Origin of the sequence: Alcanivorax jadensis T9, assembly GCF_000756655.1 — a bacterium.
Classification (GTDB): domain Bacteria; phylum Pseudomonadota; class Gammaproteobacteria; order Pseudomonadales; family Alcanivoracaceae; genus Alcanivorax; species Alcanivorax jadensis.
In genome coordinates, this window is the sequence record NZ_ARXU01000006.1 from 115,343 (window position 1) to 173,013 (window position 57,671).

General features: G+C 58.6%; 47 protein-coding genes (2 of these 47 running past the window's edge). 19 read left to right on the forward strand and 28 right to left on the reverse strand.

The window, feature by feature from the left end; genetic code table 11:
- On the reverse strand, nt 1-4,270 hold the 5' portion of the coding sequence (locus tag T9A_RS09745; RefSeq protein ID WP_035247954.1) for an alpha-2-macroglobulin family protein. Its footprint begins 1,322 nt before the window's first position; only the first 4,270 of its 5,592 coding nucleotides appear in the window; it begins with the start codon at nt 4,268-4,270; its stop codon lies beyond the left edge, outside the window.
- Nucleotides 4,271-4,401: 131 nt separating this feature from the next.
- On the opposite strand from T9A_RS09745, the gene T9A_RS09750 reads away from it, so the two are divergent.
- Nucleotides 4,402-5,439 (forward strand): DUF3080 family protein, encoded by a 1,038-nt coding sequence (locus T9A_RS09750; RefSeq protein ID WP_232222074.1) that lies wholly within the window; start codon nt 4,402-4,404, stop codon nt 5,437-5,439.
- Nucleotides 5,440-5,928: 489 nt separating this feature from the next.
- Here T9A_RS09750 and pelG read toward each other — a convergent pair whose 3' ends face one another.
- The 10 genes from pelG to T9A_RS09800 all read right to left on the reverse strand — a co-directional run bounded on the left by pelG (nt 5,929) and on the right by T9A_RS09800 (nt 19,677).
- Nucleotides 5,929-7,299, reverse strand: coding sequence for an exopolysaccharide Pel transporter PelG (pelG, locus tag T9A_RS09755; protein WP_035247715.1), 1,371 nt, complete (start codon nt 7,297-7,299; stop codon nt 5,929-5,931).
- A complete protein-coding gene (gene pelF, locus T9A_RS09760) occupies nt 7,299-8,819 on the reverse strand; it encodes a GT4 family glycosyltransferase PelF (RefSeq protein ID WP_035247717.1) in 1,521 nt (506 codons plus the stop codon). The genes pelG and pelF overlap by 1 nt, the downstream gene beginning before the upstream one ends.
- Nucleotides 8,797-9,807, reverse strand: coding sequence for a hypothetical protein (locus T9A_RS09765; RefSeq protein WP_035247720.1), 1,011 nt, complete (start codon nt 9,805-9,807; stop codon nt 8,797-8,799). Before T9A_RS09765 ends, pelF begins: the two co-directional genes overlap by 23 nt.
- Nucleotides 9,800-11,134, reverse strand: a complete 1,335-nt coding sequence (locus tag T9A_RS09770; RefSeq protein WP_035247723.1) for a PelD GGDEF domain-containing protein — start codon at nt 11,132-11,134, stop codon at nt 9,800-9,802. Before T9A_RS09770 ends, T9A_RS09765 begins: the two co-directional genes overlap by 8 nt.
- The gene (locus tag T9A_RS09775) at nt 11,134-11,646 is read right to left on the reverse strand and encodes a hypothetical protein (RefSeq protein WP_035247726.1); all 513 of its coding nucleotides are present in this window, start codon (nt 11,644-11,646) and stop codon (nt 11,134-11,136) included. Before T9A_RS09775 ends, T9A_RS09770 begins: the two co-directional genes overlap by 1 nt.
- 9 nt (nt 11,647-11,655) lie before the next feature.
- Entirely contained in the window at nt 11,656-14,424 is a 2,769-nt protein-coding gene (locus tag T9A_RS09780; RefSeq protein ID WP_035247735.1) for a tetratricopeptide repeat protein, read from the reverse strand.
- Nucleotides 14,421-15,296 carry a tetratricopeptide repeat protein gene (locus tag T9A_RS09785; RefSeq protein ID WP_035247737.1) on the reverse strand — a complete coding sequence of 292 codons (876 nt, stop codon included), beginning with the start codon at nt 15,294-15,296 and terminating at the stop codon, nt 14,421-14,423. The genes T9A_RS09780 and T9A_RS09785 overlap by 4 nt, the downstream gene beginning before the upstream one ends.
- Nucleotides 15,259-17,865 carry a bifunctional glycoside hydrolase/polysaccharide deacetylase family protein gene (locus T9A_RS09790; RefSeq protein WP_232222066.1) on the reverse strand — a complete coding sequence of 869 codons (2,607 nt, stop codon included), beginning with the start codon at nt 17,863-17,865 and terminating at the stop codon, nt 15,259-15,261. Before T9A_RS09790 ends, T9A_RS09785 begins: the two co-directional genes overlap by 38 nt.
- A gap of 287 nt (nt 17,866-18,152) precedes the next feature.
- Entirely contained in the window at nt 18,153-18,713 is a 561-nt protein-coding gene (locus T9A_RS09795; RefSeq protein WP_035247739.1) for an HNH endonuclease, read from the reverse strand.
- A 304-nt stretch (nt 18,714-19,017) separates the two neighbouring features.
- Nucleotides 19,018-19,677 (reverse strand): DUF3047 domain-containing protein, encoded by a 660-nt coding sequence (locus tag T9A_RS09800; protein ID WP_332248865.1) that lies wholly within the window; start codon nt 19,675-19,677, stop codon nt 19,018-19,020.
- 82 nt (nt 19,678-19,759) lie between these two features.
- Between T9A_RS09800 and T9A_RS09805 the strand changes: the two genes are divergently transcribed.
- The 3 genes from T9A_RS09805 to T9A_RS09815 all read left to right on the forward strand — a co-directional run bounded on the left by T9A_RS09805 (nt 19,760) and on the right by T9A_RS09815 (nt 25,363).
- Nucleotides 19,760-21,355: a GMC family oxidoreductase gene (locus T9A_RS09805; protein ID WP_035247744.1), complete on the forward strand. Its 1,596-nt coding sequence runs from the start codon at nt 19,760-19,762 to the stop codon at nt 21,353-21,355.
- 471 nt (nt 21,356-21,826) lie between these two features.
- Nucleotides 21,827-23,485 (forward strand): beta-helix domain-containing protein, encoded by a 1,659-nt coding sequence (locus tag T9A_RS09810; protein ID WP_035247746.1) that lies wholly within the window; start codon nt 21,827-21,829, stop codon nt 23,483-23,485.
- 219 nt (nt 23,486-23,704) lie between these two features.
- Complete coding sequence (locus T9A_RS09815) at nt 23,705-25,363, forward strand: DEAD/DEAH box helicase (RefSeq protein WP_035247748.1); 1,659 nt, start codon at nt 23,705-23,707, stop codon at nt 25,361-25,363.
- A 108-nt stretch (nt 25,364-25,471) separates the two neighbouring features.
- Here T9A_RS09815 and T9A_RS09820 read toward each other — a convergent pair whose 3' ends face one another.
- The gene (locus T9A_RS09820; protein ID WP_035247750.1) at nt 25,472-25,687 is read right to left on the reverse strand and encodes a dodecin; all 216 of its coding nucleotides are present in this window, start codon (nt 25,685-25,687) and stop codon (nt 25,472-25,474) included.
- A gap of 174 nt (nt 25,688-25,861) precedes the next feature.
- Between T9A_RS09820 and T9A_RS09825 the strand changes: the two genes are divergently transcribed.
- The 3 genes from T9A_RS09825 (at nt 25,862) to T9A_RS09835 (ending at nt 27,720) form a co-directional block, all read left to right on the forward strand.
- A complete protein-coding gene (locus tag T9A_RS09825; RefSeq protein ID WP_035247751.1) occupies nt 25,862-26,377 on the forward strand; it encodes an Hsp20/alpha crystallin family protein in 516 nt (171 codons plus the stop codon).
- Between the two features lie 190 nt (nt 26,378-26,567).
- Complete coding sequence (gene bla / locus T9A_RS09830) at nt 26,568-27,323, forward strand: subclass B1 metallo-beta-lactamase (protein ID WP_198030657.1); 756 nt, start codon at nt 26,568-26,570, stop codon at nt 27,321-27,323.
- Nucleotides 27,307-27,720, forward strand: a complete 414-nt coding sequence (locus T9A_RS09835; RefSeq protein ID WP_156964882.1) for a hypothetical protein — start codon at nt 27,307-27,309, stop codon at nt 27,718-27,720. Before bla ends, T9A_RS09835 begins: the two co-directional genes overlap by 17 nt.
- A gap of 3 nt (nt 27,721-27,723) precedes the next feature.
- Here the strand turns inward: T9A_RS09835 and T9A_RS09840 are convergent, their stop codons facing one another.
- A complete protein-coding gene (locus tag T9A_RS09840) occupies nt 27,724-28,440 on the reverse strand; it encodes a nitroreductase (RefSeq protein ID WP_035247755.1) in 717 nt (238 codons plus the stop codon).
- Nucleotides 28,441-28,496: 56 nt separating this feature from the next.
- Between T9A_RS09840 and T9A_RS09845 the strand changes: the two genes are divergently transcribed.
- The 6 genes from T9A_RS09845 (at nt 28,497) to T9A_RS09870 (ending at nt 35,680) form a co-directional block, all read left to right on the forward strand.
- Nucleotides 28,497-28,997 carry a DUF1643 domain-containing protein gene (locus tag T9A_RS09845; RefSeq protein WP_035247758.1) on the forward strand — a complete coding sequence of 167 codons (501 nt, stop codon included), beginning with the start codon at nt 28,497-28,499 and terminating at the stop codon, nt 28,995-28,997.
- Nucleotides 28,998-29,046: 49 nt separating this feature from the next.
- Entirely contained in the window at nt 29,047-29,517 is a 471-nt protein-coding gene (locus T9A_RS09850; protein ID WP_232222067.1) for a DUF3429 domain-containing protein, read from the forward strand.
- 111 nt (nt 29,518-29,628) lie between these two features.
- The gene (locus tag T9A_RS09855; RefSeq protein ID WP_084573466.1) at nt 29,629-31,959 is read left to right on the forward strand and encodes a fatty acid cis/trans isomerase; all 2,331 of its coding nucleotides are present in this window, start codon (nt 29,629-29,631) and stop codon (nt 31,957-31,959) included.
- Nucleotides 31,960-32,502: 543 nt separating this feature from the next.
- Complete coding sequence (locus T9A_RS09860) at nt 32,503-33,810, forward strand: acyl-CoA dehydrogenase family protein (protein ID WP_035247760.1); 1,308 nt, start codon at nt 32,503-32,505, stop codon at nt 33,808-33,810.
- A 14-nt stretch (nt 33,811-33,824) separates the two neighbouring features.
- Nucleotides 33,825-35,030 (forward strand): acyl-CoA dehydrogenase family protein, encoded by a 1,206-nt coding sequence (locus T9A_RS09865; RefSeq protein ID WP_035247762.1) that lies wholly within the window; start codon nt 33,825-33,827, stop codon nt 35,028-35,030.
- A gap of 317 nt (nt 35,031-35,347) precedes the next feature.
- Entirely contained in the window at nt 35,348-35,680 is a 333-nt protein-coding gene (locus T9A_RS09870) for a hypothetical protein (protein ID WP_035247774.1), read from the forward strand.
- Nucleotides 35,681-35,766: 86 nt separating this feature from the next.
- Here the strand turns inward: T9A_RS09870 and T9A_RS09875 are convergent, their stop codons facing one another.
- Nucleotides 35,767-36,189 carry a DoxX family protein gene (locus tag T9A_RS09875; RefSeq protein WP_232222069.1) on the reverse strand — a complete coding sequence of 141 codons (423 nt, stop codon included), beginning with the start codon at nt 36,187-36,189 and terminating at the stop codon, nt 35,767-35,769.
- Nucleotides 36,190-36,347: 158 nt separating this feature from the next.
- Between T9A_RS09875 and T9A_RS09880 the strand changes: the two genes are divergently transcribed.
- Nucleotides 36,348-36,791 carry a DoxX family protein gene (locus tag T9A_RS09880; protein WP_035247776.1) on the forward strand — a complete coding sequence of 148 codons (444 nt, stop codon included), beginning with the start codon at nt 36,348-36,350 and terminating at the stop codon, nt 36,789-36,791.
- 223 nt (nt 36,792-37,014) lie between these two features.
- Entirely contained in the window at nt 37,015-38,043 is a 1,029-nt protein-coding gene (locus T9A_RS09885) for a zinc-binding dehydrogenase (RefSeq protein ID WP_035247778.1), read from the forward strand.
- A 225-nt stretch (nt 38,044-38,268) separates the two neighbouring features.
- Here the strand turns inward: T9A_RS09885 and T9A_RS09890 are convergent, their stop codons facing one another.
- Nucleotides 38,269-38,583, reverse strand: coding sequence for a thioredoxin family protein (locus T9A_RS09890; protein WP_035247780.1), 315 nt, complete (start codon nt 38,581-38,583; stop codon nt 38,269-38,271).
- 474 nt (nt 38,584-39,057) lie between these two features.
- Between T9A_RS09890 and T9A_RS09895 the strand changes: the two genes are divergently transcribed.
- The gene (locus tag T9A_RS09895; RefSeq protein WP_035247783.1) at nt 39,058-39,840 is read left to right on the forward strand and encodes a crotonase/enoyl-CoA hydratase family protein; all 783 of its coding nucleotides are present in this window, start codon (nt 39,058-39,060) and stop codon (nt 39,838-39,840) included.
- Between the two features lie 200 nt (nt 39,841-40,040).
- Here T9A_RS09895 and T9A_RS09900 read toward each other — a convergent pair whose 3' ends face one another.
- A complete protein-coding gene (locus T9A_RS09900; RefSeq protein ID WP_035247970.1) occupies nt 40,041-41,423 on the reverse strand; it encodes a DegQ family serine endoprotease in 1,383 nt (460 codons plus the stop codon).
- Nucleotides 41,424-41,556: 133 nt separating this feature from the next.
- On the reverse strand, nt 41,557-42,234 hold the full coding sequence (locus T9A_RS09905) for a 50S ribosomal protein L11 methyltransferase (protein ID WP_035247786.1): 678 nt from the start codon (nt 42,232-42,234) through the stop codon (nt 41,557-41,559).
- A 50-nt stretch (nt 42,235-42,284) separates the two neighbouring features.
- On the opposite strand from T9A_RS09905, the gene T9A_RS09910 reads away from it, so the two are divergent.
- On the forward strand, nt 42,285-44,174 hold the full coding sequence (locus tag T9A_RS09910; RefSeq protein ID WP_035247789.1) for a hypothetical protein: 1,890 nt from the start codon (nt 42,285-42,287) through the stop codon (nt 44,172-44,174).
- Here the strand turns inward: T9A_RS09910 and trmH are convergent.
- The gene (trmH, locus tag T9A_RS09915; RefSeq protein WP_035247792.1) at nt 44,128-44,829 is read right to left on the reverse strand and encodes a tRNA (guanosine(18)-2'-O)-methyltransferase TrmH; all 702 of its coding nucleotides are present in this window, start codon (nt 44,827-44,829) and stop codon (nt 44,128-44,130) included. The two genes, T9A_RS09910 and trmH, sit on opposite strands and share 47 nt — an antisense overlap.
- Nucleotides 44,830-44,985: 156 nt before the next feature.
- Here trmH and T9A_RS09920 point away from each other — a divergent pair, with 156 nt between their 5' ends.
- The gene (locus tag T9A_RS09920) at nt 44,986-46,194 is read left to right on the forward strand and encodes a CaiB/BaiF CoA transferase family protein (RefSeq protein WP_035247795.1); all 1,209 of its coding nucleotides are present in this window, start codon (nt 44,986-44,988) and stop codon (nt 46,192-46,194) included.
- A gap of 242 nt (nt 46,195-46,436) precedes the next feature.
- Here the strand turns inward: T9A_RS09920 and T9A_RS09925 are convergent, their stop codons facing one another.
- Together T9A_RS09925 and T9A_RS09930 are read right to left on the reverse strand one after the other, a co-directional pair.
- Nucleotides 46,437-46,877 (reverse strand): group III truncated hemoglobin, encoded by a 441-nt coding sequence (locus T9A_RS09925; protein WP_052042783.1) that lies wholly within the window; start codon nt 46,875-46,877, stop codon nt 46,437-46,439.
- Nucleotides 46,878-46,952: 75 nt separating this feature from the next.
- A complete protein-coding gene (locus tag T9A_RS09930; protein ID WP_035247803.1) occupies nt 46,953-47,273 on the reverse strand; it encodes an Mpo1-like protein in 321 nt (106 codons plus the stop codon).
- A gap of 294 nt (nt 47,274-47,567) precedes the next feature.
- On the opposite strand from T9A_RS09930, the gene T9A_RS09935 reads away from it, so the two are divergent.
- Nucleotides 47,568-48,818: an EstA family serine hydrolase gene (locus T9A_RS09935; protein ID WP_035247805.1), complete on the forward strand. Its 1,251-nt coding sequence runs from the start codon at nt 47,568-47,570 to the stop codon at nt 48,816-48,818.
- On the opposite strand, the gene T9A_RS09940 is transcribed toward T9A_RS09935, so the two are convergent.
- From T9A_RS09940 to xerD, 8 genes are all read right to left on the reverse strand, one after another.
- Nucleotides 48,801-49,058, reverse strand: coding sequence for a DUF3565 domain-containing protein (locus T9A_RS09940; protein WP_332248866.1), 258 nt, complete (start codon nt 49,056-49,058; stop codon nt 48,801-48,803). The two genes, T9A_RS09935 and T9A_RS09940, sit on opposite strands and share 18 nt — an antisense overlap.
- A gap of 23 nt (nt 49,059-49,081) precedes the next feature.
- On the reverse strand, nt 49,082-50,656 hold the full coding sequence (locus T9A_RS09945; RefSeq protein ID WP_035247806.1) for a BCCT family transporter: 1,575 nt from the start codon (nt 50,654-50,656) through the stop codon (nt 49,082-49,084).
- 165 nt (nt 50,657-50,821) lie between these two features.
- Entirely contained in the window at nt 50,822-51,958 is a 1,137-nt protein-coding gene (locus tag T9A_RS09950) for a hypothetical protein (protein ID WP_035247808.1), read from the reverse strand.
- A 464-nt stretch (nt 51,959-52,422) separates the two neighbouring features.
- Nucleotides 52,423-53,505 (reverse strand): threonine synthase, encoded by a 1,083-nt coding sequence (gene thrC / locus T9A_RS09955; protein WP_035247810.1) that lies wholly within the window; start codon nt 53,503-53,505, stop codon nt 52,423-52,425.
- Nucleotides 53,506-53,641: 136 nt separating this feature from the next.
- On the reverse strand, nt 53,642-54,943 hold the full coding sequence (locus T9A_RS09960) for a homoserine dehydrogenase (RefSeq protein WP_035247812.1): 1,302 nt from the start codon (nt 54,941-54,943) through the stop codon (nt 53,642-53,644).
- An 88-nt stretch (nt 54,944-55,031) separates the two neighbouring features.
- Nucleotides 55,032-56,222 (reverse strand): alanine transaminase, encoded by a 1,191-nt coding sequence (gene alaC, locus T9A_RS09965; RefSeq protein WP_035247814.1) that lies wholly within the window; start codon nt 56,220-56,222, stop codon nt 55,032-55,034.
- A gap of 121 nt (nt 56,223-56,343) precedes the next feature.
- Nucleotides 56,344-57,090 (reverse strand): DsbC family protein, encoded by a 747-nt coding sequence (locus T9A_RS09970; RefSeq protein WP_035247816.1) that lies wholly within the window; start codon nt 57,088-57,090, stop codon nt 56,344-56,346.
- 46 nt (nt 57,091-57,136) lie between these two features.
- Nucleotides 57,137-57,671: the 3' portion of a site-specific tyrosine recombinase XerD gene (gene xerD, locus T9A_RS09975; protein WP_035247818.1), read on the reverse strand. 374 nt of this gene lie beyond the right edge of the window; the window shows 535 of its 909 coding nt (coding positions 375-909); its start codon lies beyond the right edge, outside the window; the stop codon is at nt 57,137-57,139.

A 57,671-nucleotide genomic window follows, 5' to 3' on the forward strand; every position in this document is an offset into this window, starting at 1 on the left:
CCAGCTGTTTCAGGTACAACTGCGGCAGCACCGACGAGGTGGTTTGCTCGACGCAACCATGGGGATAGCGCAGCAGGTAATTCAGGCGTCGCTCCAGGCCCATGGCCGGCAGGGCACTGACTGTCAGGGTAGCACTGTTGGTACCGGTCATACCGTGGTGCTGGTAATCCAGCGCCCAGCTTTCCCCTTTCTCCAGCATCTTGAAGGTATCGCGGGTAGTAGGCGGGTTGGCCGCCCGTACCGGCAGGTGCACGGTTTCGCTGGCGCGATGCTTGCCGCCCGTGGCCGTCACCGTGACAGAGCCGGTACCCACCCGGTCGTTGGCGCGCAGACGCAGCATGGCGATCTGGTCCGACGGCCCGGTAAAGGTCATTTCCGCCTCGCCGGTTTCCACACTGAACAGGTCATCATCCGCCTGCACGGACAGCTTGACCTGTTTCACCGCGTCGTCGGTCACGAACACCGTCACCGGCAGGTCCACGGTTTCGCCGGGGCCCATCACCCGTGGCAGGGTACTCAGCACGGCCAGCGGCTGGGTGACGGTGATGTCCTGATCGGCCTTGCCATAAGCACCGTTGTCACCGGCCACCACCATGGCCCTGACCTGCCCCATGTAGGACGGCAGGGTGATCTCGTGACTGGCGCTGTCGCCCGCGTCCAGGGTGAAGGGACCGAGGAATTTCACCACCGGCGGGAAACGGCGGCGCTGTTTCTCGCGGCCGTCATCGGCACCATCGGAGCCGCCCAGGGCCAGCAACCGGTCCAGCTCGGCCCCGTAGGCGCCGACCACCATATCGAACAGGTCCCAGGTCAGTACACCCAGGGCCTCACGACGGTAGAAGGCGCCATGGGGATCCGGGGTGCGGTAGTTAGTCAGGCCCAGTAGGCCCTCGTCCACCAGCGCCAGGGTATAGGTCATGGCCTTGCCCTGCTTTTCGCTGACTTTCACGATGAAGCTTTCTTCCGGCTTCACTTTTTTCGGAGCCTTGATCTGCGGCTGCAGACGGGTGGCCGGGTCTTCCACCAGCAACGGCACGATGCCGTACAAGCGGATGGGACGATCGTTGTCCCGCTGGTGTGGCTGCAACAGGGCCACATGCACATACACGTTGGGCGCCATCTCGGCAGTGACCGGGATATCCAGCGTCTGGGCCTGGCCACTGGCCGGTAGCCAGTAGTGATCCAGCACCCGGGAGCCGTTCTCCAGACTTACCAGCAGGCGGCCTTCGCTGACGGCGGGCAGTTCCACCCGGGCGGTGTCTCCCACCTGGTAACTTTCTTTATCTGCGGACAGGGACAAGCGGGTGGCGGCATCCTGGCTGCCACTGGCCTGGTCGCTGCTCCAGCCCAGATACACCGTCTGCGAGGTGCAGTGATCACTTTGTCGATCACAGACGCGGATCAGGTGGCGGCCCCAGTCATAGGCGGCGCCGTCCAGCGTCCACTGGCCGCGCCCCTCTGCATCGGTGGTGATCTGGGCCTGGGTGACAGATCGGGTGTTGGGGTCGCTGATAAAGTTGCTCAGGTCCTCGCCGGAACGGTCCCACCACCAGCGCCAGTCAATTTCATAAACAGTAATATCCAGGGGCCGACCGGATACGGCCTTGCCCTCACTGCTGACGCTGATCAGGTCGATGGCGTGCTTGCCCTCGCGGGACAACGCACCGCCCCAACCACTTCCCTGCGGCACCTGCATGCCTACCCAATGTTTGAAGGGATAGACCGGCACACTGCGGATCTGGGTGCTGTAGTCACCGCTGTTCTCAAACACCCGGGTTGTCAGGGTGGCACGCAGCAGGCCAGGGGTCTGCTCCACCGGGATGGTGAGCGGAAAGCTGGCCTTGCCCTGCCCGTCCACATGGGCCTCGAAGGCAGTAAAGGGCTCGCTACTGAGCGCGCGGGTGCTGTCATCGAAATGATAGGCATTGAGGCCATCGAAGCGGGTGGTGGTCGCCGCCACTCGTACTTTTACATCCGCTTTCAGGTTGGCGGCGGTAGCGCCGTTGAGCCATTGAGTAAACAGGCCCACCTGCGCCGCCTCGTTGGCGGGCAGTTGCTCGGGCAATTCCAGGTCGATCTTCAGGCGGTTGGGCTTGATCGCTTCCACCCGCACCGGGGTATCGAAGTAGCGCTGGCCCAGCCGGGCTACAGCACGCCAGTTGCCAGTGGGCGCGTCTTCACTGGTGCTCAGGGTGAAGGCATAGAAGTCCCCCACCGGCTGATCCAGGGTGTAGCTTTTCACCTTGTTTCCACGGGGGTCGAACCAGTCCAGAGTCAGCGGGTGATCGTCGGGCAGCACAGCGTTCTTGTCTTCGAGAATAAAGGTCAGGTGGATGTCATCGCCCGGGCGCCACACATCACGCTCTCCGTAGAAGAACCCTTTCAGGCCGTCTCGCACGGTCTGGCCGCTGGTGTTGAACTGGTTGGTGGGCAGCGCCCGGTTGCGGGCCACTTTCAGGAAACCGGTGTCGCGGTCTTTCACCGCCTGCAGATAAAAAGGTGTGCCATCCAGCTGGATGCTGGCCATCCCCTCTTTATCGGTAAGACCCATGCCCACCTGTTGCTGCTGGTAGTTGTAGGCCTTCACCACCACCTCGGCGGCGGGCTGGTTAGTGTCCAGGGTGGTAGCTACCACGTGCAGGGTATCGTCCTGACCGCGCTTGGCGATCAGCCCCAGGTTGGAGGCCAGGAAAGCGCGAGTGCTGCTGGCCAGGTCGTTATAGCGGTAGTAACTGTCGGAGCAGGGGTTGTCCTGTTCATACCAGCTCAGGTAGCCGGCATCGCGGTAATAGTCGGCCAGCCGGTCCGGCTGCTGCTGTTCCTGGCCCGGGCCCTCGTAGTTGTCCGGCAGGGTTGTGTTGCGGGTCAGGGAGGCATCCGGGCAGGTGTAGGTAATGTCATCGCCATCAATGGTCAAGGTGAGATGCACCAGACCATTGGGGTGTTTGGCCATCAGCTCGGTCAGGTCCAGATGATAGCGCTGCCAGCCGTCGCCGTTGGCGGGCAACTCAAGGGTTTTCTGCCACAGGTAGCGACCGGTGCGGGTGTCCATGTCCCCTTCATCCAGCTCACTACCCTGCAGATAATTGCCAATATTGTCGTCAAACACCCGGAAGGCCTGCACCTTCACCGAGCGGATCCCCACCGCTTCAAAGGGCACGCTGAGTTGCTTGCCATCCGGCAGGATGGTGCCCTTGCCGGCAAAGCGCACGCCGGGCTTGCTCATCATCAGGGTGACGGTTTTTTCCAGTTTTTCCGCCAGCCGGCCATGGCGGGCGGAGCGCAGGCCGGCATCGATCACCAGCGCCACATTTTCTTCCTTGTCGTCCTGCGGATAGACCCGCAGGCGGCTGCCGTCCACTTCCAGGCGTGGCGCCTTGCCGTTCAGGGTGACCAGGCCGTTGAGGTTCTGGGAGCCTTGCAACGCCTCGGAAAAATTCACTTCCACATGAGGTTTGGGGTAGTTCACTGCCCGCACATTGGTGACTTCGAAGACCGCCACCGCCGGGACGTTGTAATGGCGTTCACCCTGGTTCTCTACACCCAGGGGGGAGCCATCCCAGCTCAAGGTCACCTGGCTGGCCTGGTCACCCCGGCGGATGCCGGCAACGGTAAATCCATGGCGGAAACCGGCCTTGTCGTGTTCCCAGCGTACCGGTAGCGTCTGATTGTCCTGGCTGGCACGCAGGCTTTTCTCCACCGCTTCGGCCTCGGCCAGATCCCGGGTTTCCAGGCTACCGGTGAGCACCATTTGTTCGCCGGCCTCGGCCGGCAACAGGGACTGCACCGTCAGGCTCAGTTGCTGACGCATCACCTGCAGGGGGAATTCTGCCGGAGGCAGCGTTTCATCCACACCGTCCAGGCCCTGGGCATAGAGCATCAGAGTCAGCGTCTCACCGGCGGCCAGCGGTTCCGAGGGGCGGATTTCCAGTCTGTCTTCGGCGGTGAAGCGTATTTCTGCCGGCATGTCCGGCACCAGACGGGCAACGCCGGAGACCGGTTGATCAAGCTTTTCTGCAGACGCTACCGGATGATTAAAGCGCACCACCAGCGGCGCCCGGGAACTGATGATCGAAGGGGGAGATGCCGCCAGGTGAGCCTGCCAGCGCTGATCCAGCTGTGTCGGCGCAGGCTGCGCGATTTGCCTGTCGGCTTTATCCTGTTTAGGAGGAGAGTCACTGTCCCCCTTCTCTCCGGTATCACAGGCGCCCAGTGACAATGCCAGGCACAGCATCAGTAACCGAAAAAACGGCAATCCCCTCGTTGACATAATACGCTTCCAATGCAAATTGATGATCAGGCCAAACATAGCACAACCGTTCTGCAATGCGTGGGCAGATCCACCGCAGTGTCAACGGTTTGGCAAAAGAGAAACAGCGGATTGAGCGGGGTCCTGTCGTGATGCAGAAAAAAACCGGCTGGGGGCTGGCAGCCCTGGCCATGGCGTCGCTACTGACCACCTGGTGGCTGACCCCGGGCGATCCCGATGAGGCGCTCTGGGAGGACTACCTGAGCCGGATTGCCCGGCTGACTCGACAGGATATTCCCGCGCGAGACCCGCTTCCCGTACTGGCCTATCCCGGTGCCCGAGAACTACGGCTGCCGCTGCCGGAACACCGGGTGGATATGCTCGACTATCTGGAACTACGACACTGCGGCCTGATGGAACTGATCAGCCAGCGCAACAGCTCGCTGGGTAAGCTGCAGGCGGATTCCTTACGGCTCAGTCATGAACTGGCGTTTATTCACCAGGCGCGCACCTGCCTGGAGGAACAAACCCTGGATGACCCGGAGCTGGTCAACGTCATGTCGCAGGTGGTGGCCGAAAAGGAAGCCGCGCTGCCGGCCCTGTACTGGAATGTACTTACCGCCAGCGAGGAAATACGGCGCTTTTTCAGCCAGTCCCCTTCCGCCAGTGTCGGCGACACCAGTGCTGCCTTGCAGAGCCTGCAACAGCTGAGTCACACCCTGATCGCCCACAAACAAAGTGGCGCCGTGACACCACTGAATCTGGAACCCTTGCTGGAAACCCTGGCCCGTAACCAGGCCGGCGGTCATCTACTGCGGCGCATGGCGCTTTCACTGCGGGAACTGGAGCGGGGCAACCAGCTGCTCGAAGGCATTGATCCGCAGCGCCTCTGCCCCCGCAATCAGGCCAGCACCCGGGCCCGGCGGTTGCGCAATGTGCTGGACAATGTCTGGGGCCCCAGTGTGCAAAAATCGCTGGCGGAAAGTCGCCGCCAGCGCCAAACACTGGCTGACAGCCTGGAACAGATGAACGGTCTGCTGGATTCACCCCCTGCCCCTTTCACCCGCTGGCGGCACCATTACTTCGGCCCGAACGGGGTGGAAAGCCGCATGGAGCGTGCGCTGGAGCGCCATGTGACCCTGTGGCAGGAACACCTGGGCGCCTGCGGACTGATGCCGGGGAAACCCTGACTCGGAGCTTATATGCACTTTCGTGCAAAAATTGACCTGGCGGGCTAAACAGAAAGTCTACAAAGCGAATGTTTCGGCGAACAACTGTCCACATAATGCCAGGCGTCGATGAGGTCCCATCCATCGACTCCGGAGTTTTACTCCGTGATAGCTCTCCCGAGCCAAACTATTCACGGCGCCTTTTGGCGCCGTTTTTTTTGGGGGGGATGTACCGGGTAGCTACGAAGCCGCTGTAGGAGCGCCGCTTGAGGCGCGAACCGAGCGCGAGCGAGGGGACACGACAGAGGTATAGAGCTGTCGGTCATTCTTTCTGAAACCTGTCGAGCCTTGATATTCCTGATTGCCCTGCGGGCAATGTCCTCGCTGAGGCTCGGTTCGCGCCTCAAGCGGCGTTATTCGCACGCTCACACTTCGGGCCGCACGGAACTGCGTGCGTTACTCCGCTACGCTCCGTTCCTACAGCGGTTATCAGAAAGGTTGCCTCGTAGCTCAATTCAACATAAACGTCGAATACTCCAGTTCTCCCATCTTCCGATTCACCAGCCACAACCCCAGCATCACACACACAGCCAACGACAGCAGGAAACCGAAGCCGAAGAATTGCGGACCCAGGTACAAGCTTATGCCGGTAAAGATCACGTTCAACACGAAGAACAGGCCGGTGAGCAGTACCAGCATGCGGCGCTGGTCCAGGTAGCAGAACACGTTGATGATGGCCAGGAACACCACCTGTAACGCCGTGGCCACCAGCTGGACTTTGAGCAACGGCAGGTACAAGTCGGTAATCCCCAGGGCCGCGAAAATCTGGGCGCCAGCCACCATGATCACCAGGGCCGAGATGGCCTGGATCTTGAGGATCTGGAAGATGCCCTGACGAATCACGAACACCATCTGGTTGCGCATCTCCTCGATATAGGACAACGACCCCCCTTCACGCACCGCATCGTAGAAATTGCTGTAGTACTCCACAAAGTCGGTTTCCATGCGCACCAGAAACACGGCCATGCCGGGAATCAGCGACAGGTAGGACAGGAACACCGGAATATCATAGATCAGCGAGGCGTGCAGCGGACCAATCACCTCGCTCCCGGTGCCGCTGTAAAACCAGAACATGGCCTTGTCGGCCCATACCCCGGCGTTGTAGAAAAACCCCACCAGCATCAGGCTGGGATACAGGTAGCGGGGGCGAAACATGTCGAAGGACACCATGCTGAGCGCCGGGTAGCCGCGCACGATCAATACCAGCATGCCGGCGAGCAAGGTCACCTGACCCAGCAGAAACCCGAGCAACAACCCTTCCAGATCAAGAAAGCGCAGCAACAGAGCACCCACCACGGTGATCCCGTAACCCAGGGCGTACAGCACCAGTATTGCCTTGTACTGTTTCATGCCTGACAGGAACACGGTGGCGATCCAGATATTGCACAGCACCACAAAGCTGGCCGCCATCAACACCCGGAACAGGATGCTCTGCTCCGGAAACAGGAACACCGCCGCTACTAACGACAGCACCCCGCCAATCACCGTGACCAGCAGGGTAACGCCGCCATAGTTGGGCAGAATCAAATCTTCGCGCTGCTCAAAGGCGCGGTCAGCACAGAAACGGGTAAAGGCCAGTTGCACGGTACCGGTGAGCACCAGGCTGATCGCGATCAGATAGGTAACAGTGACCTGGAACTGGGATACGGCAATATCCGGTACCACCGCCCCCAGGCTGAAAATACCGATGATCAGGATACCGATAATCGACAGCACCCAAGGCCCGGAGCTGATCACGCCGGCATAGGCGTAGGCACGGATCAAGCCCAGCAAGGTATCCTTGCGCAGCAGTTTTCGCAGTTCGAAGCCGATACCCGCCATCAGTGCTCCCCTTCCAGCAAACCCTGATACAGCTCACGGTAAGAGCCGAACATCTGCTGCTGGGTGTACAGGGTTTCCACTCGGCGAATGCCGGCCTGCTGCGCGTCGTGCCAGGCCTGCGGGTCACTGAGTAGCTTGGCCACCGCCTTGCCCAGAGCTTCCGGGTCAGCAATGCCCACCACGGAACCGGCCGTGCCAAACGCCCGATCCTCTTCCTCCAGTCCTTCGATCAATTGTCGACAGGAACCCACATCCGTGGACACCGCCGGCACGCCAGCGGCAAAGCCTTCCAGCAATACCAGCGGCAGGGCTTCACTAATGGAGCTGAGCACCACTACGCCTACTTTTGGCAGCAGCTCGTCGATCTTCTGAAAGCCGAGAAACTCCACGTTCTTTTCCAGGCCCAGACTGGTGACCAAAGAGCGGCACTCTGCAGCGTATTCCTTGTCTTCATCCTCGGGCCCGGCAATCCAGCCCTTGGCGTCGGGTATCTCGTTAACCAGGGTGCGCATGGCGCGCAGGAAGGTTTTGACGTCCTTGATGGGGACTACCCGGCCGATCAGGCAGGCGGTCTGGGGTATCTCTTCACCCCGGACAGCACGGACCTTTTCCATGCGTGGCAGGTCGATGCCATTGGGAATATTGAGCGTGCGCTCGGCGGGGGCGCCGTCTTCCACCTGCCGTTGCCGGTTGCGTTCGTAAAGCGCCACGATGCGGTTCGATGACTGGTAACACTCGCGCCCCAGCTCGGTAAAAAAGTTCACCCACTTTTCGCGAAAGTACGCCATTTCCGCATTATTCTTTTCCACCAGCCCGCGGTTATCGCTGATCCATTCACTCTGGAACAAATCAATCTTGCGTTCCTTGGTGTAGATACCGTGTTCGGACAGCAGCAGCGGCTTACCGGTGCGCCGTTTCAGCATGGCGCCCAGAAAGCCGGCATAACCGGTGGAGATGGTGTGATACATGCGCGCCGGGATCAGATTGGAGGCAATGTCATTCAGCACCCAGAGCGGCGCATGCATGATGCGAACTGTCCAGAAATAATCGACAAATGAAGGATCCCGGCTGTGTTCCCGATAGGCATCTGAAATGAAATTCCAGCTTGCCCGGCTATGCAAAAATGACTCCTCAGAGTAACAGCAGCCATCCCCCAGGCCATCCAACGTTTCTCCAAGCAGAGCTTCCCGCTCCGGAGAATGTTCGCCGGAGCGCATCAGATCGTGTAAACGGCTCAGGCGATGATAGGCTTCGGCATCACCTTTTTTCGGTTTTTTTTGCGCGCCACGCTGGAAGTCATGCAGGTAATGCACCTCCAGATGAACCACATTGTCCGGCAGGGTGTATTTCATGTCGCCATAGTCTTCCGGGCGACTGCCGATAAAACAGCAGGCAAAGGTATATTCGGGAAACCCCCGGATGATCTGGTTTACCCAGCTCGACACCCCGCCACTGACATAGGGAAAGGTCCCCTCCAGCAACAGGCAGATGTCTGCCTTATCCGCTCTGGGCAGCGCCATAGCCCCTCCAGTACTCCACGGATTTATTCAGGGCAGTAAACTGACTGCCATCGGGAATCTGTTCCATCAATAAGCGCACCATGGGTAGTTGCCGACGTTGCAGGGCGATTTCCGCCAGCCAGGGATTCACCTGTGCCGGGGACAACCCCAGCCGGCGGGCAAATACCAGGGATTCCTGGGATTCCCCCAGGTTTCCCTGACTCATCTTGATGCGCCCGCGCAATAACCACAGCCCCGCATCTTCGGGGGATTCCATCAGCCCCATATCGGCATAGAAGCTCGCCCGTTCCAGGGTCAGGGTCATGATGTCACCGCGTACCAAATCCTGATAACTCAGCTCCCAGTACAACTCTGCAAGACGACGGGCAAGCCGGTAGCGACGAGACTCCTTGGCCCGCTCCAGCAAATGCAGGACACGGTCAATATCGCGGGTGATGTCTTTTTCCTTCTGGTCGAGAATACCGTAGGCAAGCAGGCGCAAATCCTCATAGGAATCTCCCAGGGAATCACGCAGCAGTCGGCCGGTAATACGCCCGGGCATATCCTTGAGCACCAGCATTCCCTGAATCCGCAAGGCGTTGGGCGCGGTCTCACTGGTAAGCAAGCTTTTCAGATCAATCTGCCGGAAACCGGCGCTATGTTGATTGTTGACCGGTGTAAAATAGGGCTTTGCCACCTGGGAAAAAGGCAGCGGCATGAACAGTGCCGGCAACATCACACCCAGGGCGATGCCACCGATAATGGTCAGTAGCCCGATCGCAGGGATAAAAAAGGCAAAGGAAAAAATCAGTGCCAGCGAAAACACTTTCGGCTTCCGAAAACGGGTCGGAAGAAAGGTCCACGCCACAGCGGACAACAAGGCCGACGCCAGACCATGGGCGACCAGGTAAAGCAGAAAATAGGACAGCGAGCTGTTCTGGCTGAGCAACAGCAGCAGTGAGCCCAGCTCGGCACTGATCGCATAGATAAGCAGCTTCCAGCTAGACACCGGCCACCTCCAGCAACTCACGGAGCTGATCGCCAGGGTCACGCTCACCCAGTAATCGATGGTAGTACTTCACCCCGGCCTGGCGGAGGCTGAAGAAGGCATAGTCCTCCTGTAGCCATTTTTCCGTGCGCAGTACAAAACCTTCCAGACTGGAATCACCAGTCATCGGCATCATAATCATCAGCACGTTGTCATGGACCCACCAAGCCAGATCCAGACTACGTAGGCCCCGCGCCAGCGCTTCCAGAATCTGCGCGGCCTGTTCGCTGTCATCGGCCACAAACAGGGTCAGGGCGGTGTCCACCCGCGCTTCACCGCGCAACCGGGAAAGCGCCGTCATTTCACTGGCAAAGCGGGTCGGCAGGTTCGGCCAGGTATCCAGAAGGCTGTCCACCTCTTCTCCGTAGTGCGCCACATCCGCATAGAAGTTCAGTAGCACAGAGAGCAACTGCAGGTTTTCATAATTCATGGACAGGAACGGCAACCGTTCCACCACCAGCACACCGATCATTTCCCCGGCACTGTTGGTCACCGGTGCGGCCACCAGATAGCGGCCCACATAGGCATCATCCTGGGTGTTCTGCTGAACATGGGCGAGCATGCCGATGTCCAGGGCATGATTGAGCAGGGCATCGTGCTGATCCAGAGGCTTGTTCTCACCCAGCAGAGCGGCGGCCTGGTCATTGACCTTGCCGTCCAGGACTGGATACAGGGCAGCGCGTTGTAATTGACAGTACTCCGCCAGCAAATTGATCAGATCATCCGCAGCCGGCAGGACTTTGCTGTCGCTTTCATCCAGGGTCAGATCGCGCAGACGGAACAATGCATCGCGCACGGTGTAGGGCCTGACCAGCAGATTCTCTTCCAGGCGGTCATGGGAAAGTCGTAATAGCACATGACGCTGGGTCAGGTTTTGCAGACGTTCCAGGGCATAACTGGCAGCGCTTTCCGCCCGTTGCAGGCGAACCCGCCACAGGTCAGCGAATTCACCGCAGACCAGGCTGAGAATAAAACCGCCCAACATGGTGCCTTCGGGGAAATCCCAGTCCCCATAAAAATCCATATTGCGGAGCACAAACCAGCTGGCCAGCAGACACAACATGCCAAACACACCGGCAAGGCTACCGTAACGCAGCGACACCAGAATGGGCACGAACAGCCCCCAGCGGAAGTTGGCATCCAGCGCCAGGGGGTCCTCGGAACGTAACCATAGCCCCATTGCAACTGCCGCCACAGTCAGCAGTACCGCCTCCAGCACCACCCACAAGGGTCTTGCCGGCGGTGCCACCAGGGCAGGGATGACGGTGCTAGCCAGCCATTTTCGCATCAGCGAATGACCGGAGCCAGCAGCTTGTCGATGACTTTTTGCCCGGTCTGGCTGAGCGACGTTCTTGCCCAACCGGCGCGAGCACCGGTGCCGCTGTAGACGATTTTGCCGGAAGGCAGTTCGCGGATTTCCAGCATCACACCCACCGCCGGCTCGCCATCCACGCCGGTCTTGTAACGCCATTCATGCACTACGCCGCTAACCACATACCGGGCCGATTGCGACTGCACCCAGCGATCCATCTTTTCCCGGTTGGCAGAGGAAGACGCTTCGAACAACAGGCCGTCATTACCGGTTTCCGGATAATTTTCCACCGCGGTCACACCCTGCCGGTAAAGCACGGATTCCACGATGGCCGCTGCCCGCAGCCCGGCCTGGGGGGTTCCGGTGCGATTTACCAGCGGCAACACCAGCCAGGTACCTTCCGCGTCCAGGGAAACTCCCTGACTACTGCGTACATGGGTGCAACTGGCCAGCATCAGCGCCAGCAACATAGCAACAACCTGTTTCATCTCATGCTCCTAGTAGTAAATCCTGTATTGCAGTTCAGCCCGGTAGCTATCTTCATCGTTACCACCGGTATTCAGTTGGCGCTCCACAGACAAATGCCAGGCATCGCGACCGATCAGCGGCCCGGCCAGGCCCAAGCGGCCGATAAAACCATCACCGGACAGGCTGTTATTCACGTAACCCACTTCTCCCCAGCCCTGCAGGCGATGCGGGCGAATATGCACGTCCGGCATGCCGAGTAACAAGGACGCTCCGGATTCATTGTAATCCTGCGGCAAGGGACCAGTGTCTGACCCGGGCGGCAGCAAGGTCCGAACCTCCGCCATGCTGTTACCCGTTTCGGCAAAATCGGCGCGGGTATGGCGCAGGCGCAAGCCGGGTGAGAAACGGGACAGCCAGGGACGCCAGGTGCTTTGCACATTGATAATGCTGCCCTCCCCCAGGTTTTGACTATTCAGATCACGATACTGGTAATCCGCCCAATCTACACTGCTCTGCCAGGTAGATTGGGGCGACCAATTCAGCTGGAACTGGCTACCGGTCCGGGAACCGCCCAACAGCAGCAAGGAGGTTTCATCCGCCGGCATCTGCCACTGGTAACGCCAGCTGGCAGACCAGTCGGAGTGCCAGTTGCCGGCCACTTCCAGATCCGCGGTGGTTTCGCTGTTATCCAACAGCTGGCGCTGGCCCAGTGAAAAACGGTGACGATAGCGTTCGCGCTGATAGTGCCACTCCAGGGTCAGCCACTGTTCCGCTTCATCCACATCCAGCTGGGCACGATCGTTACTGGCGAACTGCCGTTGCCGGTAGCGCGCCGACAAGGTGCTGTGGTCACTGAATGGCTGGCTCTGGGTAAAGGCCCAGTCTGTCATTTGCAAGGCACCCAGGCGGCGCTGTTCCACCGCCAGAGCGCTGGAGCGAGCACTGGGCAACAACAGGGATTCCTGCTGATTGTTGGCGCCAGCCAGTTCCGGAGAGCCAGCCTGCATGGCCATTAGCGTCGCGGTGGCGCGTCGTTCTTCGCCCAGTTCCAACTGGCTTCCTAATTGCTCAGACAGCGTCAATTGGCCGGCATAACGTTCACGAATCTGCGCCACGGCATCACGGTCGTTATTAAGCATGGCATAGGCCAGCGCCGACCCGGCATGCAGCCTACCGGCGGCCTGCTGCTTACGCAGATACCAGGCGCGTGCCAGCTCCGGCTCGCTATGGCCCAGCGCCCACTGGGCAAGCCATTCGGCACGGGCTTCGTCTACACCCTGCTGCTGGCGAATCTGTTGCGCCAGTTGCAGGGAAGCGTCACCGCCCTCAAAACGCTGGCTGAGCGCCAGGCGCATATACCGGTACTGGTTCTGTTTGTCGTCACTGACCGTAAACGGCAAGCGCTGATGCAGATTGCGCAGCACTGGCCAGGCCTCACCATCCCGGCCCGCGGCAATCAGTGCCTGGGCGTACTGCCACTGCCGCTCCCAGTCTCCCGGTGCCGTTTGCAGCAGACGGCTCTCGTAACGGACCGCCTGCTCGGCATGACCCAGCGCCATATGCGCGGCGGCCAGCACTTCCCAATAACGCCGGTCCAGGCGGATACCGGCCTCCCAGGCGGCAAGGGTCTGTGCCAGCTGAGTATCATCACCACTGGCGACCAGCAGCCACAACCAGGCGATGCGGGTTTCCCGATCCCCGGGAGCCAGTTCCAGCGCCCGCTGCAACCATTGCGCGGCACGTTCCATCTCGCCCTTGCGCAACAGCAGATTGGCGTAAAAACGCAGAAACGCCGGATCCTGATGCAATTGCGCGCGCTGGGCGTCACAAAGCTGGTGCAGAAAATCATCGATGGCCTGCCAGCGACCGGCATCCTGCATCTGATAGAGGGCGCCCATGGCAAAAGCCTGATCCCCATTGCGCTGCCAGGCCCGCTCCATCAGCGCCACGACTCTGTCGCGATCGTAATAACGGGCCAGGGTAATGTACTGGTACAGATCCGGCAGGGTGTCGTCACCCTGCTCCAGCAATGTCTGGTAATGACTCATGGCCGGCTGCCACTGTCCCAGCTCACTGGCCATAACCGCCAAACGGCGTGTCAGGTCAGGATCATAGGGCAGGTTTTCGGCATCACTGCGCAAATCGGAATAAGCCGTCTCACGCTGACCCTCAAGCCAATGGTAGCGGGAGACTTGCAATGCCATATCCCGCTCCGGGCCATAGCGATTCATGTACTGCCGCGAATAGCGAGCGGCTTGCTTTCTATCGCTTTGATTCCAGGCCAGACGCTGCATTTCCCACAGCACAGCCTGGCCCGGATAGCGCCGATGCCAGTCAGCCAGGAACACCAGGCCTTCATCCGGTGTGCCGAGCAACTCATATTGGCTGGCGATGGTAGCCAGCAGATCACGGTCCCGGGGGGACACTTCCAGCAATTCCTTGTAAACCCGCAACGTCAATTGGTGGTCGTAGGCCAGCGGCGCCCGCTGCCGAACCTGCTGCCAGGCCTGCGGATCGTCAGTGTTTTCCGCTACTTTCCACCAGGCTTTCAGGGCAGTACTGCTATCTCCCTGCCAGTCGGCGATCTGCGCCAGCCTCAGCAACCAGCGAATATCTTCGGGGCGCCAGTAAAGAGCGTTGTCCACTACCTGACGAGCCCGTCCCAGATTACCCGCCGCCACAAAGACCTCATAGCTATGGTCGTAGTAGCTCTCCACATAGGGCTCCGGCGCCTGGGCCAGAACAACGCCAGACAGGAATGGCAAAGGTAATACCAGAGTGAGAAGCAACCGCTTCATCGCTGCTCCCCACGGCCACTGAGACGCAACAACCGCACTGCATAGCGCTGGGCCTGGGCCAGGTTTCCACCGGCCTGGGCCAGGCGCATAAGGCGGTACAACACAGCCTTGTCCTGGAAATAGAGGTGTTCGTAGCGGGACGCAAAGCGCAAAGCCACGTCATGCAAACTGCCGGCTTCCAGGGAAGCCAGCGCCTCGAGAAAATACTGCTTGCGAACGGTCGCGTCAGCAGACGCCTCCATGGCTTCCCCATAAGCTAGCCCCGACGACAGGTAGTTACCCTGCCCTAACAGAACCCGCCCAGCTTTTTCATACCATTCGCCGGGCCGCTCGGCCTCAGTGGCAAGCAGCCGATAATAGCGCACGGTCTGTTGCACCTCCCCGAGCCCCAGAGCCATTTCCGCCAGTTCCCGGCGCTGGTCAGTAGTCAATGTCGACCAGTCCTGGCTGCGCACACTTGCCAGGGTCTCAGCCTGCAATCGGGAAGACCCACGCAGCTCCGGATCCATGGCCATCAGCCGCTTGAAATCCCACTGCAATCTCAGCCAGCGAACCTCCGACTGGTAACCCGCATCGGCGGCTTCTACTCGGTCCAGTTGCACATCAGCTTCGTCAAATCGCCCCAGAACAATCAATTCCCGGGCCATCAACAAACGCAGCTCATGATCATCCGGCTTAGCTTTCAGCCAGGCCTGCATATAACTCAAGGTCACCGCATCCAGGCGCGCATTGCGCAACGTGACGGCCAAGTCCCGGGGAAATGCCAGCCAACAGACCACCAGGATCAACAACAGACAAGCGAACAACTCTGTGGGGCCAAGAACCCGTAATCGCTCAGTGCGAACAGTGTAGCCATAGCTCTTCGAGCTCATGCTTCGCACTCCTGTAGTGATAGAGGGTTCCGTCCCGGCGCACTGGTTTCAGTGGTTCATCGTTATGGTTAAGCGAGCAACCATCGGCATTGCCGATGGCAAATTCCAGGTTGGTGTGTCCTGCCAGAGAAAATTGCATGCCATCGTCATTGCGAGCAAATGTAGTCAGGCGGCCATTGGCCTGTTGCAGGTAAGGCAACGAGTTCGAACCGGACTGCCAGTGAGCGGCAGCACCGGACAAATGCAGGTAGCGGCCGGGACCGTCTTCCCGGTAGCCGGCGACCCCATGGGTATTATTGGTCAGGGCCGGTAGCGGCAGCGCCTCAGGTAATCGCAGGGTGCGCAGTTCGCCATTGCCTTTTACCCTCCAACCATCATTATCCCGGGCGATCACCATAGTGTTGAAATCCAGCACCTTGCGGGCATAGTCAGACGCAAATACCGGATGAAGCGGTTGCGACTGCGCCCATCGATAGACCCTTAGCAAGGATTCCAGAGCTGCCGTCTTGCTGGCAATGTAGGTGTGGTAATAGATGTTCACCGGCTTGAAGCGATAGGGGCTTTCCGTCAGTTCGAAAGTCTCGAGCACCCGCTCAAAACCGTAGAAAGGGCCACTCCACTCATTGGTATAAATGTTTTCGTTCTGGTTGGGCGCATACACCTGGTATTCGTCACCCTTGGGCAGGCCGATTCCCTTGATCAAGGTCCAGGTGGGTGCACTGTGGGTGATGATGGTATCGCTGCCGTTCATATTCAGCAGGTTGCCCCGGCGTGCCGCAGCCAGCGCTTCAGGAGTGGGCAGGGTATCCCCGCTCCACAACACCATTTCGGTGCGCTTGCCCCCGGCCAGCAGGTTATCGTTGATGTACTGTGCCGAACCGACCACTTCACGCACCGGGTCCATCTGGTAGTCCGGGATAGGCAGGCGCAATTGTCCTTCCGGGCCATACAGCTCCCCGGGCATTTGCTGGGCATCGTACCAGTAGAAAGGATGAGAATAAGTGTGGGTAGCCGCTTCCACGTGGGGTAAGGCAAACATTTCCCGGGCGATCTGCTCCAGCTCGGCGGACATTTTCGGGTAGAGGCCATGAGCCGCCACTTCGCCCTCGATCACCGAGATGGTAGTGGGCACATCAAAACGTTTGAGCACTTCCTCCAGCAATACCCGGGCATCGGTTTGCCCCTGATAACCCTTCACCTCGGCCAGGCTGGGAAAACCATCTCCATCCATGTGCGCGAAGAGCAAGCGCCGACCATTTTCCGTCGTCACATCCGGAATCGGCATGTCAGGCAGCTGCAGTGCCTCACGAATAAAGGTAAGCGGATTGACAACCCAGCGATCCAGCCCTTCACCTTTCTCACCGGGCAATATCGAACGGATCATGAAGGGCTGGAAGACATAGCCACCCCAGGGGGTCGTCGCCGCTGGCGTGTAGGTATGTTCCCCGGCGCGCAATTCCAGCCAGGGCTGGGCGGACGAATTGTGCAATGGCGACGACAGCTCAATCAGCTTGGGCAGTGCCAGCTCAAACCCCATGGCCTCATGCTGACGGGTAATCGCTGGCGGTGACAAAGGTGTAGGCCGACCCTCGAAACCGAAAGTCTGCGCATTGGGACCCACCGGATCCACCGCCGGGTAACCCAGCATGGCAATGGGAACCCCCGCATCTTTTTGCTCCACCAGCCAGGCCTCAAAATCCGCATCGGCCAGCTCTTCCTCTTCCAGCCACACGACAATACCGGCGTATCGTCCCTGCAGTGTGCCAGCTGGCATGGTGGAATTGATGGCACGGATATCAGGAACCAGCCCCTGGAACTGCAGTGGCATCAGCCCATAACGCACCGCATCGGAAAGCTCCCAGAATCGCTCATTGCTGCCACCATGAACCAATAACACTTGCCGGGGCAGCACCTCGCGCACGCCCAGCCCGAGCATGTCCAGCTCCGGGTTGGTGATCCAGGGAATCACACCGTGACCCGCAATTTTCCTGGCAAGCTCTCGGGCTTGCTCACGCTCAGCAGGCGGCGCGTAGTCAATGGCAATGGTATCGACCTGGTACTGGTCACGCATAGTGGCAAACTGATTGAGCAACCACTGGCGGTCTTCCTCGGGAACCGGCGCATAACGCTGCTTGCCTGCCTCCCAGCGCTGGTAAAGTGACTCCGCCGCGATGGCATCCACCGGCGCCTCAACCATCGGCATCAGTTCAAAGCCGCGATTGAAAATAAAACGCGCCCGGGGATAACGCTGGGAGATCTGGTTAATCAGCGCCGCTAACCCTTGCCGCTGCTGCTCCCGCTGCTCAGGTGTCTTGGCAACTAGCTGGTAGCTATCCAAGGTATCGAAGAAAAAACCCCGGTAGCCTTGCTGCCACAGCGGCGCAATGACCTGCTTGAGGAGAAAATCTCGCAACCCCGGCGAAGACAGATCGAAAATATGGGAGCCCCAGTCCGGGTTTTCCCCCAGCAGCCACTCGGGTTTCAGGTTTGCAAAATACGGGCGAGATGCCAGCACTTCACCCAGGCTGACATAGGCATAGAAGCGCTGATCGCGAAACGAATCGGGCACGCCACTGGCCTGATCCGGCTCAACAACCGGAAAATCATATATAGAGAGGGTGTGCCAGGGGATGTTAGGACCGTAGTAAAATGCAGCAGCTTGCTCAGAGCGTGGCTGTGCGCCAGCAGATGCTCCTATCAATACAAATAGAATCGCCAGACAAGAACGAATCAATGAATTCCCCAACTTACATAAAACCGAATCCTCTTATATACCCATTCAAGGCAGCGTGAATAATGAGGGAAACATCATGTAACCCAAATACGACAAAAGGGCATTTGTGTAAAATTTCCCACTCACAAAAGCCGACTGTTCTTGCCAAACTGGCTGCGCAGAAAGGCCATCTGATCCCCGCGGATACGATGGCTGTTTATCAAGGCCAGGTATTCGGCCATGTTTGGCACATAGGGCAGCGCCAATAGATCCATCTCGATCTCTTCCAGGCGCCGGTTGCCTTTGCGCTGGTTACAGCGCCGACAGGCAGATACCACATTGGACCAGCGATCCCGGCCCCCTTTCGAGGTGGGGACAATATGATCACGGGTCAGGACATGTTCCGGGAAAGGCTTGCCACAATAGAGGCACACATGCTGGTCACGCCGGAAAAGAGCCCGGTTGGTCAATGGCGGTGCCGGACGCTTGTGGGGATTGGCCACACCATCGCAGGCAATAATGGAGTGCAGAGACAGGCTGGAACGCTCCCCGGAAAACCGACAGGTCCCGCCGCGAAGACGGTAGATCACATCCCCCAGCGTCCAGGTTACCAGCCCGCGCGCATAAAGGGTGGCGGCCATCTGCCAGTCCAGCCATTCCACGGGGGTGCCGGCTTTGTCGAGACGCAGAATGCGTTCACTCATGGGCTACCTCACGATCATTGCTGTGCCCCCAATAGGCACAACCTTCCTGGTACGGCTCGATGCCGAGGCGCGGAACAGGATCTCGTAAACCAGTGACGATTCTGCGACAGCGGGAAAAGAAGACAGAGGCGCGAACAGACTGTGGTGTCTGCAGCAGGCGTAACGACTGTCTTCTGGATAGGGTCCACACAATGGTGGTGCCTTTGCCCGGTTATCTCTGATCAAACAGCCGCAACCGCCTGATCACAAACACCGGATTGAACAAATAATAAACAGGGCGGCATCCGCACTGCAACTGCACACATTAAGGGCTGGCGCGAAATTCAGGCAATCGGTAGCAGCTGGCCACCGTTGTGCCCGTGTTATCCCCATCGGTCATGATCGCCACGGCATCCACGCTATCCACGTCCATGCCATGAAAGCGACGAAAATCCTCGCGCACATTTCGAGTCACCGATTGCCAGCGTCCGGCACCGCCCGGCCCCTGCACCACCACCATCACCGCCTGGGAGGCAAACGGGTTGGGCCAGTTCGTGCCCGGCGCCGCTTGCCGGGACCAGACATAATTAATTGCCCGGGTTTGCCAGGGCAGCCAACCCTTCTTCACCACATAGACCCGGGCCTGAAAATCGTCCCCGGCCTTGATCCGCTCATCTACCTCTGGCCAGTCCGCAATCTGGTCAGCACGCCACTGCCAGTGCAAATAGGGTGTGCGCGTTACATCCACCGCGCTTTCCCTGGCCAGGCCGGAGGCCGAACCCCGGGCCCGACTTTGCCAACAACCGGCTTCGAGGCGATAATCGGTCCTGCCCTCGAAAACCACCTCTTGCCAGCCGTCCGGCGCCGCCGAAACCGCCCTCACAGGCAACACAGCCAAAGACAAAAACAGTAGCATCGGTATACATTGGACCAACGGGTCACAAACAGGTCTCGTTTTCATGGCCGCATTTCCTAGAATAGACATCCTGTTTACGAATACCTTCTCCTCTTATTGAGAGGAGCTTTCACCGGATTTTCCTGTCTCAACCAAGCTCAAGGCAGACATCATGCAGTTTGATTACATTATCGTCGGCGCCGGTTCTGCTGGCTGCGTACTTGCCAACCGTCTTTCCGAAAACCCCAATAACCGTGTCTGCCTGCTTGAAGCTGGCCCGGCAGACAACAGCCTGTTTATCCGCATTCCCGCCGGCATCATTCTGATGATGCGCTCCAATGCGCGAAACTGGCGTTATTACACCGTACCGCAAAAAGCCCTGAACAATCGCCAGATTTACATCCCCCGGGGCAAGACCCTGGGGGGTTCCTCGGCAGTGAATGCCATGTGTTATACCCGCGGTCACAAGTGGGACTATGATCACTGGGCGTCACTGGGCAACGACGGTTGGAGCTTCGACGATGTGCTGCCGGTATTCAAACGCTGCGAGCACTATGAGCCCGGGGAAAGTGAATTCCATGGCACCCATGGCAAGCTCAACATTGCCGACCTGCGTTTCACCCACCCTGTCAGCAGTGCCTTTATCAAAGCCGGCGTTCAGGCCGGGCACCCCGCTACCGACGACTTCAACAACGATGTCCAGGAAGGCGTGGGCATGTACAAGGTGAACCAGAAGGACGGTGAGCGCTGCGGTGTTTCCCGTGCCTATCTGCACCCGGTCATGGACCGGCCCAACCTGACCATCATGACCGACGCTTTGGTGAATCGGGTACTGTTCGAGGGCAAACGAGCCATCGGCGTGGAAGTGGAGCACAAGGGTCAGATCCGCACCCTGAAGGCCGACAACGAAGTCATCCTCTCCGGCGGCGCTATCAACTCTCCGCAGATTCTCAAGCTTTCTGGCGTGGGCCCGGCAGCGGAACTGGCCGAGCACAACATCCCGCTGGTCCACGACCTTCCCGGCGTGGGCGAGAACCTGCAGGACCACCCGGATGCCCTGGTGGTACACAAGAGCCTGCGCAAGGACACCCTGAGCCTGGCGCCGGGCGCCCTGCTCACTACCGGCCTGAAAGGCTTTATCGACTTCTTCTACCGTCGCACCGGTCAGCTGACCTCCAACGTGGCGGAAGCCGGGGGCTTTATCAAATCCGGGCCAGAGCAAGAGATTCCCGATCTGCAGTTGCATCTGACCGCCGCCAAACTGGATAACCACGGCCTCAACCTGCTGTTCAGCATGGGCTACGGCTACTCAGGTCACGTCTGCATTCTGCGTCCCAAGAGCCGCGGCAACATCACCCTGCGTGATGCCAACCCACGCTCTCCGGCGCTGATCGACCCGCGCTTCCTGGAGCATCCGGATGACATGGAAGGCATGGTCCGCGGCGTCAAGGCCATGCGCAAGATCATGGCCCAGGATGCGCTCAACGACTGGCGGGGCGATGAAATCTTCCCTGGCAATGAAGTGGAAAGCGACGAGGATATCCGTCACTTCCTGCGTCAGAAGTGCGACAACATCTACCACCCGGTGGGCACCTGCAAGATGGGCAACGACGACATGGCCGTCGTCGACAGCCAGCTGCGCGTCCATGGTCTGGAAGGTCTGCGCGTGATCGACGCCTCCATCATGCCAACCCTGATCGGCGGCAACACCAATGCGCCGACAGTGATGATTGCCGAGAAAGGGGCTGACTCGATCCTCGGCGAGTAATCGCTGCAAGCCTCAAACGACAAGCTGCGACGCGGGCCGGGCCATGCTAATCACATAGCGCCCTGCCCGCGTTTTTTATGGGAGGTTCTGCAGGAGCGTCGCTCGCGGCGCGATTCCGACCTTGGCGAAGGTCGTTGATCTAGGAGCACCTCTCTCTGTGCTCTGCGAGTATGAGGTGCGAACCGAGCGTAGCGAGGCAACAGAGGCCAACGTCAAAACACTATTTTGTCTGGAGAGACCTGTCGAGCTTTGCCATTCCTGATCGCCCTGCGGTCGATTTCCTTGCTCCGCAAGGTTCGCACCTCAAGAGGTACTCCTACAGCGGCTTCGTAGAAATGACGAAGTACAAGGAACTTCCCAATCTTTCCTCATCCAACGGGCATAGCTTGTAGCGTCTCTTTTCACCTTCCTGTCATCTTTCTTTTACACACTGCCTCTTTCGAATATCGCCTGATCCGATTGGGGGGATTTATGGTGGATGCAGTATCGTCTCCGCGCGCGCAGCTGGTGGAATTGCTGTGGCAATTGAAGCAGAACTTTGACCAGGAAAATGACAGCAGCCTGCGCTTTGTACATTTCAATACACTGCTCAACGATCCGGTCTATCGGGCCGAGGTCATTAGCCGGGCGGTTAACAGCGACAACCGGAAAATCCGCGCCCTGGGCCTGAAACTGCAGGATGCCAACCGAGACGGCATGCTGCTGCACAAACGCCCGCCAGCAAACGGTGCTTCACTGCCGCTCACCAATCCCGATATCACCGAAACCCTGGGCAGCGCATCCGCCGGTAGCGGGCAAAACGCAAGGTCACAATGGATGTACGCCTGGCTGGGGCTGGCCGCGATGATGCTCGGCGTGATTGGCTACTTTGCGTATCAACCTCTTCACCAACTGGTGGCGGGCAAACAGGTGGTCAAAGGCTCTCTGTTTGGCAACCAGACCTGGCATGCCGGCACCACCTGGATCCTCGACGGCATCGTCTACCTGGAAGCCGATGCCAACCTGACCATAGAACCGGGCACCCGCATTGAAGGCCGCCCCGGTTCTGCGCTGGTGGTTACCCGCGATGCCATCCTGTTTTCCCGTGGCCAGGAAAGCGCCCCCATCGTCTTTACCAGTCATCAGCCCGAAGGCACCCGCGCCACCGGTGACTGGGGCGGTGTGGTGATGCTGGGTAGCGCCCCGGTCAACAAGGCTGACGCCCAGATCGAAGGGGTTCCCCATGGCGATGCCCGGGGCGCCTTCGGCGGCAGTGATCCAGGCTCCTCCTGCGGCATGATGGAATACACCCGCATCGAATTCGCCGGCTTCGAAGTCTATGCCAACAACGAACTCAACGGCCTGACCCTGGGGGGCTGCGGTGACGGCACCATTGTCCGCCATGTGCAGGTACATCGCGCCCTGGACGACGGCATCGAAGTGTTTGGCGGCACTGTGGATTTGCAGCATATCGTCATCACCGGCGCCGGCGACGATTCCCTGGACTGGGATATGGGCTGGCGAGGTCGGGTCCAGTTCCTTGCCGTTCAGCAGCATGCCGATGCCGGTGACAATGCCTTTGAGGGTGACAACCAGGCCGGCAACCCTGACGCCAGGCCTCTATCCGCACCGACCATGTACAACGTGACGCTGATCAGCCCGCGCAGTCACGACAAGTATCACCGTGCCATGACCCTCAAGGCCGGCTCCGGTGGCCACTTCCACAACATCATCATCGACGGCTTCTCCGGAGAAACCATTGACCTGAAAGGCACAGAAACGGTGGCGCGCATCCAGCAAGGCGAGCTCAGTTTTCAAAGCATGATGGTGAACCGGATCGGCAGCCGCGGGCTGACCTTCTTTGACCCTGAAACCGGTGACAACAATGACGACGGGGATTTCGACGAACGCCGTTACTTCCAGAGCAGCGCCGTGGCCGCCCAGTTTGGCACAGACCCACTGCTGACCCGGGACGCCACCAGCGCCTCCCACCCGGACTTCGCCCCCACCTCACGCTCACCGGCCCGTAATGGCGCCAGCCCCATTCCCCAAGGCGAATTCTGGGACGAAGCCGCCACCTATCTCGGTGCAGTGCGCCCCGGCAGCGTACAGAACTGGACCGACGGCTGGACGGCTTATCCGTTGAACTAGGAAGCCTCTGAAAATTTCGCAGGAACCATGCTTGCCATGGCGAAAGGCCTCAGCAACATCGAGGATGTTCGCCATGCGAGCATGGTTCCTACAGGGAGACGGAGCGGCGGCACATCTACCACATTGGCGAAAAAACGTGCAATAGTCGCGTAACACGCGTATACTTTCGCGTCCTCGCCGACGCTCGCTCGGCCCCTCCTCCCAATTCATAGGTAACACATGTCAGATTCCCGTTCCGGGTTCGCCGATTTAGGCCTGCCCGAGGTTCTGCTCGCTGCGATTGCCCGTCAGGGCTTCCAGGAGCCGTCGCCGATTCAGGCGCAAGCCATCCCGCTGTTGCTCGATGGTCACGACCTGCTGGGCCAGGCACAAACTGGCACAGGTAAAACCGCCGCTTTCGCCCTGCCACTGCTGGCACGGCTGGATGCATCCCTGCGTCAACCACAAATGCTGATTCTTGCCCCCACTCGTGAACTCGCTATCCAGGTGGCCAAAGCCTGTGAAGAGTTTGCCCAGGGCATCAAAGGACTCAAGGTACTGCCGATTTATGGCGGCGGTGAATATCGTACGCAGCTGAAAGGCCTGCGTGACGGCGCCCAGGTGATTGTAGGTACCCCTGGACGCGTCATGGACCACATCGAACGTGGCTCCCTGAACCTGAACAACCTGCAGGCAATGGTGCTCGACGAAGCCGATGAAATGCTTCGCATGGGCTTCATTGATGACGTCAAATGGGTACTCGAACGTACTCCGGACGACTGCCAGCTGGCCCTGTTCTCGGCCACCATGCCACCGGTGATTCGCAAGGTTGCCGATCAGCACCTGAAGAACCCCAAGCTGGTACGCATCGACAATGGCGTCGGCGCCACCGCCGGCACCAGCATCCGTCAGCGCTACTGGCCGGTGGCCGGGCTGAATAAACTGGATGCCCTGTGCCGTATTCTGGAAGCCGAAGAACACGATGCCATCATCGTCTTCGTGCGCACCAAGCAGGCCACCCTGGAACTGGCTGAACAGTTGAACCGCCGTAACCTGCGTGCTGAAGCCCTGAATGGCGACATCCCGCAGCAACAGCGTGAAAAAACCGTCCAGCGCCTCAAGGACAAGCGCTTCGATCTGCTGATCGCCACCGATGTGGTGGCTCGTGGTCTGGACGTGGCTCGCATCACCCACGTGATCAACTACGACATGCCCGGCGACCCGGAAGCCTACGTACACCGTATCGGCCGTACCGGCCGTGCTGGCCGCGAAGGCGACGCGATTCTGTTCGTTTCCCGCCGTGAGCAGCACGTACTGCGTCAGATCGAACGCACCACTCGCCAGGCCATCGAAAAGATGACCCTGCCGTCCGTGGACGACCTGAACGCCAAGCGCATTGCCCGCTTCCAGGAGCAACTGACAGCCTTGTTGGAAGGCAACAGCCAGGACGAAACCCGCGCACTGGTCAACCAGCTGCGCGACAGCATGGAAGTCAGCGATAACGACATGGCGACGGCCCTTGCCGTGATGATGTTCAAACGTGAACCGCTGATCCTGAAAGAACCGAAAATGGTCAAGGAAACACGTTCTCGTCGTGAACCGGCCCACGCGGCAGGCGGCCGTCGTGACGATCGTCCTTCCCGTGGCAACAAGGGCAAGAGCGACAAGGTCATGCGCAGCTACCGCATCCAGGTCGGTCATGACCATGGCGTCAAGCCGGGCAACATCGTCGGTGCCATCGCCAACGAAGCCAAACTGCCCAGCCGTCTGATCGGACCGATCAAGATTCACCAGGACCACAGCACCGTAGATCTGCCGGAAGACCTGTCTCCCCGTCAGCTTCACGTGATCCGCACCGCGCGGGTCTGCCAGCGTTCCCTGGATCTGGAAGCGGTATAAGCGACTAGCCGCTAGCGCTAGCTTCTAGCTGAAAAACAAAAAAACCGCGCCCGAAAGGGTGCGGTTTTTTTTGTAGCTCGTAGCTATCTGCTTGTAGCTTTCAGTTGATCAAGACCCGGAAATCCGGAAGCCCACCTTCACACCCACCTGATAGTGCCCCACTTTGCCATCCACGATATGGCCGCGGGTTTCAGTGACTTCAAACCATTCCATCATTTTCAGGCTTTCACTGGCGGTGGCCAGGGCGTTATTGATGGCGTCCTCAATACTGGTCTTGGATGAGCCCACCAGTTCCACTTTCTTGTAGACATGATGATCGGACATTTCGCTCTCCTTTTTTGTCTTCAGTCAGCTTATCTGTGGCACCAACGGCCAGGCATTACAAGGGCAGCCCGCATGAAGTCGCTCAAATATTCATCAATAAACCATTGAAAGCGGCGTTCGCTTGCCTCACAAAGAAGGGGAAAGGCAATTTCCGGTATCAAAGGAGAGAAAGCCATGGATATGCACAAAATGACCCCCTGGAACTGGCTGAGCCAGGAAAGCAGCCGCGAACGCCCCCTGCCCCAGCGACAACCACGGCATCCGCTACTGCGCTGGGAGCGAGAGTTCGATAACTGGTTTGAGCAGATGCTGGGCGATATGGCCTGGACCACCCCGGCACCACACGCGGAGCCCAGCATCCCGTTCCGCCCTAACCTGGATATTCTCGAGCGCGATGATCACTATCTGATCACCGCCGAACTCCCCGGTGTGGAAAAAAAGGATCTGCACATCACCCTGAACCATGACGCCCTGACCATCGCAGGCCAGAAGCAGGAAGCGCAGAGCTCCGAGCGGGATGGCTATCATTACAGTGAGCGGCGCTTCGGACAATTCCGGCGCATACTCAGTCTGCCTGTAGACGCGGACGGCGAGGCCATGGAGGCGGTATTTCACAACGGGGTGCTGTCTCTGACCATTCCTCGCCACGAACACCATGGGCAAGGCAGCAAGACCATCGAGATTCATTAAGGCAGGGCAACCTTGACTCCCCGTAGGGTGCACTGAGCCTAAGGCGAACTGCACCGATCCGGCGTTTGATGGTGCAGTTCGCCTTAGGCTCAGTGCACCCTACGGGAAAGTGAAATTCTTTCCCGGTGCCAAGCGTGTCACACGGTCGATCGCAAACCGTCGTACCATGGGTTTCCCGATCAGGAGATCCATGATGCGTATCGTCCTTGCCTTGTTACTGTTTATCAGCCTGCCTCTGCTGGCGGATGAAATCCGTCTCAGCGATGATCTGCAGGTTTACCCACTGACCGAACACACCTGGGTACATCGCTCCTGGGAAGTGATTCAGGGTAAGCGCTACCCCTCCAACGGGCTGATCATCATTGAAGACGACACCCTCACCCTGATCGATACCGCCTGGGGCGAGGCCCCCACCGCGCGGTTACTGGACTGGATGGAACAGCAGTTTGGCAAGGCACCGGATCTGGCCATCCTCACCCACTCCCACGACGACCGCATGGGCGGCGCCCGGACGCTGGCAGAACGGGGCATTCCCGCCTGGGCCCACCCGGCCACCCTGACCATTGCCCGCAACGATCCCGACACCTTCTACGATCCGGACATTCCCCTACCCCGAACCCTCGAGGCTTTCACGGAGCAATCACGGATCAAGTTCGCTAATCTGGAACTCTATTACCCGGGCCCGGCGCACAGCCCTGATAACATCATTGTCTGGTACGGCGGCGATGAGGTTCTGATCGGAGGCTGCGCAGTGAAAGGTGGTTCGGCCACGGCTATCGGCTATGTGGAAGGCTCCGACGCCAACCACTGGCCCGTTGCCATGGAAAACGTGCTGACTCACTACAGTGAAGCCCGCATTGTGGTTCCCGGCCATGGAGACATCGGCGATGCCAGCCTGCTTACTCATACACGCGACCTGGCCCGGCAGGGTGTTGCAGATCAGTAAGGCAGCTTTACTGGGCCTTTTGCTCACCCTCGCCAGCACGGTTGCGCGGGCCGGCAACGACACCGTGCTGCGTTTCGACACACCGGTGCAGATCGATGGTGACGCCCGCTTTGACCGGGACAGCCCGCTGCAGCCCAGTGCCAGCAGCTTTCGAATACGGGAAGCCAACACGCTCAGCAGCGACAGTGGTGAACGCTGGGCCCTGGTGACTCTGGAGAACAGCGACGGCGGCAAACGCATCCTGCAGGATAATTACCTGGTGGCAGAATTCGCCAATGGCGAACGGCGCCACCCGACCGGTCTGGAGGGCTCCTTCGCCGCCGGCGAGCAGCAGCGCAAGATGGTTTTTTTCGGCTATCACCGCTTTCCCATCCTGCGCATTTTCACCGCGCGCTGACCGCTACTTTTCCTTGATGAGCAACTCGCTGAGCGGTTGACGCTCAGGGCGAAACTGATTGACCCGGGTGTCAGCTTCATAACCCAGCGACACCCCGCACAGCAGCTTGTATTGGTTCGGCAGGTGAAAATGCTGCTCCAGCGGCGAACGCCACAGGCCCAACGCCCCCTGGGCACAGGTGCCGAGGCCGGCATCGGTTGCCGCCAGCATAAAGTTCTGCAGAAAAATCCCCGCATCCAACGCGCTGTAAATACCCAGCCCTTCATGAATGAACACAAACAGGGCCACCGGAGCGTTAAAGAAACGGAAGTTATCGCGCATCTGCTCATGACGAGCCTGTTTATCCTGACGGCCAATATCCAGCAGTTGATACAGACCATGGCCAGTGGCAACCCGGCGCGGCTGCAGATCCTCCGGGTAGTTAACCACCGGACGGAAGTCACCATCGGGGATGCCGTCCTTGCGCAGCCAGGCCAGGGCCTTTTTCAACATTGGTGCCTTCTGCAGCGCCGCCAGTTTGTCAAAGCGAGGCGGCAACTCCTCACGCAGGCTTTCCAGTACTCCGCCGCGGGCAATGGCGATCTGATAGGGCTGGGTGTTAGACCAGCTCGGTGCCGTCGTGGCCGCCTCAAGCAACGCTTGCAACTGATCATTACTGACCGGCTGATCGGTAAAGGCACGCACACTATGGCGTGCCCGAATCACATCACGAAATTCCATTATCCACTCCCATTGGACGCTGGCCATATCATGGCAGATGCCTACAATACGCAGCCATGACCAAGTCCGCCCCCTCCCTGCTACGCAGTGCCAATTTCTCCCGTTGCCGTCAATACCGCTATGCCCTGTGGCGACACTGGGGGCCGGGCGATGACTTTCTGCTGCTGATCGGGCTGAACCCGTCCACCGCCGATCATCGCCAGGATGACCCCACCATTCGCCGCTGCATGGGCTTCGCCCGGGACTGGGGCTACTCCGGCCTGTGCGTGGCCAACCTGTTTGCCTACCGGGCCACTTACCCCAGCGATTTATTTGCCACAGATGATCCGGTGGGCCCGAAAAACGACCAGTGGCTGCGCAAACTGGCCCGCCAGGCAGATCGGGTCGTTGCCGCCTGGGGCAACCATGGTCGCTACATGGAGCGAGCCAGTGCCGTATCGGCCCAATTGCCGGCCATGCATTGCATTCGCCTCAACGGTTCCGGGGAGCCCGCTCATCCCCTGTACCTGCCCAAACACCTGACTGCCCGTCCCTGGGATCAGGGAGCTTCTGAATAACCTTGTCCTGACCTTCACTCCAGCAGCAAGATAATGGTATCAATTCCTCATGTCATGGATGACCGCCTTGGGCTCTCATACCGACAACAATATCCGCCGCGCTCGCTGGCTTGCCTATGGCGGGCTGATTCCCTTTTACGGCCTGGCGCTGCTGGCCTGGCTGGATACCTGTCGAGAGTGGTCCTTGCAAGGTGTGGCCGCCTATGCCGCCATCATTATTGCCTTCCTGGGTGCGGTTCACTGGGGGCGAGCACTAAACCAGTTTGATCGTGGTAACCAGTTCCCCACCCTGTTGTTTGGCATCATGCCGGCGGTGCTGGGCTGGTTTGCGCTGCTGTTACCGCTGGAATTCTCTCTGCCTATGCTGGCGGCGGGATTGGTGTTTGTCTGGGGCACAGAGCAGATGGTTTTTACCGAAGCCTTGCCTGGCTGGTACCGCCAGTTGCGGCATCAACTCACCGCCGCCGCTGTGATCGCTGTGTTGATTGGCTGGGCCGCCACCATGGTCCCCATGTTCTGAGAGCGCGCGACACCCCTCCTTTTACAAGGTTTACCCCCACCCGGAGACACAACCGTAGCCACTTCAGGCAGGCACAGCTAGACTGATTCAAATTCACAGGGAGACAGTGAAATGCTCTTGCTGCAACAATATCGTGTCCAATTGCCCCTGCTCAGTGTTTTGTTCCTGTTCCTCCCTGTTGTTGTCGCTGCCGAGCGCTCCCTCAGTTATCAGACCGACGTCCAGCCCATTTTTGAAAACAAATGCCTGGCCTGCCACGGCTGCTACGACGCCCCCTGCCAGCTGAAACTGGAAGCCCCCGAGGGACTGGATCGTGGCGCCAGTAAAGATAAGGTCTACAACGGTGCCCGCACCGAATCCGTGGCGCCTACCCGGCTGTTTCAGGACGCGCTGACCACCGCCCAATGGCGAGAAAAGGATTTCTTTTCCGTCATCGACAGCACCGACGGCATGCAATCATCACTGCTCTACAACATGCTTGAGCTGGGCAGGAAACATCGTTTTGCCGACAACGAAAAATTACCGGATGACATCACTCTGGGATTGCAGCGAGTCAATGCCTGCCCCAAACCAGAGGAATTTGCCGACTACGCCGACAAGCATCCCATGGGCGGCATGCCCCTGGCCGTCACCGGCCTCACCGATCAGGAATTCGCCACCGTAAGCCAGTGGCTCAAGCAGGGCGCTCCGCTGTCTTACCAGACCTTTGATCTGTCGGAAGACGAGCAACGACAAATCCAGGCCTGGGAAAAAATGCTTAACCAGCCAGACAAGCGCCATCAACTTGTGGCCCGCTGGCTGTTCGAACACCTGTTTCTCGCCCACCTGTATTTCGACGATAACAGTGGAGACAAACCGGATCATTTCTTCACCCTGTATCGCTCCAGCACTCCGCCGGGCGAGCCCCTGAAACCGCTGGACAGCGTGCGCCCCAACGACATGCCTCCCGAGCACTTCTGGTACCGGCTGGTGCCGGTTCGCGGCAGCCTGGCCCACAAAACCCACATCACCTTTGCGCTGAACGACAAAAAGCTGGCCCGTACCCGGGAGCAGTTTTTTGCCGGCGACTGGGAAGTGGAAACACTACCGGGGTACAGTTACGAACAACGCGCCAACCCCTTTCAGACCTTTTCGGACATTCCGGCTCGAGCCCGATACCAGTTTATGCTGGATGAGGCGGAATACTTTGTCCGCACCTTTATCCGCGGGCCGGTTTGTCGGGGCCAGATAGCCACCGATGTGATACGCGATCACTTCTGGGCGGTGTTCCAGGACCCGGACCATGACCTCTATATCACCGATGATAATTACCGCGCCAAGGTCAGTGGATTACTCGGTCTTCCCGGCCAGGATGAGGAGCTTCTGGCACTTGGTCCCCAGTGGCTCAAATACAGCGGCAATCGCAATCAATATCTCAAAGCCCGGCACCAGGCCTACGGGGAAAAAGACCCACAGGGCCCCGCCTGGGAAAGTCTCTGGGACGGCGACGGCAAAAACCGCAACGCCCTGCTGACCATCTTCCGTCACCATGATAATTCATCGGTACGAAAAGGCTTGATCGGCGACCTGCCACTGACCACCTGGGTCATGGATTATCCGTTGTTTGAGCGTAGCTATTACAACCTGGTGGTAAACTTCAATGTGTTTGGTTCCGTCTCTCACCAGGCCCAGACCCGTCTCTACTTCGACCTGATTCGTAATGGAGCGGAGCAGAACACCCTGCGTTACTTCCCCCGCGAGCTTCGCAAGCCAGTGGTGGAAAACTGGTACCAGAACACCGGCAAACTGCGCCTGTATGTGAGCTATGCGTCGGTGGATACCACACACCCCACCGGCATCCAGTATCAAACCAATACCCCGGTCAATGAATTCAACGATGGTCTACTGAAACGTTTTGCCGCCATCAACGCCCGCCCGGACCCGATCAATCGTTGCGATGGGGAAGACTGTCACCGCAATGATATTGCGGACTGGTTAAAAGAGCCGGAAACCACTCTGGTCGGTATTGCCTCTACCCAGGCGCAGGATCTGCAAGCCGTACACTTCATGCCCGAGGTCACCATGCTGCGGGTGGAAAATGAAAACGGCGAGCGGGAAATCTATACCCTGATTCGCAATCGGGCCCACACCAATGTGGCCTTCATGTTGGGGGAATCCCTGCGCTACCAGCCACCGCTGGATACCCTGACGATCTACCCCGGCGTACTGGCCAGCTACCCCAACTTCATGTTCAACGTGCAGGCCGATGAGGTGGATGACTTCGTGGCTGCCATGCAAGCGGTGAAGAAAGAAAAGGATTTCACTGCACTGGCTTCCCGCTTCGGCATCCGCCGTACCCATCCGCAGTTCTGGACCTACTTCCACGACCTGACCCGCTATCTGGAAGAGCACGAGCCCAGCGAGGCAGCGGTTCTGGATATGAATCGTTACGAGAATCTTTGAGGGCAGCGGCAAGCCTCACGCTACAAGCTGCAATGCGGGCTGGGCCGTGCTAATCGAATAGCGCCCTGCCCGCGAAGGCAGGTGTAGGAGCACCGCTTGAGGTGCGAACCGAGCGTCGCGAGGCGGAGGAGAGCGAAGGTCTGTGCGCCATTCTTTCTGGCAAGACCTGTCGAGCACTGACAGTCCTGATCGCCCTGCAGTCGATTTCCGCGCAAGCGCGGTTCGCACCTCGAGAGGTATTATTCGCTTCGCTCACCCTTCGGGCCGCACGGAACTACGTGCGTTACTCCGGTGCGCTACGTTCCTACAGCGGCTTCGTAGAAATGCCGAGGTCTTGGGAACTTTCTAACCTTTCCCTATCCAACCAGCGTAGCTACGTAGCTCGTAGCCGCCCGCCTCTACCCTTTCCTGCCCGCTGTGGCTAGGTCTACAGCGCCTCCCGGTTGCCACTTGGCCCGACCCATCGGTCACACTGGTCAATGTGACTGAGCCTCTCCGGTCCATAATCGAGTGTAAATAGACACAACAACGAGGCGAACTCTCATGGCAAAAGATGCAGTTGGTTATGCGCTGACCGCGCTTAACCGTCTGGCCAGCTCGGAAGTGCTGGACAAGATCGGCATGCGCAAGACCGTGGAACGGCTTGCCTACACGCTCACCAAAAGCGGCTTTCAGGTGCTTACCACCACTGCCCGCACTTTCAAGTCAAGCAACCCCGGCAACAAACCGGAACGGCTGAACGCACCGGGCCACACCCGCGACCTTTTCGATCTGAGCGTCACCGACGAGCAGCAGATGATCCGTGACAGCGTGCAGTCTTTTGCCCGCGATGTGTTGCGTGATCAGGCCGAAGAAGCGGATGCCACCCAGAAGACCAGCGACGAGGTGATTGCCCAGGCGCTGGAACTGGGGCTCAACTATTTTGCCGTGCCGGAAGCTCTCGGCGGCGCTGCCAGCGAACGTTCCACCGTAACCAGCATGCTGGTTGCCGAAGATCTGGCCCACGGTGACATGGGGCAGGCGGTAGCCATCCTTGCCCCCATGGGCGTTGCCAATGCCCTCACCCAGTGGGGCACCGCGCAACAGCAGGACAAGTACCTGAGCACCTTCGCGGAAGAAAGCCCGCCCAAGGCCACCATCGCTGTGTGCGAACCCTATCCGCTGTTCGACCCCATGGCACTCAAGACTACCGCCCGCAAGGACGGTGAAAGCTATGTCCTCAACGGGGAAAAATCCCTGGTACCGCTGGCCGCCGAAGCAGAAATTTTTCTGGTGGCCGCCCAGGCCGATGACGGCCCGGCCGTGTTCATCGTCGAAGGTGGCAGCGACGGCCTGGTAGCAGGCGATGATCCCTCCATGGGTATCCGCGCCAGCGGCCAGCGTCCATTGAAACTGGACAATGTGCGCGTGCCGGTGGAAAACCGCCTGGGTAACGGTGATTTCGATTACCGCGCCTTTGTGGACCTGGGCACCCTGGCCTGGTGTGCCCTGGCCATCGGTACCTGCCAGTCCGTGCTCGACTATGTGGTGCCCTACTGCAACGAGCGCACCGCCTTCGGCGAGCCGATCAGTTACCGCCAGGCGGTAGCCTTCATGATTGCCGATATCGCCATCGAGCTGGATTCCATGCGCATGCTCACCTACCGCGCGGCCAGCCGTGCCGAGCAGGGCAAGTCCTTCCAGCGTGAAGCGCATCTGGCGCGCACCCTGGTCAAGGACAAGGCCATGAAGATCGGCACCGACGGCGTGCAATTGCTGGGCGGTCACGGCTTCACCCATGAATACCCGGTGGAGCGCTGGTACCGGGATCTGCGTGCCATCGGTGTCGCCTTTGGCGGCCTGCACCTGTAAGGAGGGAGACAACCATGAATATCGAAATTCCCAAGAAGTTCAAACCCCTGATCAACAACGCTTATCAGGTGGCCCAGAGCACCCTCCGCCCGATCTCGCGCAAGTATGACCGTGGCGAGCACGAATATCCGAAAGAGCTGGATATGCTGGCGTCGGTACTGGATGGTTTCAACGAAGGTGATCCGGCCAACTCCGCCGGCGCTGCCACCACCGGTAGCGGCAAGGTGCAGGACGACGGCAGCATAAAAAATGGCGCCAATATGGGCGTTTGCCTGGGTGCCATGGAAATGTGCTACGGCGATACCGGCTTCCTGTTGGCCATGCCCCGCCAGGGCCTGGGCAATGCGGCTATCGCTGCGGTGGCCAACGACGAGCAGCTGGAGCGCTTCAAGGGCAAGTGGGCCGCCATGGCCATCACCGAACCCAGCTGCGGCTCCGATTCTGCGGCCATTCGTGCCACCGCCAAAAAAGACGGTGATCACTATGTGCTGAACGGCGAGAAGATCTATGTGACCTCCGGGTCCCGCGCCGACTGTGTGGTGGTGTGGGCGTCGCTGGATCCAAAACTGGGCCGTGCAGCCATCAAATCCTTTGTGGTGGACTGGGGCACCCCGGGCATGGAGCTGGCGCGTCTGGAGAAAAAGCTCGGCATTCGCGCTTCCGACACCGCCGCCATCAACTTCATCGACTGTCGTGTACCGGCGGAAAACCTGCTAGGCAGCCCGGAAGTGGATACCAAGAAGGGCTTTGCCGGGGTCATGGAGACGTTCGACAACACCCGTCCATTGGTCGCTGCCATGGCCATCGGCTGTGCCAAGGCGTCACTGGAGCGCATCAAGGAATTGCTGAAGGACAGCATGACCTATGATTACGGCAAGCCAGTAGACAACTGCTCCGCGGTGGAAGCCGAAATCTACCGGATGGAAGCGGACTGGGAAGCGGCTTACTGGCTGGCGGTGAAAGCCGCCTGGATGGCTGACAACAAGAAGGCCAATACCCTGGAAGCCTCCATCTGCAAGGCCAAGGCCGGACGCGTGGGGAATCAGATCACTCTGCGCTGCGTGGAACTGGCCGGCAGCATCGGCTACACCGAAGACGAACTGCTGGAAAAATGGGCCCGCGACTCGAAGATTCTGGATATCTTCGAAGGCACCCAGCAAATTCAGCAACTGGTCATCGCCCGTCGGGTACTGGGGCTAAGCTCCAAGGAGCTGAAATAACCTCTCTCCCGGCAGCCTTGCCAACCTAAAAGCCGCACCTTCGGGTGCGGCTTTTTTGTCTCTGATCCTTGCTCGACGCTTCCCAATCAACCCTGCCTTTCCTATTACTCACACCGGCTTTCATCGCCCGAATTCCCTACTGCATAAAGAGACATAACGATGATGTTGCGGTGACATCGCCTGTGCCACCATCAAAAGACGATGGAATGTAAAAAAACACTACACCCCGGTTACAGCTTTACCGACATTGCACAACAGGCCGGGCCGGTACGCCGACGTAAGGTGTAGGTGTAACAATAAAAAAGGAAGGGATCACCATGTCAGCACTCAAACTGCATTTGCTCGGTGCCGGTCTGGCGGGCTGTATGTTGCTCGGACAGACCGCGCACGCCAATCAGCAACAGGCCACCGTCATCCTCAGTCAGAGTTGCGAATACATGCTACTCAACACCCGAGGCGGCATGGTACTAGTGAAGCAACTGGACGGCACCACTCCCCAGGCGGGCGACACCCTGAAAGGCGATATTGTTGCCGGCGATTTCACCAATCTGCAGAACACCCGGGATCAGGCTTCCATGCAGGTGTGGGTGGATCTGGTAGATCCGCACAGCAGCAAGGCGCTAAGCCAGTACGGTCGCTACTGCACCTAAACGGCAAGCCTGAAAGAAAAAGGCCGTCTCCTGATCGGTGCGGCCTTGAACAATACTGAAGGGAAAAGAGCCCGACTTACCGCCGATCACTTTCTGATGGCATATTTGCCTGCCCCCAGGAAGAAGACGGCAACGGCAGAGAACAGGAAAAACCCCTGCAACTCCAATGCCCAGCCACCTGTCTTGCTCAATGCAAATACCTCGCCCATGTGCACCAGCACAATGGCAACCAGCATATTGCCCGCGATCAGCACCGCACCAATACGGGTATGGACTCCCAGTATCACCATCAACGGCGCAATGATTTCGCCAATAAATACCCCGTAAGCCAGAAAACCAGGCAGGTTATGAGACGCCAGCTCTCCTGAAATCCAGCCCACCCCGTGTTGCAACTTGCTGATACCGTGCAACAGCATCAGTAACCCCAACGTCAGACGCAGTACCAGCTTGCCGATATCCGGATTGTTGACCATCTCTACTCCCAGTGAATAAATATTGTTGTCCGCCATTCAACCGTTTAGCCCGGAATAAGAAAAGCGCCACCACAGAAAAATACATCTAATTATCAGAACAAAAACAACTTAATAACGCACTTTCTTACTTTTCTTTTGATGCTTAAATACTCCCATCGCGTCACTAGCAACATTTAATTGAAAAGGAGTTCCCCATGAAAAACCTGCTTGCCTCCCTGACCGATACCGACAACAGCTTCGCTCCTCTGGCCCTGCGCCTGCCAGTGGCCATCATATTCATGGCTCACGGTGCCCAGAAACTGTTTGGCTGGTTCGGTGGCCATGGCCTGGAAAGCACCGGTCAATGGATGGCGTCCATTGGTCTGGAACCCGGCTACCTGATGGCTCTGGGCGCCGGTAGCGCCGAATTCCTTGGTGGCCTGGCCCTGCTGATCGGCCTGCTCACCCGCCCGGCAGCAGTGGCCCTGGCTTTTACCATGATCGTGGCCATCGTCACCGTACACCTCGACAACGGCCTGTTCATGAGCAACAACGGCTACGAGTTCGGTCTGGCCCTGCTGGCCGCCAGCGTGTCACTGGCCATTTCCGGTGGTGGCCGTTTCAGCGCCGACCAGCCGCTCAACAAGGCCCTGCAATAAGCCCGTTGAGCTCTGTCCTGCCCCACCCCATACTCCCGCTTTTGCGTCGGACCTGAATCCGTGACTTCAGCGTGGATGCATGGCGTAAAAATTTGTTGTCACAGGGGATTTTTTGAAGAAGTATCGTATCAGGGAATACGATCGACTGAGAAAAACCCCCTGTGGCGACAAAGGGTTGCGTCAGGCGCCGCGATGAAGCCATGGATTCAGGTCGGAGTCTGGGATGAGCACTTTTCGTTACTGGCAGACAGCCCGCGCCGGCAATATGGCGCGGCTGACCCTGCATACAGGCATGCTGCCCACCCTTGCGAACAACCATGTCCGCATCACGGTGCATGCTGTCGGCCTGAATTTTGCCGATATTTTTGCCCTCACCGGCCTGTATTCCGCCACCCCGCAGGGCGCCTTTATCCCCGGCCTGGAGTTTGCCGGCGAGGTAGAGGAAGTCAGCCCAGAGGCGGAAAGGTTTGGGGTGGGCGATCGGGTCATGGGCGTCACCCGTTTCGGTGGCTACACCAGCGTTATCGACAGCGAGCCGGAGTACCTGATCCCGCTACCCGCAGACTGGGACTACGCCCAGGGCGCCGCCTGGCCGGCACAGACCCTGACCGCCTGGTACGCCCTCACCCATCTCGGCGCCCTGCAAGCGGACCAACAGGTGCTGATACACAGCGCCGCTGGCGGCGTGGGCCTGCAAGCCATGAAACTGGTACAAGCGCTGGGCGGTCGCGCCACCGGCACGGTAGGCAGTGAAGAAAAAGCCACCTGGCTAGGGCAACAAGGATTCGAGGATGTGCTGGTTCGGGCGCCGGACTTCGCCCGGCAACTGCAACGACATAATCGACACTTCGACCTGGTACTGGATGCCATCGGCGGCCAGGTTCAGACCGCCAGCTTCAACGCGCTCAACCCCATGGGCCGCCTGGTGGTCTTCGGCGCCGCCGAATTCACCCCCAGCCAAAACCGCCCCAACTACCTGAAAGCCGCCTGGCGCTACCTGCGCCGCCCCCGCTACGACGTGATGGCGATGATCAGCAGCAACCGTTCCGTATTGGCCTTCAACTTGATCTGGTTATGGGAACAGAAAGGGAAAATGCAGGCGCTGCTGGAAGAGCTGAAAACCATTCCCCTGCCCCCGCCCCATGTAGGCCATCGCTTTGCCTTTGACGATGCCCATACGGCTTTAGCACTACTGCGCTCAGGACAGTCTGTGGGCAAGGTGGTGCTGGACGCGGCACCTGACCCAGCGTAGGAGCGTCGCTGGCGGCGCGAACCGGAACGAAGTGCAGGTAACGACCGCTAGGGCGGCCCGTAGGGTGCACGAAGTGCATAAATCCAAAACCTGAAAAGCGGTATTTACCACAGAGGGCACAGAGAACACTGAGGAAAAGACAGGTTTTTCTCTGTGTTCTCTGTGCCCTCTGTGGTAAATATTTTTTTGATTCTGGTCTTTTTTATCGCGCCGCCAGCGAGGCTCCTACGAGAAAAGCTGGCGGATTTGTTCGGCGCTGGTGGGCCGTACTACCCGGTCTATTTCCTTGCCATCATGGATCAGGATCAGCGTAGGCCACAGTTTGATCCGGTAGCTGCGACCCAGAGGGCGGCCAGGGCCATCGGCAATTTTTTCGTGGTGCACCTCGGTCATCGGTGACAGCACCGTTTCGATGTCTTTCTGAGCGGCGATGCAATAGCCGCACCAGTTGGCGCCGAATTCCAGTACCCAGGTGCCCGGCCGTTGTTCAACCTCCTCGCGATTGAGGGTTTCTTCTTCATAACTCTTCACATAATTCATTTCATATCCGCTCGATCAGACATTCCACAAAAGCCCGCATCTTGGTCGGAGCCTCGCGCCCCGGCGGGTAGACCGCATACTTGCCCTGCAGGTCGCCGACCAGTCTGACAGAACTCTCTTTTGATCGCCTCGCTCCAGCGCTTCGGCGGCAATGGAATCCGCCATCACAGAGATCCTCGCCTGGCGATTGTCGGCCGCGCCGGAGCTCTGCGGGTGGCGGCAGATACGCTTTTGATCGACACTCCCGCCAGTGCTGATCGGGCAATGACGACCTGCTGGTGGACGACTAGAGCAACAGCCGTTCCGTACAGGGTTGGTTAGGCCGTAGCACTGCTGGGTGAAGAGGATCACCCGCAACACGAACGTGAGCGCTTCACTCTGGCCTACTGAAAACCGGAGCAGTGACTACCGCCGCTCCCCTTTTGGGTTTCTTTTATGGTTAGATGCGGGAAACGGCAGATAACGGATAGCCCTGTGACTGAACAACCGGTAATCACCGAAACCCGCGACGACCTTTTCATTATCACCCTGAACCGCCCCGACAAGCGTAACGCGGTGGATCGCCCCACCGCGGATGCGTTACGTACCGCTTTCGACGCCTTTGAGCAGAACACCGATCTCAAGGTGGCCATCCTCACCGGCGCTGGCGGCAACTTCTGCGCCGGCGCCGATCTGTCCGCCTTGTCTGATCCGCAACGACGCAATGAGATTGACGAGGCCGGCAGCGGCCCCGGGCCCATGGGCCCTACCCGTATGCTGCTGAGCAAACCGGTGATTGCAGCCGTAAGCGGCTTTGCGGTGGCAGGCGGACTGGAATTGGCATTGCTGTGTGACTTGAGAGTGGCAGAAACGTCGGCCACGTTCGGTGTGTTCTGCCGGCGCTGGGGCGTGCCCCTGATCGATGGTGGTACCGTGCGTCTGCCTCGCCTGATTGGCCACAGCCGGGCCATGGATATGATTCTGACCGGCAGGCCGGTGGCGGCCGATGAAGCCCTGCAGATCGGCCTGGCCAACCGGGTGGTGGCCGACGGCACAGCACTGGATGAAGCCATCACCCTGGCCCGGCAAATCGCCGCCTTCCCGCAACGCTGCCTGCAGGCCGACCGGCTTTCAGCCTATCGACAATGGGACCTGGCGCAGGAGGAAGCCCTGCGCCAGGAAGGCGCCGGCGGCTACCCGGTGGTATTCGAAGAAGCGATTGGTGGCGCCGAACGTTTCCGGCAAGGCGCCGGACGGCATGGGAAATTTGAAGAGTGAGTTTTGTGGAATGACCAGCCTGGCAGTGAAATACTAGCAGCCGATCCGGTTTCTCTGGCCAAGGTTCGCCATGCAAGCATAGCTCCTACAGCGCCATCAGCGCTTTTGCAGAAATGAAACGCGGGCACAGCCTGGCAGGTTTACACACCAGACCCGCCCGCGCTTTTTCACTTTCAACTTTGCACTTTCAACTCAACCAATCAGCGGATCACTACAAAGAACACACCGCCGTTACGATTCACCCGCAACAGCAGGGTGCCATCCTTGTCACTGATAGCATTACGCAGTTCCGCCGTGTTCACCACATCCTGACGGTTGGCGTTGATGATCACATCGCCACGGCGCAACCCGGCCCGCCAGGCGGGAGAGCCCTGTTTCACATCGTCCACCAGTACGCCGCTGTCCGCGTGCTGCAGTTCCCCTTTGCGAAGGTCCCGCAGGCTGGCGCCTTGCAGGTACTTGGAAACAGACTCCCCGCTGGAGGCCTGCTGGGATGACTCGCTGATAACCGCTGTCATCTCCCGCTTTCTGCTATCACGCAGGACGGTCAGCGTCACCTTCTCACCCACCGGCGCCATGCCGACCTTGTTACGCAGATCCGCCGCCCGCTTCACCGGGCGGCCGTCTACGGCAATCACCACATCTCCACTCTTGATGCCGGCCTTCTCCGCGGCACCATCCTCTAGCACCTGAGTGATGACCACACCGCGCTGGCGATCAACCCCAAAGGCCTCGGCAAGCTCGGCAGTGAGATCCTGAACGGTAACACCCAGCACGCCGCGGCGAACTTCACCATGCTCGATGAGCTGGTGCATCACGTTCTCGGCCATTTCCGTGGGGATGGCAAAACCGATACCTACATTGCCGCCGGCGGGAGCGATGATGGCAGTGTTGATGCCCACCAATTCGCCGCGCAGGTTCACCAAAGCGCCACCGGAGTTGCCCGGATTGATGGACGCATCGGTCTGGATAAAGCTTTCGTAGCCTTCAATCCCCAGACCGGTTCGACCCAGCGCAGAGACAATACCACTGGTAACCGTCTGCCCCAGCCCGAAGGGGTTCCCGATCGCCACAACGAAGTCGCCCACTCGCAAGCCGGTGGAATCAGCAATAGCGATTTGCGTCAGATCATTGGCCGACTCCAGCTTGAGTACCGCCAGATCCACTTCCTCATCGGTACCGACCAATTCTGCTGACAACTCGCGGCCGTCGGTAAGAGTGACTTCAATGGAATCCGCGTTCTTCACCACATGGGCATTGGTCAGCACATACCCCGCCTCGGCATCCACAATCACGCCCGAACCGGCACTGGCGGCACGGCGCTCTCGTTGTTGATGCTCGGGAATGTTGAAGAAACGGCGGAAAAAGGGATCTTCCATCAGTGGATTTCGGGCAGTGCGAATCCGCGTTTCGATAGCAATATTGACCACCGCCGGAGAGGTCTCCTCCAGCATGGGCGCCAGCGATGGCAACGCCTGGCCGTCACTAGTGGCGGATGGCAATGCCGCCTGTGCTGGCGAAAAAACGATGGCACACAGTGCCAGTACCCAGACAACGGGTTGCAGCGGTTTTTTGGTATTCAACAACGTCGTTCCTCCTGTGCTGAGAAAACAATAAAAAAGGATATCGCCAGTGGAGACCTTCCCACCACCATACAGCGAATGCAGTGGCCGCTCGGGGCGGATAGCAACGCCGTACTGCTTTTCTGACATTGCTTCAGAGCGACGGTTCCGAGGCAAACACTCTCACCCCGTTGTACTCGCTGGATTCCCCCAGATCCGGCCAGGTGCAGGACTGCCACTGCCCCAGCAATTGGTAGCCGGGCGGGTTCAGGTCCGGCACCCGGGAATCGGCCAGCAGCACCTGGGCCGCCTGTTGGAAGCGGGCCAGCAGTGGCAGGTTTTCCCGGTCGTAGAGGATATCCGCCGCGGTCACCAGATCTGCCACCGCCAGGGCACTATCCAGATCCTGGCTTAGCTCGACATTCACCCGGTTTTCCGCTGCATTGAGGGCGGTGGCATTGAGTGCATCCTGATCCAGATCGCAGGCAATCACCCGACCCGCTCCGGCCATAGCCGCGGCAATCGCCACCACCCCGGAGCCGGGCCCCACATCCACCACACAGCGCCCCTTTACCCACTCAGGGTTCGCGAACAGAAACTCTGCCAGCACTTGGCCAGACGCCCAGCAAAACGACCAGTAAGGCGGTTCTTCCATAATCGCATTGACGATGTGCGGGTCCAGGGCCTTTTCGGGAAACAGCTCATCCAGTAGCCATAAACGGATCTGTGGTGTCTTAGGTAAAGCCTGGCAGACCAGGGATACCGCCGGTAATACGCGGTGGAGCCGTTCATGTAAGGCGGCAAGGCCTACTCTTTCCTGATTGCTTGTCATACCCTAGGGCCTTGTTTCGCCAATCCAAAATCGTCCAAGAGAATAACAAAATGACCGGCAGACAGGCATGGATCGGTCTCACCGCCCTACTTCTCACCCTGGTGAGCCCATTACAGGCACGGGAAATCTGGACCGAGGGCGTCCCCGATCCCTACTTTGAGCATTTCCTGGATTTCTACAAGGCGGACCCCAGCGCCATGGGCCGCTGGGCCTCAGGACTGCGCAATATTTCCACCGACCAGCTTGATCGTACTCTCAAGGCTCTGGATACCACCCAGTTCACCTACCTCTACCCCATGGAGATGAAGGGCTTCGAGCTGGCAGAACATAACGGCATCCCTACCGAAGAGCTGTCACTGATGGCCGTGCGCGCGGGCAAGCTGATTCCGATTCCCTTCCAGATTGACGAGTTCGACAAGACCGGCCTGATCTGGATCGATGGCCACAATGATCACGAACCGGAAGGCGAGCCGGGTATTTTTGATGATTTCGACGAGCTGGCCTTCATGTTCCGTGACGGCGGCTGGGACCGTTTTGATCCGCAGCAACATGAGCTGAAGGCAGGCAGCATGCTGGAAGAAATCCGCCTGGACTCCCCACGAAACCAGCCCCGCTATATTTACCTGGTGCGCAATAACAGCGAACGCTCGCGGGCAGACTATGTGCAGGTGGATCTGGAAAACGGTCGCATCGAAACCACGCTGATGCAGATGGACTACGACGCCAAGGATTTCACCCAGATCCAGGGCATGTCCCCCCGGCTTGGCCCACATAAGGACGTAAATGTTATCGACAACATTTACGTGAACATCAGCACCGGGATTTTCAACCAGAACCTGAGAGTGGACCTGGATACCCGCAAAAACATCAAGGCCACCCCCGTTGCCGTCAGGGACGGCGCAGTCAGGGCCTCGATCCTGGTCAAGGCGCGCATCTGGTACGCCTTCATGCCAACGTTTTTCAGCCAGAAATTCCAGGTGGATTTCTACGAACAGTCAGTGACTATTCCTTCCCGCTTTGCCATTGGCAGCGTCAAGGTACTGAAATTTTTCCTGATGTTCCTGCGCGAACCCCGCATCCACTTTGCCATCGACTTCCACAACCTGGAGGGTGCGCGGATCACCTATGATTCCGTCTATGGCAAGGGCCAATACGGTATCGTCGATGGTGAGATGAACGATTTCGAGCATACTCTCGGCGCGACCCGACTACCCGGGGACTGGCTGCATATGGATTCCAATCAGGGCTGGGAAATGTTTTTCAGCAACCATATGCCAGTAGTGCCTGATGGGTTGTTCGATGCCTTTCTCGATGGCATGTCCATGAACATGTTCTACGAGGACGACAAGGCAAGCACCACCAAGTACGAGCGCCACCCGGGTGCCACCCCGCGACTGGGCTTTGAGAGTGAGGGCATGCCGCGCACGGTCATTGATCTGCTTGGTGGCATCCCCAAACTGGATTATCTGGACATGGACAGCCTTGGCGAAGCCATTCTGGCATTGGCGGATGCGGAGGAAGACGGTGCCTTTGACAAGTACGACGAGGTGGTCAACCAGCGCTTGAGGGAACTAAAAAAGGAAGGTCGTTTTCCCTCGGTAGCGGCTCTGGCTGACGCGTTCCTGGCCGACCTTAACCGGATGAATTTTTCCGGTATCGCTCGCGATGATTTCAATAGCCTGATGCGCCAGGCCATACTGGATACCACCAAGCAGGTGGATCAGGTGCACCACGGCAAAGTGCTGCAACGCATGGTGGAACTGGCCGAGGAACGGGACATTGATATCCGCCGGCTACGCTACGCCACCATGGATAACACCCTGTGGTTCCCGGCCTGGGTGGGCGAAGGCGGCGCCGCCGACTTCCACTGGCAGGTCAGTCACGCGCCCAAGGCTATACCTCTGGGTCCGGTGAGTGCCTCTGTCGCAACAGTGCCGTGAGCGCGGCACTGTCCTTCACCTGCCCCTCGTCGTCCAGCGCCGGATAGGGAATACCCTCGGCATCACAGAGACGGGCAATTTTCTGGTGGCCCCAGCGGAACAGCAGCTCGCTATAGCGGGCCGCCTCAATACGCGGCTGGTCATAGAAGCCTTTGGCGCGACGTTGCTCACAGGCTTCCGCCAGAATAATGGCCGCTGCCACGCTCACGTTGAACGATTCCACCATGCCCATCATCGGAATGACCACGTGCTGGTCCACCGCCGCCGCCGCTTCATCGCTGACACCAAACTTTTCAGTGCCTAGCAGCAAGGCGGTGGGCCGGGTGTAATCCACTTCCCGATAGGGCACTGCGGTATCGGACAAATGGGCCGCCAGCACCTGAACGCCCTGCCCCTGCAATTCACGAATCACACTGCTGCTCTCGTCACGCTTGTGCACCTGCACCCAGCGCTGGGAGCCCATGGCAGTACCAGCGGCCATGCGGGCCCGGTTATTGGGCAGAATGGCGTGCACATCAAGAATGCCCACCGCATCGCAGGTGCGCACAATGGCAGCGATATTGTGGGGCTTGTGGACTCCATCCATGATCACAGTGAGATCAGGCTGGCGGCGATCCAGGGTGTCGCAGATACGATGATAACGTTCCGGGGTCATGGGCTTTCCTCATGGCTGGCCGCGGATTGTATAGGCCCGAGCCCGGATGACAAAATTCACCGCTCGACAACCCGCAGGCGTCACCCAGCCCCCTGCCCCTGGCAGACCGAATCCGTTAGGCTTTCGACTCACTGAATGAACCACCGCGGAGACCCCATGCCCGAACTCTCATCCCGCCGCCTGCCGTTGGACGGTGTCCGTGTTATCGAACTGGGCCAGCTGCTGGCTGGCCCCTTTACCGGCACCCTGCTGGCCTATTTCGGTGCCGATGTGGTGAAGGTGGAGCCGCCCGGCGGCGACCCCATTCGCGGCTGGCGCAAACTCGATGAAGACGGCACCTCCTACTGGTGGCGCAGCCTGGGGCGCAACAAGAAATCCGTGACCCTGGATCTGAAATCCGATCAGGGCAAGGCACTGGTTCGCCAGCTGATGGGCAACGCCGATGTGGTGATCGAGAACTTCCGCCCCGGCACCATGGAAAACTGGGGCCTGGGCCCGGACAGCTTCGCCGAGGACAATCCTGGCCTGATCTACACCCGGATTTCCGGCTACGGACAGACCGGCCCCTACGCCAGCAAGCCCGGCTATGCGTCGGTTTGCGAGGGCATCGGCGGGCTGCGGTACGTGAATGGGTTCCCCGGCGAACGTCCGGTACGCCCCAACCTGTCCCTGGGCGACACCATCGCCGGCCTGCACGCGGCCCTGGGGATTCTGCTGGCCCTGTTTGAGCGGCAAAAGAGCGACAAGGGCCAGGTGGTGGATGTGGCCCTGTATGAATCCGTCTTCAACCTGCTGGAGGGCGTGATCCCCGAATTTGATGGCGCCGGAGTGATTCGCGAACCAGCGGGTTCCACCGTCACCGGCATCGTCCCCACCAATACCTACCGCTGTGCCGACGGCAAGTTCGTGGTGATCGGCGGCAATGGCGATTCCATCTTCAAACGCCTGATGACCACCGCCGGCCGGCCGGATATGGCAGACAACCCGGCCATGGCCAGTAACGCCGGTCGGGTGGAACACGAGACAGAGATCGACACGGCCCTGGACAGCTGGTGCCGCAGCCTGCCCAGCGAGCAAGTACTGACTCTGCTGGAAGAGGCCCGGGTCCCCGCCGGCCCCATCTACTCCGTGGCCGACATGTTCAACGACCCCCATTTCCAGGCCCGGGGTCTGTTCCAGCAGGTGGAAATCAACGGCAAGCCGCTCAAGGTACCCGCCATCACTCCACGACTGGCAGACACCCCTGGCGAAACCCGCTGGCCCGGCGGTGAGGTGGGTAGTCATAACGACGCGGTATTACGCGAGGAATTGGGGCTCAGTGACGAGGAGTTTGCGGCGCTGAAGGCGGACGGGGTGATCGGGTAAACGCAGTTGAAAGTTGAAATGCGGTCACGGCTTTCCCTGGCAACAAGGGCAAAGGTCGCGTTCAGACGCTTTCAGGAAAATCGGGTGTAGGAGCGCCGCTTGAGGCGCGAATTACCGTGGCTGTTCGCGCCTCAAGCGGCGCTCCTACAGTGGCTTCGTAGAGAAGTTTTCACCTGCATTGCAGCGCGGCTGCCCTGCTCTCCGTTTGGCAGCGAACATCCACCGCGTTGCAACTTTGAACTTTAAACTTTCAACTCACGCCTTTTGCTCAACTGCGCGTACAGATTATCCATCACCCGAAAGGCAATATGCCTTGCCCGATCGGTGTAAGGACCGGCAAAACGGCCGTCGAGATTGTTCATGAAATGCTGCAGCCAGCGCTCATGGTGTTCGCCGGTCAGGGGCTGCTTGTCATCCAGGGCCCGGTGTTTTGCCATCATGTGGCGCCGGTAGTCATTCTCGCCCAGCAGCATCTTGTACCAGTACTGACAGATAGTCGGCAGGTGCTGCTGCAAATCGATAGCGGCCACGTCCAGGAACATGGGCGCCATCACCGGGTCATCCAGCAACCGGCGATAGAAGCCATGCACCATGGCATCGATATGTTCCCGGCAATCCAGATCGGGAAGCTCGCCGTCATCCTGTCTGTGATTACCAGGCTGAAAATACTCAACTGCGGTCATGGCAACGCTGCGTGCTGACAGGCACCAGGCAACACGCTCGTTAAGCGCGCGAAGTCTGGTACCTGATGCGGTTATTTACCAATCAATACGGCGGGTGAGGATGTCTTTGTACATGACAAAGTCACCCATCAGGCTGTACCAGGGATGCTGGAAGGTAGCGGGACGGTTCTTTTCGAAAAAGTAGTGGCCTACCCAGGCAAAACCGTACCCCACCACCGGCAACGCAAACAGCCACCAAGCACTCAACGCCCCGGCAATGATGGCCCCCAGCAAGAGCAGCAGTAACGTGGTCCCGACCACATGCAGTCGGCGGCAGGTGGGGTTACCGTGCTCTTGCAAGTAATAGGGATAGAATTCGGCGAAACTCTGAAAATCGGACTGCTTGATGGTATTCACGTAACCTCCTGAAAAATGCCGCTGTTATTCTGAATATGGGTGCACCTTGATCTTCCAAGGCGCGGGACACAAAGTCTTGTAACCTGCGGCTGTCATACGCGGTTACCTGACAGTGTACCGCAGCCCCACCGGCCGGTACGGCCAAAATATTGTGATTTGGCGCCATCATGATGGCACGGGCGACCATTGCAGGGGAGCCGTCTCCGTGGACAATGTCGTCCTTTCACAATAAACACTATATTGATACTTATCCCGTCATTTCGGGTCCGGCACGACTTGTTACCAGAGACTTTTATGGCTTTACGTCCGCGCATCAACCGCCTGCTCAGCAAACACGGCACCCCCATTCCTCGCAGCTTGGACGGCCTTGTTCGCCAGGGGCAGGAAGCGCCGCCGGAAAAAACCGGTATGGGATCTGAACAGGTGGACGCCATCTGGCGTGCCACCCGCAAGCTTTACCGGGGCGGCATGAGCCCGGCCATCAGCCTGTGCCTGCGTCGCCACGGCGAAATCATGCTGGACCGCAGCATCGGCTATGCGGACCCGGAGAGTCAGCGGATCATGACCCCGGACACCCCGGTCTGCCTTTTTTCCGCCTCCAAGGTGGTGGCCGCCATGATGGTCCATCATCTGGTGGAAACCGGGCAATTGGACCTGGATGACCCGGTCACCCGCTACCTGCCCAAATACGGCCAGAACGGCAAGGGACGCACTACCATTCGCCACCTGCTGACCCATCAGGCCGGCATACCCCGCCCGCCCGCACAGGTAGAGCCGGATATCCTGTACCGCCCCCAGGAGATCATTGATCTGCTGTGCGAGGCCAAACCGAGCGGCCTCAACACCCAGGCCTACCACGCCATCACCGCCGGTTTTATCCTCGGCGCCATTGTCGAGGCGGTTACCGGCGAAGATCTCAATGCCACCCTGGACCGGGTGATCCGCCAGCCCATGGGCATGAAGTACTTCACCTTTGGACAGACCGGCGCTGAGCGCGCCCGGGATGTCTCCACTGGCGTCCCTATGAAACTGGTCGACCTGTTCCTCACCTACGCGGTGGGCGGCAGCATCGATGAGGTAGTAGAAGTAACCAATGATGACCGCTTTCAGGACATCATTGTGCCAGCGGGCAACCTCTACGCCACCGCCGAGGAAGCCAGTCGCTTCTTCCAGATGCTGCTCAACGGTGGCCACTACAACGGCCAGCAGATCTTCAAGGCGGAGACCGTTGCTCGCGCCTTGCAACCGGCCTATCACCGCCCGCGCTTCGACCGAAGCCTGTTTATCCCCCTGAATTTCTCCAGCGGCTTCATGCTGGGAAATCGGGGCATGGGCATGTTCGGCCCCGGCGCTCCCCGTGCATTCGGTCACCTTGGCTTTATCAGCATCTATTGCTGGGCGGATCCCCAGCGGGCGTTGAGCGGTGCCCTGCTGACCACCGGCAAAGGGGTGATCGGTCCGCATCTGCCGTCCCTGTTCGGCCTGCAGCACACCATCAACCGCCACACCCGGCTGCGCGAGGGTAGCTCACCGGTCATTGTCTGAAGGAACCGGCATGCCCCGCTGGCACTGGGTACAGGTAACCGCCATACCCAAGTGCCGGTCCCGCCCAGCCTCACTGGTCACCCAGGGACGGTTTATGAACGGTGGCTGATGGCGGACATGCTGGCGATGACCGCATGACAACAGCATCACCCAATCCAGCTGCTGATCCTGAGTAAAACCGGTAACCGTGGCCTGCCAGGTCATTATATCACCCAAAAAAATGCCCGCTGATGCGGGCATTTTTTCTTTCCTTGCTGTGACAATCAAGTCGCCTTGAGGGACTTGAGCCGCTTACTCTCTGCGGAGAGCCCCATGTAGAGGCTGACGCACATCAGCAATAGCACAAATGTGAACGGCAAGCCCGTAGCCACGGAGCCAGACTGCAAGGCTTTCAGCGCTTCCTTGCCACCGCCGTAAAGCAGAGCGCCGGCAATCACGCCTTCCATCACTGCCCAAAATACACGCTGGGGTACCGGTGCATCCAGCTTGCCGCCAGCGGTAATGGAGTCAATCACCAATGAACCGGAATCCGAAGAGGTCACAAAGAAGACCAGCACCAACGTGATTGCCATGAAGGAAATAATACCGGACCACGGCAGGTTCTCCAGCATCTGGAAAAATGCCAGGGACACATCACCAATGCCATTGGACAATTCACCGACGCCATTCACCGCTTGATCCAGACCGGTGCCACCAAAGGTCGACATCCAGATAATAGTGATGATGGTAGGCACCAGCAGAACAGCGGTAATGAACTCCCGTACAGTGCGGCCTTTGGAAATACGCGCAATGAACATGCCGACAAACGGTGACCAGGAAATCCACCACGCCCAGTAAAATACCGTCCAGCCGTGGAACCAGGTGTCATCCTCACGACCAATCCAGTTACTCAGCGGAATAATATTCGACACGTAATCCACCGCTGTTGTGGCAAACCCGGTAATGATCAGCAATGTTGGGCCCGCAACAATCACGAATAGCAACAGGAACAACGCCAACATCATATTGATGTTACTGAGGAGTTTGACACCCCCATCTAGCCCTCGCATCACTGATATCACCGCAATGGAGGTCACGCCGAAGATAACCGCCAGCTGCATATTGATCGCGTTAGGCGTATCGAACAGGAAGTGCAAACCACCGGAAGCCTGTTGGGCACCCAAGCCAAGGGACGTGGCCAGACCAAAAATGGTGGCGACAACTGCAAGCGTATCAATGATATGACCTGGCCAGCCCCAGCAACGCTCACCCAGAATAGGATAGAAGGCGGAGCGGATCGTCAGCGGCATACCCTTGTTGTAGGCGAAAAAGGCCAATGAAAGCGCTACCACTGCATAAATAGACCATGGGTGAAGCCCCCAGTGATACATGGTTGCGCCCATAGCCAGATGCTTGGCTTCCTCTGTATTGGGCGCCACACTCAGCGGTGTGCCATACCAATCGGTGTAGTAAGCCACCGGCTCCGCCACACTCCAGAACATCAAGCCAATCCCCATGCCCGCAGCAAACAACATCGCGAACCAGGAAAGGGTGGAAAATTCCGGCTTGGCTTTCTGCCCGCCCAACCGAATTTTACCGGTGGGCATCACGGCCAGGGCAATGCAAAACAATACAAAAATATTGCCGCTGACCATGAACAACCAGTCGAAATGTTCAATGGCCCACGCCTTGGCGCCATTGAGCATGCCGTTGGCCGCTTCCGGGAATGCCAGAGTGCCAACCACAAAAGTAATAATCAGTAAGGCACTGATAAAGAAAACAGGATTGTGCAGATCCATCCCCATGACCTGCACATTATCCTGGCCGACATCATAGTCGGTCTCGTAATCAATACTCATCTTAGCTCCGTTATCCGTCTTGCTTTAGGGTGCGCAGTGGATGCCGCAACTTACAGCCAGTCGGTCCGGACGATGTCGGGATCGCTTCCCCGAAACATGCACTCCTCAAAACGCACTTCATCATCTAAACCCGAGTAGGCGGCCCTGCAGGGCCGCTACCGGCAATCAGAAATAAAAATCAAACGACGCGTAGACCGCACGGAAGTCTGCTTCGTAAATATCACCGTTACGATCCACGTCACCATCAGACCACAGGTACTCCAGGTACAGCCAGCCAGGTCCGTACTTGTAGCTGACGCCGGGCGCATAGAATTCCACATCATCGGCGTCGTTACCGCGGGTATCAGTACTCGCCACCCCTGCATCCAGGTAATAGCTCCAGCGATTCTGGTTGTAGATCAGCTGAGCCATGTGCACCTGGGTTTTCACTTCTTCATCGGCGGGTGCCGTGCCACCGAGCAAAAACGCATCCATACCGCCAAAGTCCCGCTCTGCATCAATAAACTGATAGCGGGCAGTGAAGTCATTCATGTTGAAGGTGTAATGCAAATTTACTGATTGATGATCACCCTCATCATCCCGTGCCTTGGCAACGGCAGCCGTCAGGTCCTGGAGACGCCCCTTCTGATAAGAGGCTCCTACAGTATGACCTTCCATAAAGTTCCAGTCGCCATTGATGACCCCGGTCTTGATCTTCCGATAGGTCGTTGCGCTACCCCAGTGACCGTTGTCATCGACCGTGTCAGTACTGGTTTCACCCCAGTCATCCTGGTGGTAATAGGCCACATCGTAGTTAAAGGCATTCAATGAAGAGCTAAGCTTGAAGCCCACATCCATCTGATCGCCATAACCACCCAACACCCCTTCACCGGGCCAGAAATTGACGGTTTTCCAGCCAAAAGGCACTTGGCTTTTCCCCACGGTCAGCAGGGTGTCGTCATCAAATTCGTAACCGATCCATGCCTTGTGCATGGTGAAAGTATCGCCGGAATTATTATTAGAGGTATCGGTGAACCCGCCAGTACCGAGACGCCCCTCTGCACTGAAACGCCAGGGCCCATGGGAGCCATCATCGTCGGCATAGAGGATCAATGCCGGGTCTGCAAAGTTGCCACCAGTGGTGTTGTCCAGGTCCTCATCAAAGGCGGACGATGCACCGGTAAAATCGGAATCAGTGACATATTGATAGACCCACCAGACACCGGCACTCAGTTCGGCACCGGCGTGGGCGTTTAGGGGAATGGACGCAGCAAGCAAACAACTCAAATAGCCAGTGCGCTTTGCAAAAGCACGCTTATTCATCTAATGCTCCCTTCTCTGATTTTCTTTACAGACTAAATATTGACCAAGTAAAGTCAAATCACAGCGTGACACCTGTTGGTGTTGGCACACAGGTATTTGCAGATGCGGTAATGACAATACAAGGAGAGGAGTGGCCGCGCAGGACCGGGGGATGGGCGAGTAATCAGCCCGAAAAAGACACGATAAGGGTAGGCGGTTTCAGTAATCTCGACACGGAGTCGTGGCTCCCTTTCTTCCCATAAAGAAAAAGTACCCTAACATATTTTGTGCAAGGATTTTTTCCTGCGACCAAAACAAATGCAAAATTACAGGGTGATTGCTTTGTTGCCGTTTTTTCACAAAGCGAATAAATGAAAAGCGGCTGATGTGATTCAGCCTTGCAAACAAGGCTCTGATTGCGCAACAGAGAGAGATAAAAAAACGGAGCGCATAGCGCTCCGTTTTTTTTCGACCTGTTTAACAGGTCAGGACATATTGGACAGGATGGCGCCTTTCACCGCATCCAGATCCGCATCAATAGTCACCATGCGGCTATCCTGGCACTGGGCGATAGCGGTGTCCGGGTCTTTCAGGCCGTTACCGGTGAGGGTGCAGACGATGGTAGAGCCTTCCGGAATCTTGCCGGCCTTGATGTCGCGCATGGCGCCCCCCAGAGAAGCCGCAGACGCCGGCTCACAGAAGATGCCTTCTTTCTCAGCCAGCATCTTCTGGGCAGCCAGAATCTCCTGATCGGTCAGTTCGTCGAACCAGCCGCCAGACTCTTCCTGCAGGGCCCAGGCCTTGTCCCAGGATTGCGGATTACCGATACGGATGGCCGTGGCCACAGTTTCCGGGTCTTTCACCGGTCCGCCACGCATGAAGGGCGCCGCCCCTTCGGCCTGATAACCCACCATCTTCGGTGCACTGTTTACCACACCGGCTTTTTTGTATTCGCTGTAGCCCATCCAGTGGGCGGAGATATTGCCTGCGTTCCCCACTGGCAAACAGTGGAAGTCCGGGGCACGGCCCAGTTCTTCGACAATCTCAAATGCAGCAGATTTCTGGCCCTGCAGACGATAGGGATTCACGGAGTTCACGATGGTCACCGGGGCTTTCTCCGCCACCTGCTTGACCAGCTCCATGCCCTGATCGAAGTTGCCACGGATCTGCATAATCACCGCACCATACATCATCGCCTGGGCCAGCTTGCCCATGGCAATCTTGCCTTCCGGAATCAGCACAAAAGCGGTAATGCCGGCACGGGCCGCGTAGGCCGCGGCAGCCGCAGAGGTATTGCCGGTGGAGGCGCAGATGATGGCATTGCTACCCTCTTCCACCGCCTTGGTCACCGCCATGGTCATGCCACGGTCCTTGAAGGAACCGGTGGGGTTCAGGCCTTCGTATTTGACGTAGATATCCACGTCCTTGCCCAGCATCTTGGGAATGTTCTTCAGGCGAATCAGGGGCGTATTCCCTTCACCCAGGCTGATGATGGGCGTGTCATCATTCACCGGCAGGTGGTCGCGGTAACGGTTGATCAAGCCGGTGTAACGGTCACGAAAAGGCATGGTGTTGGTCTCTGCTGCTAGTGCAAAGCCATTGAGGCAGGCTCTGCTGTTCTTGAATTTGGTCGCTTTAATCAGCGCGTAAAATCGCCAGATGCTTGTCGCCGGACACTGAAAACCGGGCGTCCGACGCTGTGCATCAAGCGTCCAGCGTTTCCACCCGGATGCGCATTATATCGCTATCCACGGTATCAAGGGCACCGATCTTGGCCAACGCCAGGTTCATGTCACCCTCGCGGACTTCGTGGGTCATCATCACGATGGGCACCAGCCCCTGGTCCACTTCCCGCTGTATCATGGCATCAATGCTGACATTGTTGTCACTGAGGATGCGGGTCACGTCGGCCAGCACCCCTTTCTTGTCCTGCACATGCAGGCGCAGGTAGAAACAACAGGACACATCGTCGATGGTCAGGATCGGCTCATCGGACATGTGGTCAGTGTGAAAGCCCAGGTAGGGCACCCGCTCGTCGTGGTCCACGGTCAGGGCGCGGCCCAGTTCGATGATATCGGCCACCACCGCAGAGGCGGTGGGCTCGGCGCCGGCGCCGGCGCCGTAGAACATGGTCGGGCCCACGGCATCACCGTGGATCATCACCGCATTCATGACCCCGTTGACCGCCGACAACATGGTTTCCTTGGGCACCAGGGTCGGATGCACACGCAGTTCGATGCCCTTGCCGGTGTCCTTGGCGATACCAAGATGCTTGATGCGGTAACCGAAGTGAGCGGCGCTGGCCACGTCTTCGGTGGTGATGCGGCTGATCCCCTCGGTATAGACCTGGGAGAACTGCAGCGGAATACCGAAGGCGATGGACGCCAGAATGGTGAGCTTGTGGGCCGCATCAATGCCTTCCACATCGAAGGTGGGATCCGCTTCCGCATAACCCAGCTGCTGGGCTTCGTCCAGCACGTCCTTGAAGGCACGGCCGCCCTCTTCCATCTCGGTGAGGATAAAGTTGCCGGTGCCGTTGATGATGCCCGCCAGCCAGTTGATATGGTTGGCTGCCAGCCCTTCACCCAGGGACTTGAGGATGGGAATACCCCCGGCCACGGAGGCCTCGAAAGCCACATCCACGCCGTTATCCTGAGCCGCCTGGAAGATCTCGTTGCCGTGCTCGGCGATCAGCGCCTTGTTAGCGGTGACAATATGCTTGCCGTTCTTGATGGCAGTGAGCACCAGCTCACGGGCAGTATCGATGCCACCGATCAGCTCCACCAGGATATCGATATCCGGGTCTGTGGCCACGGCGAAGATATCCCGGGACAGGCGAATACCCTGGGTATCGCAGGCGGGATTGTCCCGGCGCGCACCAATGTGGGTAATTTCAATCGGACGTCCCACGCGACGGGCAATATCCCGCGCATTGCGCTTAAGAACGTTGACGGTGCCTGAGCCCACAGTGCCCAGACCAGCAATACCCACCTTCACCGAATCCACAGCCTATCCTCGTTTCATTTATCAGTGTGTTGAAAAGCCCTGTCGCAACTTCTCACGCTACCCCTGCGGCCTGCCGCAAAGGCAAAAGTCAGTCCAGCAGGCCGTCCTGGCGGAACATCTTCTTGATGCCGCGGATAGCCTGCCGGGTCCGTTGTTCGTTTTCGATCAGCCCGAAGCGCACATGATCGTCACCGTAATCCCCAAAACCGATGCCCGGGGACACCGCCACACCGGCATCGGTGAGCAGTTTCTTGGAAAATTCCAGCGAGCCCATATCCCGGTAATGCTCGGGAATTTCCGCCCAGACAAACATGGTGGCACGGGGTCTTTCCACCTGCCAGCCGATCTCCGCCAGGCCATCCACCAGTACATCCCGGCGCTTACGGTACATTTCACATATCTCGGCCACGCAAGTCTGGTCACCTTCCAGGGCAGCGATGGCCGCCACCTGAATCGGTGTAAAGGTGCCGTAATCCATATAGGACTTGATGCGTGCCAGAGCATGGATCAAGTCCTTGTTGCCACAACAGAAGCCCACGCGCCAGCCGGGCATGTTATAGCTCTTGGACAGGGAGAAGAACTCTACTGCCACCTCTTTTGCCCCTTCCACTTCCAGAATGGAAGGCGCCTTGTAGCCGTCAAAGACAATATCCGCATAGGCCAGATCGTGAACCACCCAGATCTGGTGTTCACGGGCAATGGCGACCACCTTCTCAAAGAATTCCAGGTCAACGCATTGGCCGGTGGGGTTGCCGGGGAAATTGAGCACCAGCATTTTCGGCTTGGGCCAGGATTCCTTGATCGCCCGCTCCAGCTCCACGAAGAAATCCACCCCTTTCACCATGGGCACATGGCGGATATCGGCGTTGGAAATCACGAAACCATAGGGGTGGATCGGGTAACTGGGGTTGGGCACCAGTACCGTATCTCCGGGCCCCATGGTGGCCAGCGCCAGGTGTGCCAACCCTTCCTTGGACCCGATGGTGACAATGGCCTCGTCATCCGGATCCAGGTCCACGTTATAGCGACGCTGATACCAGTCGGTAATCGCCTTGCGCAGGCGCGGGATGCCACGTGACTGGGAATAGCGGTGGGTATCTCCCCGCTGCACCGTCTCGGTGAGCTTGTCGATGATGTGCTTTGGCGTGGGCTGATCCGGATTACCCATGCCGAAATCGATGATGTCCTCACCCCGCGCCCGCGCTGCCTTCTTCAAATCGCCAACGATATTGAAGACATAGGGCGGCAGACGACGAATTCGCTGGAAATCTGTTTCCACGACAACACCTTGGGTGAGGGAAAAATGAAGGCGGACACATTAACGGCGCATCCCTGCGCCGTCAATGTATTCACGCTGTATTCCCGGCCCGAAAGCGCCGGATTACGCGGGGTTCAGCCTGTCACTCGAGCCGCTCAAGCAGCTGCTCCGGAGTCACATAGCCGCCCAGTTGCTCGCCCTCAGTGGAATAAATAGCCGGGGTACCCCGTACGCCGAAGGTATTGCCCAGCTGGTACTGTTCATCCACCGGTTTGGCGCACTCGGTTAGCTCGACCTGGGTCACCTCGTCCTTAATCTTGGCATCGGTGAGCGCCTGGGCACGATCTTGCGCACACCAGATGTGGCGCATGGCCGCTGCGGCCTCGGTGGTCGGGCCGCCGCGAGGGAAAGCCAGATAATGGACGGTGACGCCCGCAGCGTTGTATTCGTCGATGTGGCGATGCAGCTTGCGACAGAAACCACAGCTAATATCGGTGAACACATACACTTCGGCTTTTTCGTCTTCCGCCGCGTAGGTGATCATGTCCGCCGGATCCAGCGTCTTGATGCCCTCTTTGCGGACTTTCTCAAAGCGCTTTTCCGCAGGGTTGACCACTTCCCCGTCCTTAATCTCCAGCAGCTTGCCGATCAGGAGGTGGCGGCCATCCTCGGTCATGTAGACACTTTCGCGGCCGTTAACATTCAGTTCGACCATTCCGGGTATCGGCGCAGCGCTTACCTCGGTCACTTCCATTCCATCGAAAGCTTTCTCGAAAGCCGCCTTGGCCTTGTCACCGTTAACGGTGTCATTGCTCTTCGGCGCAGAATTCGAATCCGCCCCGCAAGCGGCCATCAGCCCCGTCAGTACCACCAAAAACCATTTATTCATTCTGTCGTTACTCCTCATTTACCCTCTTGGAACCGGATTGTCTGCATCAGGTTCCCGATCGGGGGTGATGTTTCTGGTACAGATCCTGTAACCGCTGCTGGGCCACATGGGTATAAATCTGGGTGGTAGACAAATCACTATGCCCAAGCAACAACTGCACCACCCGCAGGTCTGCCCCGTGATTCAGCAAGTGGGTGGCAAACGCATGACGCAGTGTATGGGGTGAGAGTTTTTTTTCCACCCCGGCGACCATAGCCATCTGCTTGATACGATGCCAGAAGGTCTGCCGTGTCATGCAGGTACCGCGTCTGCTGGGAAACAGCAGCTCCTGATTGTCACCCAACAGCAACGGCCGCGCCTCACGCAGATAACGCGCCAGCCAGTGGAGTGACTCCTCACCCAGAGGCACCAGCCGCTCCTTGTCGCCCTTGCCGATCACGCGCACCAGCCCCTGGCGAGGGTTGATCTGGCTCTGGGTCAGGGTGACCAGCTCGGTAACCCGTAACCCGGTGGCATAGATCAGCTCGAGCATGGCCCTGTCACGCAACCCCAAGGGGGTGGACACATCCGGCGCCGCTAAC

Coding starts and splice junctions, on each gene's coding strand:
- T9A_RS09750 (WP_232222074.1), top strand. CDS start 4,402: ATGCAGAAAAAAACCGGCTGGGGGCTGGCAGCCCTGGCCATGGCGTCG.
- pelG (WP_035247715.1), bottom strand. CDS start 7,299: ATGGCGGGTATCGGCTTCGAACTGCGAAAACTGCTGCGCAAGGATACC.
- pelF (WP_035247717.1), bottom strand. CDS start 8,819: ATGGCGCTGCCCAGAGCGGATAAGGCAGACATCTGCCTGTTGCTGGAG.
- T9A_RS09770 (WP_035247723.1), bottom strand. CDS start 11,134: ATGCGAAAATGGCTGGCTAGCACCGTCATCCCTGCCCTGGTGGCACCG.
- T9A_RS09775 (WP_035247726.1), bottom strand. CDS start 11,646: ATGAAACAGGTTGTTGCTATGTTGCTGGCGCTGATGCTGGCCAGTTGC.
- T9A_RS09780 (WP_035247735.1), bottom strand. CDS start 14,424: ATGAAGCGGTTGCTTCTCACTCTGGTATTACCTTTGCCATTCCTGTCT.
- T9A_RS09785 (WP_035247737.1), bottom strand. CDS start 15,296: ATGAGCTCGAAGAGCTATGGCTACACTGTTCGCACTGAGCGATTACGG.
- T9A_RS09795 (WP_035247739.1), bottom strand. CDS start 18,713: ATGAGTGAACGCATTCTGCGTCTCGACAAAGCCGGCACCCCCGTGGAA.
- T9A_RS09800 (WP_332248865.1), bottom strand. CDS start 19,677: ATGTCTATTCTAGGAAATGCGGCCATGAAAACGAGACCTGTTTGTGAC.
- T9A_RS09805 (WP_035247744.1), top strand. CDS start 19,760: ATGCAGTTTGATTACATTATCGTCGGCGCCGGTTCTGCTGGCTGCGTA.
- T9A_RS09810 (WP_035247746.1), top strand. CDS start 21,827: ATGGTGGATGCAGTATCGTCTCCGCGCGCGCAGCTGGTGGAATTGCTG.
- T9A_RS09815 (WP_035247748.1), top strand. CDS start 23,705: ATGTCAGATTCCCGTTCCGGGTTCGCCGATTTAGGCCTGCCCGAGGTT.
- T9A_RS09820 (WP_035247750.1), bottom strand. CDS start 25,687: ATGTCCGATCATCATGTCTACAAGAAAGTGGAACTGGTGGGCTCATCC.
- T9A_RS09825 (WP_035247751.1), top strand. CDS start 25,862: ATGGATATGCACAAAATGACCCCCTGGAACTGGCTGAGCCAGGAAAGC.
- bla (WP_198030657.1), top strand. CDS start 26,568: ATGATGCGTATCGTCCTTGCCTTGTTACTGTTTATCAGCCTGCCTCTG.
- T9A_RS09840 (WP_035247755.1), bottom strand. CDS start 28,440: ATGGAATTTCGTGATGTGATTCGGGCACGCCATAGTGTGCGTGCCTTT.
- T9A_RS09845 (WP_035247758.1), top strand. CDS start 28,497: ATGACCAAGTCCGCCCCCTCCCTGCTACGCAGTGCCAATTTCTCCCGT.
- T9A_RS09850 (WP_232222067.1), top strand. CDS start 29,047: ATGTCATGGATGACCGCCTTGGGCTCTCATACCGACAACAATATCCGC.
- T9A_RS09855 (WP_084573466.1), top strand. CDS start 29,629: ATGCTCTTGCTGCAACAATATCGTGTCCAATTGCCCCTGCTCAGTGTT.
- T9A_RS09860 (WP_035247760.1), top strand. CDS start 32,503: ATGGCAAAAGATGCAGTTGGTTATGCGCTGACCGCGCTTAACCGTCTG.
- T9A_RS09865 (WP_035247762.1), top strand. CDS start 33,825: ATGAATATCGAAATTCCCAAGAAGTTCAAACCCCTGATCAACAACGCT.
- T9A_RS09870 (WP_035247774.1), top strand. CDS start 35,348: ATGTCAGCACTCAAACTGCATTTGCTCGGTGCCGGTCTGGCGGGCTGT.
- T9A_RS09875 (WP_232222069.1), bottom strand. CDS start 36,189: ATGGCGGACAACAATATTTATTCACTGGGAGTAGAGATGGTCAACAAT.
- T9A_RS09880 (WP_035247776.1), top strand. CDS start 36,348: ATGAAAAACCTGCTTGCCTCCCTGACCGATACCGACAACAGCTTCGCT.
- T9A_RS09885 (WP_035247778.1), top strand. CDS start 37,015: ATGAGCACTTTTCGTTACTGGCAGACAGCCCGCGCCGGCAATATGGCG.
- T9A_RS09890 (WP_035247780.1), bottom strand. CDS start 38,583: ATGAATTATGTGAAGAGTTATGAAGAAGAAACCCTCAATCGCGAGGAG.
- T9A_RS09905 (WP_035247786.1), bottom strand. CDS start 42,234: ATGACAAGCAATCAGGAAAGAGTAGGCCTTGCCGCCTTACATGAACGG.
- T9A_RS09910 (WP_035247789.1), top strand. CDS start 42,285: ATGACCGGCAGACAGGCATGGATCGGTCTCACCGCCCTACTTCTCACC.
- trmH (WP_035247792.1), bottom strand. CDS start 44,829: ATGACCCCGGAACGTTATCATCGTATCTGCGACACCCTGGATCGCCGC.
- T9A_RS09920 (WP_035247795.1), top strand. CDS start 44,986: ATGCCCGAACTCTCATCCCGCCGCCTGCCGTTGGACGGTGTCCGTGTT.
- T9A_RS09925 (WP_052042783.1), bottom strand. CDS start 46,877: ATGACCGCAGTTGAGTATTTTCAGCCTGGTAATCACAGACAGGATGAC.
- T9A_RS09935 (WP_035247805.1), top strand. CDS start 47,568: ATGGCTTTACGTCCGCGCATCAACCGCCTGCTCAGCAAACACGGCACC.
- T9A_RS09940 (WP_332248866.1), bottom strand. CDS start 49,058: ATGCCCGCATCAGCGGGCATTTTTTTGGGTGATATAATGACCTGGCAG.
- T9A_RS09945 (WP_035247806.1), bottom strand. CDS start 50,656: ATGAGTATTGATTACGAGACCGACTATGATGTCGGCCAGGATAATGTG.
- T9A_RS09950 (WP_035247808.1), bottom strand. CDS start 51,958: ATGAATAAGCGTGCTTTTGCAAAGCGCACTGGCTATTTGAGTTGTTTG.
- thrC (WP_035247810.1), bottom strand. CDS start 53,505: ATGCCTTTTCGTGACCGTTACACCGGCTTGATCAACCGTTACCGCGAC.
- T9A_RS09970 (WP_035247816.1), bottom strand. CDS start 57,090: ATGAATAAATGGTTTTTGGTGGTACTGACGGGGCTGATGGCCGCTTGC.